Below are 57671 nucleotides of genomic sequence, written 5' to 3'. Positions count from 1 at the left end.
GCGGCAGGATGCGGTACCTGCACCTCACCGCCGCCGCTGCAACCCGCCGTCGGACGCTACTTCCCGGCCTGCTGGACCTCGCGCCCCGCCGCCCCGGCGTCCTGGCCGCCGCTGCGCGCGGCAGTGGCCTGGTCTGCCTGAAGCTCGGCACGGAAGACCTCGAAGCGGGCCAGGTGGGCGGGACGGCGCCGCAGAATGGCCCAAGCCACGCCCAGGATGACGAACCAGATGGGGGTTACCAGCAGTGCAACGAGAGTGTCGGGCTGGGTGGTAAGGGCCCAAAGGACGAAGGCGAAGAATGCGTACACCACCCACACGGCGGGAATGCCACCGGGCATCTTGAACTTCGACGCCGCATGCAGGTGCGGCCGGCGGCGCCGGAAGGAGATGTAGCTGGCGAGGATGATCGACCAGACGAAGACGAAGCAGACCGCAGACACGGTGGTCACCATTTCAAAGGCCATGCCAACATCCTGGCCGGCATACATGAGTACGACGCCGGACAGCAGCAGGACGCAGGACAGGAACAGCGCGTTGCTGGGCACCTTCCTCGTGGAGAGCCGGCTGAAGATACCGGGGGCGTCGCCTTCCTGGGCCAGGCCGAAGACCATGCGGGACGTGGAGTAGATGCCGGAGTTCGCGGAGGACATCGCCGAAGTCAGGACCACCAGGTTGACCACCGTGGCCGCGGCGCCGAGGCCGGCCAGGGAGAACATCCCGATAAAGGGGCTGTGGCCGGCGGCGAACTGGGTCCACGGGGTGACCGCCATCAGGATGACCAGCGCACCGACATAGAAGAGCAGCACGCGGACGGGGATGGCGTTGATGGCCTTTGGCAGCGTGCGCTCGGGGTTCCTGGCCTCGGCGGCGGTGGTTCCCACCAGTTCGATGCCTACGAAGGCGAAGACTGCGATCTGGAATCCGGCCACGAAGCCCATGAACTCATTGGGGAAGAACCCGCCATGGCTCCACAGGTTGGTGAAGCTTGCGGTGCCCGCGTCGCTCTGGAAACCGGTGAAGATCATGAAGAGTCCCACGATGATCAGGGCTGCGATGGCGACGATCTTGATGAGGGCGAACCAGAACTCGGTCTCGCCGAACGCCTTGACGGTGGCGAGGTTCAGCAGGAGCAGGATGCCCACCGTGGCCAGGCCCGGGATCCAAAGTGGCAGCGCCGGCCAAAGTTCCTTTGAGTACCCTGCGATGGCGATGACGTCGGCGATTCCGGTGATCACCCAGCAGAACCAGTACGTCCAGCCCGTGAAGAATCCGGCCCACGGCCCCAGGAGATCGGCGGCGAAATCACTGAAGGACTTGTAGTTCAGGTTGCTGAGCAGCAGTTCACCCATGGCCCGCATGACGAAGAAAAGCATGAAGCCGATGATCATGTATACGAAGATCACGGATGGGCCGGCCGCGGAGATGGTCTTGCCGGAACCCATGAACAGGCCCGTGCCGATCGCGCCGCCGATGGCGATGAGCTGGATATGCCGGTTGGTGAGCTGCCGCTCCAGGTGGGGAGGCTCGCTGCGGGCTGCCGTGGCAGCGCCTTGGCTGCGGGCTGGTTCGCCGTTGGACGTGGGGGGATGAATCGCCATGAGGAACTCCATCGATAAAGCGGCTTTTGGGTGCCGCAAAAGATTTGGTTCCTCCCCGCTCTGTAGTGGACCTGAGAGTTTCCGCAGCAAAAGCCGCTTGCACCGCCGGTGAGCCAGGGTCATGCCCGGCTGCTTTCCAGAGTTGCCTGTCCGCGGCGGTACGTGGGCCTGAGAGTTTCCTGGGGAGGGTTTGCTCCTACGGCGCCTGCTGGATGTACCCGGCAGGGCTCTCCCGCCGCAGGTCGAAGGCGTATTCAGTTGGAAGCCGCAGGCTTTTTGGGCCACGGCCGGTCATGCAATGGGACAGGCGCCGACTGGTGGGCTGCTCCGGATACGCTGAGCCAGCCACCGGCGGCGCCAATCCCGGGGTTCAGTGTGGTGTCCGTCACGATCGAATGTCAAACCCCTCCCGACACAAGCGGGGAAGAACGGCGTCACGTGCCCCTCGAGCCCCGCACGGAAGCCGCCCGATTTGCCACGGACGGGTCTATCCCGGTACCTTGTGAGCCGAATCACCCACATTTGAATAAGCCTTTCGAGCTGTGACGGGAGAGTCCTCCCGGCGAAACACCGGTCAGGCGCCGTAGGAGCAAATCCTCCCCAGGAATCTCTCAGGCCCCCGTACCGTCACGGCGAGGCGACTCTGGAAAGCAATCAGGCTTCTGCCTGGTTCACCGACGGTGCAAGCGGTCCCCTGCCAACAGCAGGCAACGCGGAATCTCTCAGGTCCAATACAGAGCGGGGAGGAACCCATCCCACGCCGTGCCACCTTCGGCCGGCCAGATCTGGAGTTCCTCATGACGATTCATTCGCATCCAACATCGTTTGTTGACCGCCATATCGGCGCGCGCCGCCAGGCCGACATCGACACCATGCTCAAGGCCATCGGCTACGACAGCCTGGATGGCCTGGTTGACGTGGCCGTCCCCGCGCCCATCCGCCAGGAAACTGCGCTCAAGCTGACCGACGCCCTCAGCGAGGTTGAAGTCCTCACGGAACTGCGGAAGCTTGCCGCCAAGAACAAGACGGCAGTCCAGATGATCGGCCAGGGCTACTACGACACCGTGACTCCGCCGGTGATCCGCCGCAACATCCTGGAATCCCCGGCCTGGTACACCGCCTACACGCCCTACCAGCCGGAGATTTCCCAGGGCCGGCTTGAGGCGCTGCTGAACTTCCAGACCATGGTGCAGGACCTGACGGCGCTCCCGGTAGCCAACGCTTCCTTGCTGGACGAGGCAACGGCGGTGGCCGAGGCCGTGCTGCTGATGCGCCGCGCCAACAAGTCCAAGGCAGCGAAGGACGGCAAGACGGTGCTCGACGCCGACTGCCTCCCCCAGACCATCGCCATCGTGCTGGGCCGGGCGGAGGCGCTCGGCTTCGAGGTGGAGGTCGCCGACCTGTCCAAGGGCCTGCCCGACGGCGACATCAACGGCGTCGTCCTGCAGCAGCCCGGCGTCTCCGGCCGCGTCTGGGACCAGTCCGCCGTCATCGCCGAAGCCAAGGAGCGCGGCGCGCTGGTCACCGTGGCTGCGGACCTGCTGGCCCTGACACTGATCACCCCTCCGGGCGAGCAGGGCGCGGACATTGCCGTCGGCTCCACCCAGCGTTTTGGCGTGCCGCTGTTCTTTGGGGGGCCGCACGCCGCCTACATGGCCGTCCAAAAGGGAATGGAACGTACCCTCCCGGGCAGGATCGTGGGCGTCTCCAAGGACAACGCCGGCACGCCTGCCTACCGGTTGGCCCTGCAGACCCGCGAGCAGCACATCCGCCGCGAGAAGGCCACGTCCAACATCTGCACCGCCCAGGCGCTGCTGGCCATCGTGTCCTCCTTCTACGCCGTTTACCACGGCCCCGACGGCCTGAAGGCGATCGCAGAGACCGTCCACCACAAGGCCAGGGTCCTGGCAACAGCACTCACGTCACTGGGCCGCGAACTGGTCACGGACTCCTTCTTCGACACCCTCACCGTCCGCGTTCCGGGCAAGGCCGCCAAGGTGATCACCGCCGCTGAAGCCCGCGGCATCAACCTGCGCTTCATCGATCCGGACACGGTGGGCGTCTCCGTTGATGAGACGACGACGGCGGCAACACTTTCCGCCGTCGCCGTCGCCTTTGGCGCCGGTCCGGTGGGTGACGCCCAGGGATTCGAACTGCCCGACACCATTGTGCGCACCTCGGCCTACCTGCAGCACCCGGTCTTCAACACGCACCGGTCTGAAACCCAGCTGCTGCGTTACATCCGCAAGCTCTCGGACCGCGACCTGGCGCTGGACCGCACCATGATCCCGCTGGGTTCATGCACCATGAAGCTGAACGCCACGGCCGAGATGGAAGCCATTTCCTGGCCGGAGTTCGCCTCGATCCACCCGTTCGCCCCGGACTCCCAGACCGAAGGCTGGCGCGAACTCATCGCCGGCCTGGAAGCGGACCTCGCCGAGATCACCGGGTATGACCAGGTGTCCATCCAGCCCAACGCGGGCTCGCAGGGCGAGCTCGCCGGGCTGCTCGCGATCCGCGGCTACCACCATTCCCGGGGCGAGCAGCAGCGCAACGTCTGCCTGATCCCGGCCTCGGCGCACGGCACCAACGCCGCCTCCGCCGTGCTCGCGGGCATGAAGGTGGTCGTCGTGGCCACGGCTGCCGACGGCACCATCGACCACGACGACCTGACGGCCAAGATCGAGGCCAACAAGGACGTCCTGTCCTGCATCATGATCACCTACCCCTCCACCCACGGCGTGTACGACTCCGATGTCCGCGAGGTGTGCGACGCGATCCACGCCGCGGGCGGCCAGGTGTACGTTGACGGCGCCAACCTCAACGCCCTGGTAGGGCTGGCCCAGCCGGGCCAGTTCGGCGGGGACGTGTCCCACCTGAACCTGCACAAGACCTTCTGCATCCCGCACGGCGGCGGGGGACCCGGCGTCGGGCCCGTTGCCGCCAAGGCGCACCTGGCACCGTTCATGCCGGGCGATGCGAACAAGGCGGCGCACGAAGCCGGGCACGGTGTGGCGATCTCGGCGTCCCGGTTCGGTTCGGCCGGCGTGCTGCCGATTTCCTGGGCCTACGTGAAGCTGATGGGCGGTGAGGGCCTGACCGAGGCCACCAAGTCCGCGCTGCTGGCGGCCAACTACGTCGCGTCCCGCCTGAACGAATACTTCCCGGTCCTGTACACCGGTGAAGGCGGGCTGGTGGCGCACGAGTGCATCCTGGACCTGCGCGAACTCACGGCGAAGACGGGAGTCACGGCCGAGGACGTGGCCAAGCGGCTGATCGACTTCGGTTTCCACGCCCCCACCCTTTCGTTCCCTGTCGCGGGCACGCTGATGGTGGAGCCCACCGAGTCCGAGGACCTGGCCGAGATCGACCGCTTCATCGAGGCCATGATCACCATTCATGGCGAGATCCAGCAGGTGGCCAGCGGCGACATCACCCTGGAGGCATCCCCGGTGCGCAACGCACCCCACACGGCCGCCGCCGTCGTCAGCTCTGGCTGGGACCGCGCCTACCCGCGGGAGCAGGCCGCATTCCCCGTTGCCTCGCTCCGCCAGGACAAGTATTTCCCGCCCGTCGGCCGGATCGACGGCGCCGCCGGCGACCGGAACCTGGTCTGCTCCTGCCCGCCCCTCGAAGCGTTCGAGGACAGCACAGCCGAATTTGAGAACTGAGGACTTCCAATGACTGAGAACTACACCGCTCTTTTCGAGCAGCACAAGAAGGCCGGGGCCTCGTTCACGGACTTCGGCGGGTGGCAGATGCCGCTCAAGTACGAGTCTGAACTCGCGGAACACCATGCCGTGCGCAGGGCGGCCGGCCTGTTCGACCTCTCCCACATGGGCGAGGTCTGGGTGACCGGCCCCGACGCCGCCGCCTTCCTGGACTACGCCCTTGCCGGCAAACTGTCCGCGGTGGCCGTGGGCAAGGCAAAGTACTCGCTGATCTGCAACGCCGATGGCGGCATCATCGACGACCTCATCACCTACCGCCGGCCATCCCCCGAAGAGGGCGTGGACAGGTACCTGGTGGTGCCCAACGCGGGCAACGCCGCAGTGGTGGCCAAGGAACTGCTGGAACGCGCCGCCGCCTTCGACGTCACTGTGGAGGACGCCTCCGCCAACACCTCGCTGATCGCCGTCCAGGGACCGAATTCCGAAGCGATCCTCCTGACGCTGGTCCCGGCCGAACAGCACGCACTGCTCACCGGGCTCAAGTACTACGCCGCCGTCGAGGTGGGCTTCGCCGTCAACGGTACGGTCCAGGACCTGCTCGTGGCCCGGACCGGCTACACCGGCGAGGACGGCTTCGAGATCTACGTTCCCAACCTGGACGCCCCCGCACTGTGGGAGGCCCTGCTCCAGGCCGGCGAAGGCTCCGGCCTGGTTCCAGCCGGACTGGCCGCACGCGACTCGCTCCGCCTCGAAGCCGGGATGCCGCTCTACGGCAACGAACTCTCCCGCCACGTCAACGCCTACGCGGCCGGTCTGGGCCCCGTGGTGTCGCTGGCGAAGGAGAGCGGCTTCGTAGGCAAGGACGCCCTGGCCGCCATCAAGGCCGCAGGAGTCGGTTCAAGCATCGGGCAGAAGCTGGTGGGCCTCAAGGGTGCCGGACGCCGCGCTGCCCGCGCCCATTACCCCGTCCTCAAGGACGGCACCCTGGTGGGCGAAGTAACCTCCGGCCAGCCCTCCCCCACCCTCGGATACCCCATCGCCATGGCCTACGTCGACGTCGAATTTGCTGAAGTCGGGACCGTCCTGGACATCGACCTCCGCGGCAAGCCCGAGCGCTTCGAAGTCGTCCCCCTCCCCTTTTACAAGCGCCAGAAGTAAATCGATTTCGCCCAACCACCACAGGTTTTGAAGAGAAGGAAAGTAGACAATGAGCAAAGTTGTTTCTGAACTGAAGTACTCCGCCGAGCACGAGTGGGTTGCTGTTGACGGATCCGGCCCAGCGGGGATCGGGATTTCCGCCGTTGCTGCCGACGCCCTGGGCGACATCGTGTACGTGGACCTCCCCGAGGTCGGCTCCACCGTGACGGCCGGCGAGACCTGCGGCGAGGTGGAATCCACCAAATCCGTCTCCGACCTCTACGCCCCCGTGACCGGTGAGGTCACCGAGATCAACGACGGCGTGGTCACGGACCCCGCCCTGATCAACAGCGATCCCTACGGTGCGGGCTGGCTCTTCAAGGTGGCCGTTACCGAGGAAGGCCCGCTCATGTCGGCAGAGGAATACGCCGCAGCAAACGGCGGCGAGCTGTGAGCGCCCCGGCAGAAGTGGGCGCCTTCGAGCAGGTGGCCTCCCCAAGCCTGAACGCCGACCTGTCCATCCTGGACCCTGAGGTTGCCGCGAAGATTGACGACGAGCTTGGCCGCCAGCGCGACGGCCTGGAGATGATCGCGTCCGAGAACCACACGGCCGCTGCGGTCATGCAGGCCCAGGGCTCGGTCCTGACCAACAAGTACGCCGAAGGCTACCCCGGCAAGCGCTACTACGGCGGCTGCGAGCACGTGGACGTCATCGAGCAACTCGCCATCGACCGGGTCAAGGACCTCTTCGGCGCCGGGTTCGCCAACGTCCAACCACACTCCGGTGCACAGGCCAACGCCTCCGTCATGCACGCCCTGATCAAGCCCGGCGACACCATCATGGGCCTCAACCTGGCGCACGGCGGCCACCTGACCCACGGCATGCGGATCAACTTCTCCGGCAGGCTCTACAACGTGGTCCCGTACCAGGTCCGCGAGGACACCCACACCATCGACATGGCAGAGGTGGAACGGCTGGCCCAGGAGCACAAGCCTCAGCTGATCGTGGCCGGCTGGTCCGCTTACGCCCGCCAGCTCGAGTTCGCAGAATTCCGCCGGATCGCCGACTCCGTGGGGGCCTACCTGATGGTGGATATGGCGCACTTCGCCGGACTGGTGGCGGCCGGGCTGCACCCGTCGCCGGTGCCGCACGCCCACGTCACCACGTCCACCACGCACAAGACCCTGGCCGGTCCGCGCGGCGGCATCATCCTGACCAACGACGCCGACATCGCCAAGAAGATCAACTCGGCTGTGTTTCCCGGTCAGCAGGGTGGCCCGCTGGAACACGTGATCGCCGGCAAGGCCGTGGCGTTCAAGATCGCAGCGTCCGAAGAGTTCCGCGAGCGGCAGGAGCGAGTCCTTGCCGGTGCCCGCCTCCTGGCGGAACGCCTGGTCCAGCCGGACGTCACCGCCAAGGGCATCAGCGTGATCTCGGGCGGCACCGACGTGCACCTGGTCCTCGTTGACCTGCGCAACTGCGACCTCGACGGGCAGCAGGCCGAAGACCGGCTCGCCGCCATTGACATCACCGTCAACCGCAACGCCGTTCCCTTCGACCCCCGCCCGCCGATGGTCACCTCAGGCCTGCGCATCGGCACGCCCGCACTGGCCACCCGCGGGTTCGGCGAGGACGCCTTCCGCGAGGTTGCGGACATCATCGCCCAAGCTTTGATCGCCGACGCCGACGCCGACCTCTCCGGTCTGCGTCACCGCGTCGAGGTCCTGGCTTCGGCGCACCCGCTCTACCCGGGCGTGGCACCTCTGTCCTGAGGGATCGTGATCGCTAACGGGCCCGGCGGACCGGACATTTTCACCGTGCTTGGGCCCACGCCGTCAGGGTTCCCTGGCCGAGCTTGCGAGGTTAGGGAGACGGTGGGGAGCAGGCTTTCGAAAAGTCCGGCTCCGCCGGCCCCTCGTGGGCATGTCGCCTTGGTGACAGACCCTCGGAGTGGGCGGGGCATCCGGCAGCGTGCGTCTAAGGGAGCGTCACGTCCGCTTAGCGGGCGTCTTCGCGACCGAGCACGCAGAGGATGTCCTGCCCGCCCACCCAAGCCCGGCCACACCAACCGAACCACAGTTTCAGTAAGGATTTAGTTATGGCAGTCGGAGTCTTTGACCTGTTTTCGATCGGGATTGGGCCTTCGTCGTCTCATACTGTGGGGCCGATGCGGGCTGCTGCGGTGTTCGCTGAGGAGCTCAAGGGCCTGGGTGTCCTGGGTGATGTGGCGGGGTTGCGGGTGGATTTGTATGGGTCGTTGGCGGCGACGGGTCATGGGCATGGGACGATGACCGCCATTTTGTTGGGGTTGGAGGGGTTCCATCCGGAGTTGATCCTGCCCGCCGAGGTGGAGGAGCGGCTGGCGTCGATCGCGGAGACCGGGGTCCTGAACCTGGCCGGTTCGGTGGCCTTGCCGTACGGGGTGAAGGACATGGTGCTGCGGCCGTTGACGGTGTTGCCGCGGCACACGAACGGGATGACGTTCACGGTCACTGATGCGGCCGGGGAGGTGCTGCATGCGGCGACGTTTTTCTCGGTGGGTGGCGGGTTCATCGTCCGGGAGGGCGAGGAGGACGCGGCGCAGCAGGAACTGGACGCGTCCAAACAGGAACTGCCGCTGCCGTTCCGGACCGCGGCGGAGCTGCTGGGGCACTGCGCGGTGACCGGGCTGGGCATCGCCGACGTGATGCTCGTGAACGAAAAAGTCTCCCGGGACGAGGAGCAGATCCGGGCGGGGCTGCTGCAGATCTGGTCGGTGATGGAGGGCTGCGTGGCCGCCTCGTTGAGGCGGGAAGGGGTGCTGCCGGGCGGGTTGAAGGTCCGCCGCCGCGCCCCTGACTGGTACGACCGGTTGAAGAAGGAATCCGCGGGCGCCCCGGTCGAGGAGACGGATGCGGCGTGGGACGCGGGCCCGTTCGATGCCAGGTATTGGCAGGAGTGGGTTAATTTGGTGGCGTTGGCGGTGAATGAGGAGAACGCCTCCGGCGGGCGGGTGGTCACCGCCCCGACGAACGGGGCGGCAGGGATCATCCCCGCGGTGCTGTTCTACGCCCTGCATTTCGCCCCGGGCATGGACAAAGCCACCCAGGAGGACCGGGACGCTGTGGTGGTGCGGTTCCTGCTGGCCGCGGGCGCGGTGGGGGTGCTGTACAAGGAACAGGCCTCGATCTCCGGGGCCGAGGTCGGCTGCCAGGGCGAGGTGGGGTCGGCGTCCTCGATGGCGGCCGCGGGCCTGGCCGAGGTCATGGGCGGGACCCCGGCGCAGGTGGAGAACGCCGCGGAAATCGCGATGGAACACAACCTGGGCCTGACCTGTGACCCGATCGGCGGGCTGGTCCAGGTCCCCTGCATCGAACGGAACGCGATCGCGGCCGCGAAAGCGATCAACGCCGCGAAAATGGCGCTCTGGGGCGACGGCACCCACCGCGTGTCCCTGGACGAAGTCATCATCACCATGCGCGAAACCGGCAAGGACATGTCCTCAAAATACAAAGAAACCGCCATGGGCGGCCTCGCCGTCAACGTCGTCGAATGCTGACCGGCAACAACCTGCCGCGAATCCCCAAGCAAGCAAAGGAAACAACCATGACATTGGCACCTGAAGGCCGGAAGATGCTGCGGATTGAGCAGCGCAACGCTGCGGTCCCGGTGGAACGCAAACCGGAGTGGATCAAGGCCAAGGTCCAGATGGGCCCGGAATTCGTCCAACTCAAGAACCTGGTGAAAAAGGAAGGCCTGCACACCGTCTGCGAAGAGGCCGGCTGCCCCAACATCTTCGAATGCTGGGAAGACAAGGAAGCCACCTTCCTGATCGGCGGCTCCGAATGCACCCGCCGCTGCGACTTCTGCCAGATCGACACCGGCAAACCCTCACCCCTGGACCGGTTCGAACCCACCAAGGTGGCCCGCTCCGTCCAATCCATGCAGCTGCGCTACGCCACCGTCACCGGCGTCGCCCGCGACGACCTGGAAGACGAAGGCGTCTGGCTCTACGCCGAAACCGTCCGCAAAATCCACGAACTGAACCCCGGCACCGGCGTGGAACTGCTCATCCCGGACTTCTCCGGCAAACCCGAGCACATCAAGGCCATCTGCGACTCCGCCCCCGAGGTCTTCGCGCACAACGTCGAAACCGTGCCCCGGATCTTCAAGCGGATCCGCCCCGCGTTCCGCTACGACCGCTCCCTGGACGTCATCACCCAGGGCCGGAACCTGGGCATGGTCACCAAGTCCAACCTCATCCTGGGCATGGGCGAAACCCGCGAAGAAATCAGCGAAGCACTCCGCGACCTCCACGCCGCCGGCTGCGACCTGATCACCATCACCCAATACCTGCGCCCCTCCGAACGGCACCTGCCCGTGGACCGCTGGGTCAAACCCCAGGAATTCGTGGACCTCCAGCACGAAGCCCAGGAAATCGGCTTCCTCGGCGTCATGTCCGGCCCCTTGGTCCGCTCCTCCTACCGCGCCGGCCGGCTCTGGGCCACCGCCATGCGCAAAAAAGGCCGCGACATCCCCGCTGAACTCGCCCACATCGCCGACGGCATCCAGGACTCCGGCACCACCCGCCAGGAAGCCGCCACCCTCCTGGCAGGCTAAGGAGCCCCTGCACGCACCCGTGAACCTAGCTTCTGCCGCGCACCACGGGAATGCTCGCCGTCGGTGGTCCGCTCGGGAAGACCGTGGGCTCCGGCTCCGGGATGCGCTCCAGGTGCACCTGCACGGGCTGGCCCGTGACCATCAACCGCTGGCCGCGGACGTCCACCTCCAGGGGTTCGCCCTCCTGGACCGTGAGCGTAATGGCGTCGGCAGAAAGCCGGACCAGCAGCAGGCGGCCGCGGATCTTCAGGTGGAAGGCAAGCCCTTCCCACTGTCCAGGCAGGCGCGGATCGAAAAACGGGACCGGGCCCTGGTCGCGCAGTCCGGCGAAACCGCACACCAGGGAACTCCATACGCCGCCTGTGGACGCGATATGCACGCCGTCGATGGTGTTGCCGTGGGTGTCGTCGAGGTCGATGAACACGGCGTTGGTGAAGTGGTCCAGGGCCTCCTTGAAGTAGCCCACCTCGGCGGCCATGATGCCCTGGACGCAGGCGGACAGGGTGGAGTCGCCCGTAGTGATGGGATCGTAGAAGTCAAAGGCGCGCTGCTTTTCCTCCGCCGTGAAATCCTGCCACTGCAGGAACATGGCAAGCACCGTGTCGGCCTGCTTGAGGACCTGGTGGCGGTAAATCACCAGCGGGTGGAAGTGCAGGAGCAGCGGATACTTGGACCGCGGCGTGGTCCAGTCCCAGGCCTCCAGGGTCATGAAGTCATTGTCCTGGGAGTGCACCTGCATCCGCTCGTCGAACGGAAGCTGCATCCGGCTGGCCGCGGCCTCCCACATCTGGCGCTCTTCGTTGGTGATTTCGGCATGCTCAAGCGCGGCGGCGGCACGCAGGTTGAAGCGGGCCATCACGTTTGTGTACAGGTTGTCGTTCACCACGGCCGTGTACTCATCAGGGCCGGTGACGCCGTGGATGTGGAAGAGGCCGTCCTTGCCGAAGAAGCCCAGGGAGATCCACATCCGGGCGGTCTCGATCAGCAGCTCGGCACCCATTCCTTCCCGGAAGGCGGCGTCGCCGGTGGCCCAAAGGTACCTGTTGGTGGCAAAGGCGATGGCGGCCGCGATGTGGAACTGCGCGGTGCCGGCGGCGTAATAGGCGCTGGCCTCGAGCCCGTTGATAGTGCGCCACGGGAAGAGGGCGCCGTCAACGCTCAGCTCCTTGGCGCGGATCTTGGCTTCGGGCAGCATGCCGTGGCGGAACTCCAAAACCTGCCGGGCGCCGTCGGGATTGGTGTAGGTGAGGTACGGCAACAGGTACACTTCCTGGTCCCAGAAGTAGTGCCCCTCGTAACCCGAGCCCGTCACGCCCTTGGCAGGGATGCCGGCAACATCGGCGCGCGCGGTGGCCTGCGCCAGCTGGAACAGGTTCCACCGGATAGCCTGCTGCAGGCCGGGCCCGCCGCCCTCAACCACAATGTCCGATGTGGCCCAGTAGCCGCGGAAATGGGCTTCGCTCTCGGCAAAGATGTCATTCACCGGGCGCAGCGCCTCTTCGGCCACTGCAGCTGCGTCGACGTCAGGGTCCTGCACCGTGCGGCCGGCGGCGTAGCTGACGCTCTTTTCCAGCCGGAACGGCTCGGCGGCATCCACTGCCAGGACGTACCGGACGCTGCTGTCGTCCTGGTCCACCAGAGTCTCAAACGGCTGGTGCCCGGGGGACGTCCAGTGGTCAACCGCGATCCCCACGCGCTGCTTTGATTCGGAGGCCTCCCAGGACAGGCGCAGGGAGCCATCGCCGCCGTCGAGCCGCACGGGCAAAAGCACGCGCCCGGCGTGGCGGCCGGCGCGGCGCGGATCATGCACGGAGTGGTCTTCCACCGGCTGGTCCTGCCGGTTGATGACGGAGGAGGTGACGTCCAGGGAGACCTGGCGGTCCGTGGCAACGTCAAGCGAAATACCAAGGCTGCCGCGGGAGGCGAAGCCAACGGCCCGCCGTTCCGTGGTGGTCACCACGGCGCCGGACCGGCATTGCCAGGTGATGCGGCATTCGTAGATGCCGGTGCAGAAGTCGATGCTGCGCCGGTAGTCGACGACCTCGGATTCGGCCAGGCTCAGGCTTTCCCCGTCCACCACCACGGTGAAGTTGTTGGCGTCCGGGATGTAGAGGATGCGCTGCCCCGTCCGGGCGAACCCAAACGCATTCTCGGCGTGCTTGATGTCCCAGATTTCGTGCAGCCCGTTGATGAAGCTGCCCGGGAGTTCGGCGTCGGCCGCAGCCCAATGGGCACCCCGGATGCCCAGGTGCCCGTTGCCCAGGGCAAACAGGGTCTCAAGCGTTCCCGCGTTTTCGGATTCATGGCGCGTTTCAACGAGCTGCCAGGGGGTGTCGGGGAACCGTTCGCGGTCCGCAGTGATCAGTGCCATGGTCGGGGTCCTTTTGGCGATGCCGTGCGGGCGGCGGGCCGGCACGGAGTATTCGGGGGAATGCGGTATTCGAATTGGTGCTGCCGGGGAAGCAGCAGGGGTTGCCCGGGGGAAGGCAACGGGGTTTCTGGCGGCGGGTTTAGGGAAGAAGTTCCTGGAGGTCGTTGACCACCAGGGTGGCTCCGGCATCGAGCAGCGTCTGCCGCCCTGCGCCCCGGTCCACGCCAATGACCGAGTGGAACGATCCCGCGTGTCCGGCCTGCACGCCGGACACGGCGTCTTCCACCACCACGCACCCGGAGCTGGACAGGTCCAGCAGCTTGGCTGCGTATTCGTAGGTGGCCGGGCTTGGCTTTCCGGGGAGGCCACGCTCTGCGGCCACCACCCCGTCCACTACGACGGCGAAATGGTGGCTGAGTCCGGCGGCCTTCAGGACGGCGGGGGCATTGCGGGAGGAGGAGACGACGGCGACCTTGAGTCCGCGCTCAAGCGCAGCCTGGAGGAAGCGCACCGAGCCTTCGAACGGTTCGACGCCGGCGCTCACGATGTCGTTGAAGATGGCGTTCTTCCGGTTGCCCAGGCCCTGGACCGTGTCGTTGGAAGGGTCGTCATCCAGCGGGCCTTCCGGCAGCGTGAGTCCCCGGGAGGCCAGGAAGTCGCGCACTCCGTCAAAGCGGGGCTTGCCGTCGATGTGGTCGAAGTAGTCGCTTTCGCTGTAACCGGAGACCCCCGGCTGCGAGGCCAGGTATCCGTCGAACAGTTCCTGCCAGGCACGCTCATGCACAGTGGCCGTGGGCGTCAGCACCCCGTCCAGGTCAAACAGGATTGCTGCCGCGCCGGTCCAGGCGGCGGTATCAGCTGCAGTTTGTTGTGTCATCAGCAGTGCGGTGTCCTCTCGGGTTGCGGACTACCGGCCCTGCCGGGACAGCCTGAAGGAAGGTGCTGCCGGCGCATTTGCGCACAGCATCGCTTCCTTGCCCGCCCACTGCAGGACCGATCATGGCCGTAGACGAGTGTAAGCGCTTGCAAATTTGACTTGCAAATGTTTTTTTAGCCGTTCACACAACTGCCCACGGCCATGCAGCAGCATAGGGGTCAGCGCAGCACGTAATGGCGCAGGAAGGCGCTGACGTCCACCATTTCCGCCTTGGACATGGCGTGCCCCATCCCCGGGTAGGTGCGGGCAGTCAACAGCGTGTTCTTTTCGAGCCATTCGGCGGTGTAGGCAACGGCGTCTTCGTTAATTACCAGGTCCGCCTTGTCCCGGCCCCAGAAGAACGGCGGCTTGGCCTCGAACGAATCCATCACGGAGAGGAGCTCGTTGTTGAGTACGAAGCCGGACAGCCCCACGACGGCCTTATAGTCTTCGGGATGCAGCCGCAGGAGGGTGCTGGCCATGGCCATGCCCTGGGAGTACCCCATGAGGCTGACGCTGCTGTGCCGGTCCTTGACGGAACTGATCCAGGCGTGCACCGCGTTGGCGGCCGAGATGACGTCCGCAAAGTCGTTGGCCAGGAAGTAGTCGAGCAGGAACCAGCCCCAGTGGTCGCCGATGGGCATGGGGGCCCGCAGTGCCGCGAAGGTGAACTCCTGCGGCAGGTACTCGAACAGGCGCACCATCCGCGACTCGTCCGTCCCGTATCCATGCATCATCACCAGTAAGGGAGTGCCGGCGCGTTGCCCTTCCGGCCTGGACCACACAACTGTTTCCACCGGACAAGCCTAGCCATGGAACCGCGCCGTCCCGGGCGGGTCGTTGAATCCGGAATCACAGGGAGGTAGCGTGACGCTTGACAGACAGCAGGCTTAGCTTTCGAAGTGTACGCACCACCTTTCCGTCAGGCCCTACCAGCGCCGCGCAGGACGCGGCCCTAAGGAGCAAGTCATGAGAATCGGCTCGTCAATCTTCCTCATCGCCCTCGGCGCCATCCTTGCCTGGGCCGTTGCTCCAGGACTGATTCCATTCGTGGACCAGCAGCTGGTGGGCTACATCCTGATGGCCGTGGGCGTGATCGGACTGATCGCTTCGCTCATCCTCGCTTCCCCCGGCCGCAGCCGCCGCGTGAGCGAGTCCCGCTCCGTCATTGACCCCAATACCGGCGAGCGCATCACCCGGCACGAAAGCCGCGACGGCGGCGTCTAAGCAAGGCGCAATTCGGGGCAGGTGCCCGGAGAGGCGGCGATGAAAACCCGGAAAGCCGGGCTGGACAGAACCTGTCCAGCCCGGCTTTCGCCATTCCCGGCACGTCCCCCAAGAAACGCAAATATTGTTTCATGTTGGTTTCCATTGACAAACCAACAGAAGCAAAGATAAAGTCAAGTAACTCAACATCGATGTGATGCCAGTCACGTCGAAGTCGGGAACCCGCAAGGCAACAGATACAGCAGGACCTACGCAACGGAGGGTACGTGTTCGCCGAGGAGCGCCAGCAAAAGATTGCCGAGCTTGTCGCCGGCAGCGGCCGGGTCAGTGTGACCCTGCTGGCTGAGCGCTTCAGTATCACCACCGAAACAGTCCGCCGGGACCTTGCAGCCCTGGAAAATGCCGGCACTGTCCGCCGAGTCCACGGCGGCGCGGTAGCGGCAGACCGCTTCAGCACCACCGAGGAAAGCGTTACCGACCGGGCCATCCAGCGGCCGGACCAAAAAATCCGGATTGCCGAAGCCGCCCTGGCCCTGATCCCCCGGAACTCGTCCGCCAGCGTCCTCATGGACGGCGGCACCACCACCGAGGTGCTGGCAGACATGCTGGCGCGGCGCACCGCCGTCGAACCTTCCGACGGGAACGGACCCCACCACGAACTGGTGGTCATCACCCACGCCGTCCCCATCGCCAGCAAGCTCTCCAACGTTCCCGGCGTTGCCCTGCAGATCCTGGGCGGCCGGGTCCGCGGAATCACCCAGGTGGCCGTGGGACAGGCGACCGTGAACGCCGCCGCCCGCATCCGCCCCGACATAGCGTTCATCGGCACCAATGGCATCCACGCCACTTTTGGCGTCAGCACTCCCGATCCTGAAGAAGCAGCCGTCAAGGCAGCCTTCGTCCAGTCGGCACGCCGCATTGTGGTGCTGGCCGACTCCTCCAAGCTGGACACGGAAACCCTGGTCCAGTTCGCCTCCCTGAAAGATCTGGACACCTTGATCACAGACAGTGAACCCGGACCTGAGCTCGCAGCCGCCCTGGAAGATGCCGGCGTAGACGTGGTGGTCGCATGATCATCACCTTCACGGCCAACCCCAGCCTTGACCGGACCGTCGCCCTCCCGGGCCCGCTGGAAAGGGGTGAAGTGCAGCGCGCCGTCTCCGTCCGCCAGGAGTCCGGCGGCAAGGGCGTCAACGTCTCCCGTGCACTGGTGGCTTCCGGCCTGGAGTCGCTTGCCGTCCTCCCCGGGGCGGACAGCGATCCCGTCCTCGCCGGCCTGCGTGAAAGCGCAGTTCCCTTCGTCTCGCTCCCCATCGATGAGCCGCTGCGCACCAACGTGGCGCTCACCGAGCCCGGCGGCGTGACCACCAAGATCAACGAACCCGGCCCCGTCCTGGGCGCCGACCAGCAGGAAGCCCTCGTCAAGCTGCTGCTGGAAAGCTCCCGCGGTGCCAGCTGGGTGGTCCTGGCCGGCTCGCTGCCGCCTGGATTCCCGGACAACTTCTACGCCACGGTGGCCCGGCGGATCCGGGAGGCGGGCAACGGCACTGCGCCGCTGATCGCCGTCGACTCCTCCGGGGCGCCCCTGGCCGCCGCGTTGACTGGCAACGGCGCCTCTGACGCCGGAACCAGCGGCGGACCAGGCACCGGCGGCGGAACAACCACAGGTTCCGGGAAACCGGACCTCCTCAAGCCCAATGCCGAGGAACTGGCGGAGCTGGCCGCAGCCGCCGGCTTCGCCCCGGCCTCCGGTGACGAACTGGAAGCGGACCCGGCTGCTGCCGCGGCCGCCGCAGCCGCCGTCGTACGTTCCGGTGTGGGTGCTGTGCTGGCAACTCTCGGTTCCAAGGGAGCTGTCCTTGTAACGGCCGACGGCGCGTGGCTGGCCACGCACCCGCCGGTCGCCGCGGTCAGCACGGTAGGCGCGGGCGATTCCGCTCTTGCCGGCTACCTGCTTGCCCACGGCCGGGGCGCCGCCCCTGCCGACTGCCTTCGCCAGGCGGTGGCCCATGGTGCCGCCGCTGCCTCCCTGCCGGGTTCCACTGTTCCGGCAGTAAACCAAACCACCCCGGATGCCGTAACCATCACGGCCCTTCGAAAGGATTGACAGTGACCCAGCTCATCACCACGGAACTGGTCGAGCTCGACCAGAACCTGGGCAATGCCCCCGAAACGGTGATCCGGCATCTGGCAAGCAAGGTAGCTGCCGCCGGACGCGCCTCAGAAGTCGAAGGCCTGTTCGCAGACGCCTTCGCCCGCGAGCAGAAGACGGCCACCGGAATCCCCGGCGGCATCGCCATCCCGCACTGCCGCTCTGCAGCGGTCACCGTGCCCACCCTGGCCATGGCCCGGCTCAACCCGAAGGTGGACTTCGGCGCCAAGGACGGACCGGCAGACCTGGTGTTCTTCATTGCCGCTCCGGACGGCGCGGACCAGGAGCACCTGAAGCTGCTGTCCAAGCTGGCACGGTCCCTGATCAAGAAGGACTTCACCGCAGCCCTCCGCAACGCTTCATCGGAAACGGAGATTGTGGAACTGGTCGAAGGCGCACTGGCTGACAAGCCGGCCGCACACGCCGCACCCGCCCCCGCTGACGCAGTCCCGGTTGGCGCCGGCGTCGGTTCAACCGGTTCCCCGGCTGCTGCCGGCGCGCCCGCAGGGGCATCGGCAGGTTCCGCCGGCAAGGGCCCCAAGCGCCTCGTCGCCGTCACCGCATGCCCAACCGGCATCGCACACACCTACATGGCGGCCGATTCCCTCGTGGCAGCCGCCAGGGAAGCAGGCGTGGACCTGCAGGTGGAAACCCAGGGTTCCTCCGGCGCCAAGGCGCTGGACCCCGCCGTCATCGCCGCGGCGGACGCCGTGATCTTCGCCGTGGACGTTGACGTGCGCGGCAAGGAGCGCTTCGCCGGCAAGCCCGTCATCAACGCCCCCGTGAAGCGCGGCATCGACGAGCCGGACAAGATGGTCCAGGAAGCGCTCGCCGCAGCCGACAACCCCAATGCCCGGCGCGTCCCGCACTTCGGGGCTGAGGAGCAGGCCGAGCACGAGGCTGAGGAAAAGGGCGAGCACATCGGGCAGAAGCTCAAGAAGGCCCTGCTCACTGGTGTCAGCTACATGATTCCGTTCGTGGCAGGTGGTGGCCTCCTCATCGCCCTCGGCTTCCTCATGGGCGGCTACCTGATCACCAAGTACGCAGACAACATCGTGGTCCAGAACAGCCTCTTCAACCTGCCCACCGAGTTCCCTGACAACGCCTGGGGCCCGCTGGGCGCCTACCTGGGCGCGGTGCTGTTCAAGATCGGTGCGCTTTCACTGGGCTTCCTGGTCCCGGCGCTGGCCGGCTACATCGCCTACGCGATCGCTGACCGTCCGGGTATCGCCCCCGGCTTCGTTGCCGGTGCAGTGGCCGGATTCATGGGAGCCGGCTTCCTCGGCGGTATCGTCGGCGGCCTGCTCGCCGGTTACATCGCCCACGTGGTGGGCCGCCTGCAGGTGGCCCGGTGGCTGCGCGGCCTGATGCCGGTGGTCATCATCCCGCTGCTGGCATCCCTGGTGGCTTCCGGCCTGATGTTCGTAATCCTTGGCGGACCGATCGTGGCCATCACCAAGGGCCTGAACGCGTGGCTGTCGGGCCTGACCGGCGCCGGCGCCATCGCCCTGGGCGTAATCCTGGGCCTGATGATGTGCTTCGACCTCGGCGGACCGGTCAACAAGGTTGCCTACTCCTTCGCCGTCGCCGGCCTGGGTGCAGCAACCATGGACAACCAGGCACCGTGGCAGATCATGGCAGCCGTCATGGCGTCCGGCATGGTTCCCCCGCTGGCCATGGCACTGGCCTCCACCGTCCTGAACAAGAAGCTCTTCAGCCTGGCTGAGCAGGAAAACGGCAAGGCCGCCTGGCTGCTGGGGGCCTCCTTCATCTCCGAAGGTGCCATCCCCTTCGCCGCAGCCGACCCGCTGCGCGTCATCCCCGCCAGCATGCTGGGCGGGGCCGTGACCGGAGCCATCTCGATGGCGGCGGGCGTCGGGTCCAAGGCACCCCACGGCGGACTCTTCGTGTTCTTCGCCATCGACAACTTCCTGATGTTCGTCGTCTCAATCGCCGTCGGCACGGTGATCACCGCGCTGTCGGTCATCGCCCTGAAGCGCTGGGCAGTCAAGAAGACCGTTGATACGGTTGAACCGGTTCCCGTAACCGTCTGAACCGGCTTAGCCGCATACCCCACCGGCCGCTGAACCCTCAGCACGCCGAAAGACTAAAGGAGCAACAATGCCAGAACGCACCGCAACCGTCGCCAGCCGCGTGGGCCTGCACGCCCGCCCCGCCGCCATCTTTGCAGAGGCAGCCGGCGAGTACGACCTGGACATCACCATCGCCCGTGAAGGCGAGCCGGTCGACGAGGCGATGGACGCCGCCAGCATCCTGTCCCTTATGAGCCTGGGCGCGTCGCACGGCGACGTGGTGGTGCTCCGCGCCGAAGGTGCCGGTGCGGACGATGCGCTGGACCACCTGGTGCAGATCCTGGAAACGGACCACGACGCCTAGCAGCAGCCACGCTGCCTGAGGGCAGCACACAAGCCGGCGGCCGCCGTCGGATGTTCCCCCATTGGAAGAACATCCGACGGCGGCCGCTTGGCTTTTAAGCGTTGGGCACCCCGGTTAAGCGTTGGTTCCAAGGGCGGGCGGGTCAGCGGCGTTCAGCGAGCGCCTTGACGTCGGCCAGGAGCTTGTCCCACATGGCTTTCGAGTGCGCGGCGGCTTCCTCGGTGGGGTTCCTGTCCTGGGCCAGTGTCAGCCGGGTGGCGCCGCCCTGGTCCTCGAGCGTCCATTCGAGTGTGTGGTAGTTGTCCGGCTCGTCCTCCTGGCCGGACAACGGGCTGAAATGGGTGTGGACCAGTTTCCGTCCCGGTTCAACCGCCAGGATTTCGCCTTTGTCCTGGTACGCCTTTCCTTCCCACTCGCCCTGCCAGGTGATGGGGCTTCCAACGTTCCAGTCGGTCTCCAGCGTGGTCCCGAACATGAACTCCTTTACGGCAGCCGGGTCCGTGATCACCTCCCACACCCGCCCAGGACTTGCGTTGATGGTGGTGGCGGACGTTGCCACATGGTTCTCCGCCATGGCTCAGGCTTTCCTGGCCGTGAAGAGCAGGTACTCCCATTCCATCTGGAAGGGCACATCACCGTGGGCGTCGCCGAACGAGTCCGCCAGCTCCGTGAGGGCCTGGTCCAGTGCCTTGACCTTGTCCTGGTCCTCGCCCAGTGATTTGTACACGGAGATCATGGGGCCGTAATGGGACTTGAAGTACCTGACGAAGTCCGCGGGCTGGTGGAAGCTCTTGACCGCCAGGTTCTGCTTGCGGGTATGGATTTCGGTAACCCTGTCGCCCAACAGTTCGCGGACATGCTCCTCGCTCCCCCACAGCGGCGCCGGCTGCGCACCCGGCGGGGGCGGTGGAGCGAACGGCTTCATCGCGGTAAACATCTGCCCGATGAACCCTTCCGGCGTCCAGCACAGCAGCCCTATGGACCCTCCCGGCTTGCACACCCGGAGCAACTCGTCGGCCGCCGCCTGGTGGTGCGGCGCGAACATGACGCCGATGCAGGACATCACAGCGTCGAACTCTGCATCGCCGAAGGGCAGGGCTTCGGCGTCGCCTTCCTGCCACTCCAGGCTGACGCCGCGGTTTGCGGCTTCCCGGCGCCCTGCCTCGAAAAGCTCGGGGGTGAGGTCGCTGGCCACCACTTTGGCACCCATCATGGCTGCGGGAATGGCTGCATTGCCGGTTCCTGCCGCCACGTCGAGGACCCGCTGGCGCGGCCTGATACCGGAGGCTTCGACGAGGACGGCGCCCAGTTCCAGGAGCATCTCATCGGCGAGGGCCGGGTAGTCACCTGACGCCCACATGGCCCGGTGCTTCTTCTTCAGCTCCCGGTCAGCGTCCATCACGTCGGTCTGGTTGTCCATGTCCGTGCCCCTCTACGTGTCCGTTCAAAATGGGCGACAGCACACTGTTGGCACAGCGGAGGCTGCGATGCGACTCATTGTGGACGCGATACAGGCCGCTGTAAAGGCAGGATTGCGGCTGGGCGCCCGGGTCAGGCAGGCTTGCGCGCCCTGGTGGCCTTGGCCGCAGGCTTTTCTGCGGTCTTGGTTCCAGTGGACTTGGTGTCCGTGGACTTGGCCGCTGATTTAGACGCTGTTGATTTGGAGGCGGTTGATTTGGCTGCACCCGATTTGGCGGCCGTTGACTTGGAAGCCGTCGATTTGGCTGCGCTCGACTTGGCGGCAGCGGTTTTCGGAGCCGGGGACTTCGCGGACGCTTTCCGCGCCGGTTTGGCGGGCTCGGCCTCCTCCTCCCCGGTATCTGCTTCGTCGTCGGAAGTCCCCGTGGCAGCGGCCTCGCCGCCGCCACGCTTCCTGTCCAGGCTCCGCTTGAGGGCCTCCATCAGGTCGATGACCTCGCCCTTGCCGCCCTCACCGGCTTCGACGCCGAAGGTCTCCTCCGTGTCCAGCGATTCACCCTGTTCGAGCTTGGCCTCGATGAGCTGGCGGAGCTGCACCTGGTACTCGTCGGTGAAGGACGTGGGGTCGAAATCGGCAGCCATGGACTCCACCAGCGCCGCGGACATGTCCCGTTCCTGGGCGGAGATCCTGATGTCGGCGTCCAAGGCGGGAAAGTTCGCCTCCCGTACCTCGTCGGGCCAGAGAAGGGACTGCAGCACCAGCACGTCGTTCTTGATCCGCAGGGCCCCCAGCCGGGTTTTCTCCCGCAGCGCGAACTGGACGATGGCCACCCGGTCCGTGTCCTCCAGGGCCCGGCGGAGCAGCACGTAGGCCTTGGGCGACTTGGAGTCCGGCTCCAGGTAATAGCTCTTCTCGAACATCATGGGTTCGAGCTGCTCAGACGGGACGAACTGCACCACCTCGATCTCGTGGCTGTTCTCCGCGGGAATGGACTTGAGTTCATCCTTGGACAGGACCACCGTGCGGCCGTCCTCCTCGAACGCCTTCTCGATGTCCGAGTAGTCCACCACCTCGCCGCACACTTCGCACCGGCGCTGGTAACGGATCCTGCCGCCGTCGGCATTGTGAACCTGGTGCAGACTGATGTCATGATCCTCAGTGGCGCTGTAGACCTTGACGGGCACGTTGACCAGCCCGAACGCGATGGCACCTTTCCAGATGGCTCTCATTCATACAGTCAACATCAGAGCGGGCCGGAGGTGAAGCCCCGTGGCCGGGAGTAGGGAACGTGTCCGGGTAGCGGGGCGCGAACTGACGCTGACCAACCTGGACAAAATCATCTATCCGGAGACCGGCACCACCAAGGCGGACGTGCTGGCCTACTACGCCGCGGTGGCCCACGTCCTGATCCCGGCGGCGGCCAACCGTCCCGCCACGCGCAAGCGGTGGGTCAACGGCGTGGGCACCGCGGACAAGCCGGGTGAGGTGTTTTTCCAGAAGGACCTGGAGGATTCAGCGCCGGGCTGGCTGCCACGGGCGGCGATCACCCACAAGGACCGGACCATCTACTACCCGTTGGTCAACGACGCCGCCACCCTGACCTGGTTCGGCCAGATCAACTCGATCGAAATCCACGTACCGCAGTGGCGGGTGGATTCGCATGGCAACCAACTCAACCCGGACCGGCTGGTGCTCGACCTGGACCCGGGCGAAGGGGCCGGGCTGCCCGAATGCCGCGAGGTGGCCCTCCTGGCGCGGTCCATCCTGCAGGATGTGGGCCTGGACCCGGTGCCGGTCACCAGCGGCAGCAAGGGCATCCACCTCTACGCGGCGCTGGACGGGACGCAGACCTCTGAGCAGATCTCCGCTTTCGCCCGGGAACTGGCCCGGGCCCTTGAAGCGGACCACCCGGACCTCGCCGTCAGCGACATGAAGAAGTCGCTCCGTGCGGGAAAGGTACTGGTGGACTGGAGCCAGAACAACGCCGCGAAGACCACCGTGGTCCCCTACTCACTGCGGGGCCGGCCCACGCCCCTGGTGGCCGCACCACGGACCTGGCGGGAAATCGAATCCCAGGGGCTCAAGCACCTGGACTACCAGGAGGTCCTGCGCCGGGTGCGCGACGGCAAGGACCCTTTCGCCGCCGTCGTCAATGCCGGGGCCCGTGCCGCAGCCGGCGCTGCGGAGGGCGCTGACGGCACTCCCGACGGCGGCCCCGGCCAGGGGGAGGCATCCCACGACGGCGATCCCCGCCTGGGCAGGTACCGTTCCATGCGCGATCCCAAGGCAACGCCTGAACCCTTCGCGGGCATCCCCGCCGGTGACAACAGTTTTGTGATCCAGGAGCACCACGCCAGCCGGCTGCACTACGACCTCCGGCTGGAACACGAGGGTGTCCTGGTGTCGTGGGCCCTGCCCAAGGGCATTCCGGAGTCCGGGGCCAAGAACAACCTGGCGGTCCAGACCGAGGACCATCCCATGGACTACCTCACCTTCCACGGCACAATCCCCAAGGGACAGTACGGGGCGGGCGTCATGACCATCTGGGACACCGGCACGTACGAACTGCACAAGTGGATCAACGGAAAGGAAGTCATCGTCACCCTGACCGGGTCGGAGGGCGGCGGCCTTGGCGGGACCAGGAAGATCGCGCTTATCCATACGGGCCGCGGACAGGGCAAGGACGCCGAAAGCCAATGGCTGGTCCACCTGATGGACCAGGAGCATCAAGGCGGACGACGGCGGCACGCGGCCCCGGCAGCGACGGTGCCGTCGCAGGAAGCAGGCGCAGTGGACCCTGCACCGGCCGCCGCGCCTGCTGAAACTGCGGACCTCGCCAACGGCGCTCCCGCAGACCCACTGGAATACCAGCCCATGATGGCCACCTCCGGGAACACCAGTGACCTGCAGGGCAGCGCATGGCAGTACGAGCTCAAATGGGACGGCGTCCGGGCCATCCTGGTGGCAGACCGGGAGAGGGTCCGGATCTTCTCCCGCAACGGCAACGACGTCAGCCGCACCTATCCCGAGTTCACGGACCGGGCCTGCTGGCCGGAGCACCCTTTCGTGGCGGACGGTGAGATCATCGCCGTCGGGCCCGGCGGGAAACCCGGCTTCGGCCTGCTGCAGGGACGGATGAAGCTGACCCGGGCCGCCGACGTCGCCAAAGCCCGCACCACCATCCCGGTCCAGCTGATGCTGTTCGACCTGCTCTTCGACAACGGAGAAGACCTCCGGCGCAAGCCGCTCAGCACCCGGCGGCGCCGGCTGGAGGAATTCTTCCGCCCGTCCGGCTGCCCCGTGGAACTCTCCATGGTGCTGGACGAACCTGTGGACCTCCTCATGGAAAGCGCGCAGGAGCTTGGGCTGGAAGGAATCATGGCCAAGCGGACGGACAGCCGCTACGTGAGCGGCCAGCGGACCCGGACGTGGATCAAGCTCAAGACAGAACAGACCCAGGAAGTGGTGGTGGGCGGCTGGCGGCCGGGAAAGGGCGGACGCCAGGACACGGTGGGGTCGCTGCTGGTGGGAATTCCCGACGGCGACAAGCTGCAATACGTCGGCAGGGTGGGCAGCGGTTTCAGCATGCGCGAACTCACGGAACTGCGGCAGACGGTGGAGCGGCTTGGCCGGAAGACGTCGCCGTTCCATGACGTCCCCCGCCCCGACGCCGCCGACGCCCGCTGGGTCTCGCCGGAACTCGTGGGCGAGGTGACCTACGGCGAATGGACCGGGCCGGGCAGGCTGCGGCATCCCCGGTGGCGCGGCTGGCGCGTGGACAAGGACCCGGCCGAAGTGGTTCGGGAAGCCTGACCCGGGTTTTCGACGCGCCAACCACCCCACGACGCGCAAATTACCTGGCGCCCGCCAGATTTCGGGGGCGCCAGGTAATTTGCGGGTCGACGGCGGTTTTAGGTGCCGGTTACTTTAGGTGCCGGTTACGAGGAGTGCGGCATCTGCGGCCGGCCGGTGCGGTGGACGGCGGTCACGGCCGCCTCATGTCCCATCCGGCCATGGCCGGCAGCCCGGTCCTTGGGATGCCGGCGCTTCCCGTAGCCGTCCGGCCATCCACTTTGCTGCTCCATCGGGCCGGTGCCCATGACCGCAGGGCCCGGTGCCACCGGCGCATCCATGGCCGCCGCAAGGTGGTCCGCCACCTCGGGGTTGATATGGAACTGGTTGGACTGTTCACCCATTGTGGTTCTTCCCTTCTTTCCTTCGTTCTTCCTTGAAACGAAACGCCAACGAAAAGCGTCCGGGCGCGCGCGGACTGTTACCCGGAAAGAGGTGTGTTCATCGCTCTACCATAGGCATGCCACGGGGTCCTGTGAACCCCCTCCAAAGGCCGTGGCCCCGGTCACTTTCGCGGCCGCCATCACCCAAAAATGGGACCTGAAACGGTTCCGGACGGAAAATTTTTGGTAACACCGCCGTTGATCAGCGTGCTTCCCAGTAATGGCGCGGGAAAACGCGGCACAAAAAGTTGCGGAATCCACCCCTGGAGTGGCCCAAAAGGGCGCACTCTACGCCATTGAACTGCCGGCGCGCTACAGAAATCCCGTAAAATTGAAGGCCTGCCCAGAGCGGGGCAGCTACAAGTCGCAAGCAAATGACCTCCATAGGAGTTGCCCAAATGCCCACAGACCGAAGCAGGACCGACTCTCCAGCAGGCGCCAGGAACGCCAGCGGAACAGACCCGGCAGCCCCCGTGGCTGCCAAGAAGCCCAGGCTGCTGCCGCGCCGCCGGCTCAAGGAATCAGATGTCAACGTGGTGGACCAGCCCATGCTCAAAAAGGCGCTCGGCGGAACCATTGTTGGCAACACCATGGAATGGTACGACGTAGGCGTCTTCGGCTACCTCATCACCACCATGGGGCCGGTATTCCTTCCCGAGTCCGACCCCACCACCCAGACGCTGTTCCTGCTGGGAACCTTCGCCGCCACCTTCATCGCCCGCCCCCTGGGCGGCGTCATCTTCGGCTGGCTGGGCGACAAGGTGGGCCGCCAAAAGATCCTGGCCACCACGCTGATGATCATGGCGGCAAGCACCTTCGCCGTCGGCCTCCTGCCCGGGTACGCACAGATCGGGCTGTGGGCCGCCGCGCTGCTGGTGCTCCTTAAGGTCGTCCAGGGCTTTTCCACCGGCGGCGAGTATGCCGGTGCCACCACGTTCGTGAGCGAATACGCGGCTGACAAGCGCCGCGGCTTCTTCGCCAGCTTCCTGGACCTGGGCAGCTACCTCGGCTTCGCCATTGGCGCCGCCCTGGTTTCCGTCCTGCAGCTCACGCTTGGCCAGGACACCATGGAGGACTGGGGCTGGCGCATCCCGTTCCTGGTGGCAGGTCCGCTGGGCCTGATCGCCGTCTATTTCCGGAGCAAGATCGAGGAATCGCCGCAGTTCCAGGCAACCCTTGATGCCCAGGAAGAAAACGCCAAGAATGCATCCGCCGGAGACACCGCGACGGCCAAGGGACCTGTGGGCATCGTCAAGGCCTACTGGCGCCCCATCATCGTTGCCATGGTGGTGGTGGCCGCTGCCAACACCGCCGGTTACGCCCTTACCTCCTACATGCCCACCTACCTGACGGAGTCCAAGGGCTACGACGAAGTCCACGGCACGCTGCTCACCATTCCGGTACTGGTGGTCATGAGCCTGTGCATCCCGCTGACCGGCAAGCTGTCCGACCGGATCGGCCGCCGCCCGGTGCTATGGATCGGCGCCGTGAGCACCATCGTCCTGGCTGTTCCGGCATTCATGCTGATAGGCATTGGGCAGATCTGGTCCACCCTTGCAGGGCTTTCGCTGATTGCCTTCCCGGTGACCTTCTACGTGGCCAACCTGGCCTCGGCCCTGCCGGCACAGTTCCCCACGTCCAGCCGCTACGGAGCCATGGGCATTGCCTACAACTTCGCCGTGGCCATCTTCGGCGGGACCACGCCGTTCATCGTGGCAGCCCTGATCAGCGCCACGGGCAACGACATGATGCCTGCCTACTACCTCATGGCAACCTCCCTGGTGGGCGCCATCGCCATCTACTTCCTGAAGGAATCCGCCAACCGTCCCCTGCCGGGCTCCATGCCCAGCGTGGACACCCAGGCGGAGGCGAAGGAACTGGTGGCCACCCAGGATGAGAACCCGCTGATCGACCTGGACGAACTGCCGTTTGAAACCCAGGACGGCATCGACGCCCAGGCTGGCCGGAAGGTTCCGGCGGGAGCATAATCCCGCCGGCCGCCCGGGCACTCTTGTAGCCCACGCTCACAGGCCCGTCCCGCGTGTTTCCTTGGGGGAAGCACGCCGGACGGGCCTTGGCGTTCCTGCCGGATGTCCAAGTGTGACTGCCGGCAATATGACTCCGTCCGGTGCCGGTGGTACGTTCCCAAAGGCCCCCGGGCCGCTGCAGGACAACAGGACAGGACAGGTCGGGAAAATGAAGCGCGTCATGGAACAGGTCCGCGCGCTGCACCGGCTTGAACCTGCCAACAACGACCATCTTGCCGCCCTGCGCGTGGCCCTCAGCGTGGCGGTCCCGTCGCTGCTCCTGCTGGCCGCGGGCCGGACCGACCTCATGATCTACGCCGTGTTCGGCGCATTGACCGGCATGTACGGCCGGTCAGAACCCCACCAGCTGCGGCTCCGGCATCAGGGCCAGGCCGCCCTGGTGCTGCTCACCGGGGTAGCCGTGGGGGTGACGCTGTCCATCAACCACATCCACTCTTGGTGGCTGGTGGCGGTGGAAGCCACGCTGGCTGGAGTGGGCTCGGTGTACTCGGACCGGGTACACCTGAAACCGAACGGGCCCTTCTTCGGCATCCTTGCCCTGGGTGCCTGCGCCTCCGTTCCCACCACAGTCCCCTGGTACGCCGCCATACTCATCGCGGGCGGGTCCGCGCTCTTCTCCATACTGATCGGCTTCAGCGGCTGGATGCGCCGGAGGGCCTGGAAACCCGGCGCCACCAGGAGCGTGCCGGCCCGCTCATCGGCGGGACGGCGCGAGCTGGCCGTCCACGCTGCCAGGTACGTCCTGGCCGTCGGTGCTGCCGGGACCGTGGGGGTCATCAGCGGCAGCGGCCACCCGCACTGGGCGATGGCCGCAGCCGCCGTACCGCTCGCCGGCGCAGACCTGCCCAGCAGCGTCCGGCGCGGTGTCCACCGCATCGTGGGGACGTTCCTTGGCCTGGCGGTTACCGCCGTCGTCATTCTTCCGGGCCCCTGGGCGCTCGCTGCGCTCTACCCCGCCTTTGAGGAGCCGGCGCACCACGCCACGGTGCTGGCCCTGCTGGTCATCCTCTTCCAGTTCGCCACCGAGCTGTTCATGACCCGGCACTATGGCTTGGCGATGGTCTGGTTCACGCCGGTGATTCTGCTGATGACCCAGCTGGCCTTCCCTGCCGAACCGCAGGTCCTGATCCTTGAGCGAGCGGTGGAAACGCTGGTGGGCGCACTGCTGGGGATCCTGGTGGTGGTGGCTGTCCGCCGCCCCGGCGCCCGCACGCCTGCCGCGTTCCCGGCGCTACTTCGGTTTCCGCGCCGGCCCCGCCATTAGCCGCGCCGGAGCAACCTTGGCCACCGCTGCCACCACCTTGTAGCGCTTGGACGGGATGGACACGGCCTTGCCGCGCTCGTTGTCCGCCAGCCCTTCACGGACCACCCGATCCGCGCGCAGCCACGTCCAGGACGGGGCCACGGACTTGTCCATCCCCATCCGGTCGTGGAACTCGGTGTGGGTGAAGCCGGGGCAGACCGCCGTGACCTTGATGCCCCGGCTGCGGTAAGCCAGATTGGCCCACCGGCTGAAGCTCACCAGCCAGGCCTTGGCCGCCGAATACGTGCCGCGCGGCAGGAACGCCGCCACGCTGGCCACGTTGATGATCCTGCCCTGCCCGCGCTCCAGCATGCCTTTGAGCGCCGCATGTGTCAGCACCATGGCCGTTTCCGTGTGCAGCTTCAGGTGCTTCTTCTCCTCTGCCGCGTGGTTGTCCTCGAAGTTGTGCAGCAGGCCGATCCCTGCGTTGTTCACCAGGATTCCCACCGGGCGGCTGGTGTCTTCCAGGCGTTCGACGACGGCGGCAACGTCGTCATCGTCCGTCAGGTCTGCGGGAAGCACCTCAGCCGTGATTCCGTACCGGCGACGGAGGTCCTCTGCTGTTTCCGCCAGCCGGGACGCGTTGCGCGCCACCAGGACCAGGTCATGCCCCTGGGCGGCAAGCTGCCTGGCGAATTCGTGGCCGAGCCCGGCGCTGGCCCCGGTGACGAGTGCTGTGGTTCGGGAGGTGGTAGGCGTCATGCTGCAAGCCTAACCACGGGATGGACAACCACTGTATGGGCGGCCCTGACTTGTGCATTATTTAGTAAGCATGCTTTGCTTATGGCGTAGATGAACCTCCGCAAGCAGTTCGCGGCGGGGCTGCCAACGCCGGCGGTTCCGTGAAAAGCCCAAGGAAGAACATAATGACCACCGCACCGGAAAACCAGCTGACGGCGTTTGGGGAACGCAGCGAGGCAGCTGGGCAGCTCTTGGCCACCACCGTACCCGTGGACGCTGGGCTGCTCATGACCCTGAATTCCCGCATGCACTGCCGTATGCCGATGCAGCGCGTAGACCATGCGGAGATGTCGGTCCGGGAGCCCGTTTACGTCGACGGGAACTCCATCGTTGCCCTGGGGCCCGGGTCCGTCCCGGAGAGCGTAGTCACCTACCGGTGCGCCTGCGGCTTCACCATCGACGATCCCGGCGCCGCCATGCCCGTCACCGACCAGGCCCTGGCCAGCTAGTTCCGCTCAGCGTTCCGGCCAGTCGACGAATTGGCCGTAGCCTTCGTGCTTGCGGAGGTAGCTGGAGATGAACGGGCAGTGCGGAATGATGCGCTTCCCGGTGGCCACCACGTCGTCCAGGGCAAAATGCGCCAGGACCTTGCCAAGGCCCTGGCCTTCAAACTCCTCGCCGGTCTCGGTGTGGGTGAAGTCGATGTGCCCGGGAAGGTCGCGGAAGAAGGCCTTGACAGCCAGCCTTCCATCCACCAGAAGCTCATACCGGTGCTCGGCGTCATTGCGCTGCAGCGAGACATTGGCGGTGAAGGTGTCCTCCGTGGACGCGGTGTTCTCGGTCATGGTTCGACACTGGCACTACTTCACGCCGCTGGCAATGCCCCTTGGGCCCCTCTTCCCCGGACCCCGCTTCCGGCCCCCGGGGACGGCCCTCCGCCGCCGCAGCGGCAAACCGCCCAGCAGGAGGATCGCCACGGTGAAACACACGGTACCCGCTGCCAGCAGGCCCAGTGAGAGGCCGTTGAGGGCGGCGTCCGCCACGGGAATAAAGACCACCACGACGGCGGCCCCGGCGGCGGCGGGTCTGCAGCGGAAGGCCTGGGGCGCCGTCGTCCGTTCCTCCAGGCGGCCAAAGGCTGCGGTCGCCGGCAGGAGCAGGAGGACCAGCGCAAGGACCACCAGCGGGCGCGACCACCACCATCCAGCGGTACCGGACGACGGTTTGGGGACCGGCGTCAGGAGCAGCAACCCGGACATGGCGCCCAACAGGGGCAGGTGCCACAGGTAGACCGTCAGCGACCTGGCACCCGCCAGCTGCAGGAGCCGGGCGATCCAGCGGATCCCGGCGAGGGGTGCCAGGACGGGCCGCGCCAGTTCCATCACCGCCAGCTGGGAAACGCCCAGGATCACCAGGGTCAGGTTGGGCGGGTTGAGGTTGACCAGCATGTTGCCGCGGTACAGGCCCAGCCCCGTCACGAGTCCCAGCAGCAGATGTGCCGCCACCGCGACGCCCACAAGTCCGGAGCGGGAGAGCGGGGCCAGGTAGCCATCGGCGGCCAGGAAACCCAGCTGCTGTACGGCGCACCACACGAACACCAGGTTGACATTGGCAAGGTCCGGCAACGCCCCCCTGAAGCAGTCCACGGCAACCACCAGGCCGGCCAGCAGCGCAAGGGTCAGCCAGGGCGCGCGGTGGTGGAGCGCCGCCAGGACTGGAATGTTCAACTGCGCCGCGAGGTAGGCTGCCAGGAACCACAACGGCATGCCCGCCCCGGTGGCCACGAGTTGGACCACCTGCCGGTCCACGCCCAGCGCGGCTGCCGCGGACAGGCCCGCCACCATGGTTGCCAGCAGCGCCGTGGCCGGGCGGACCAGCCGCAGGAGGCGCGCACGGATGAACTGGGCCGCCGTCCCGCCGCCTGCCTTGAGCCGGCGCCAGGATTGCAGGCCCGTGATGCCGCCGGTGACGAAGAACAGGGGCATCACCATGAAGATCCAGATGACGGGCTCGAACCAGTCCTGCTCGGCCAGGGTGTTCTCGGTGGTCACGGTCCCATCAGGGTGCAGGACCGGGCTGACCATCATGGAGTGCCCCACCACCACCAGGACCAGGCAGACCAGGCGGACAAGGTCGATGGCCGGATCACGGTCTGCCGTGTCCGTTCCGGTTACTGTCCCCCGCGTCCCGGCGCTTCCCATGGGGGCCTATAAGGACTTGACGCTGCCCATGCCACCATTGTGCCCCCGGCGGCCGCGCGGATTTAAGGACTTAAGCCGGTTGTGGATCCTTACTGCAGCGTTGCCAGGAGTCCCAGCACGACGGCGACCAACGGTGTGGTGCCCTGCGTCAGGGCGGCGCGGAGGTACTTTCGCCCGGTCAAGGCCAGGACGGCGGCCGCCAGCAGCATGGAGCCGCAGCAGCTGAAGATGAGCGTCCACCCTGCCACGTCCTGCGCCGATCCCGGGCCGCCAAGCGCCACGAGTCCTATGCCGATGAATGCCCCGATGGCCAGGAACAGGTTGTAGAAGCCCTGGTTGTAGGCCATGCGCCTGGTGGTCTCGGCATCGGACCGGGAGGCCAGGCCGAAGCGCTTCCAGGTGGCAGGACGTGTCCAGGTCAGCGACTCCATGGTGAAGATGAAGACGTGCAGCGCGCCGGCGAGGAAGGCAAAAAGAAGGGAGGCCAGGACCATTGCTTGATCCTAGCCTCCCTGTGGGGTCCGCCAATCCAGCGGCGGCGCCTGCTGCGACGTCAGCGTGCCAGCGTGGCCAGCGTGGTGGCGGCAAAGCCCTTGGCCGACCGGTTCCAGATGGCCAGCAGGCCCTGCAGGTTCTCGCCGTCCGCGCGGTGGGCGGGAAGCTGGTCCTGGAGGGTGGCCAGCACCCCGGTCCGGAGCTCGGTGTTGAAGTTGACCTTGCCCACGTTCATGGCCGCAGCCTTGACGAGCTCCCCGGAGGGGATGCCGGAGGCGCCGTGCAGGACCAGCGGAATGTGGACCCGCGCCGCGATGTCCTGCAGCACGTCCCAGCGCAGCCGCGGCTCACCCTTGTACTTGCCGTGGACATTTCCAACGGCCACTGCCAGCAGTTCCGCACCGGTGCGGGCTACGAAGTCCTCCACCTGCGCCGAGTCCGTCAGTCCTGCCACGTCCACGCCGGACTGGCCGGCCGGCTGCTCGGCCGAGAAGGCACGGTCCTCGTCGCCTGCAAGGCCGCCCAGTTCCGCTTCCAGCACCACGTCGGCGCCCAGCAGGGCCCGGGCCGCCCGGACAAGTGAGATGTTCTCCTCATACGGAAGTGATGAACCGTCGGCGAGGACGGAATCCGCCCCTGCCGCGACGGCGTCGGCCATGACCTTGAGGTCGGAGGCGTGGTCGAGCTGCACCGCGACAGGCACCGCGGCAGCGTCGGCCAGGCCGCGCAGCGCCGCGATGAGCCGGAGTCCGTTTGCGGTGGCGGCGGTTTTGGGTGCCACCAGCAGGATTACGCCCCGGCCGGATTCCTCTGCGGCGCCCACCACGGCCAGCGCGGTGGTGAAGTCGTAGCAGGTGAAAGCGGGTACCGCGGAACCCTGCTGCAGGGCGGAGGTGACCAGGTGGTCCAGTCGGGTCTGCATCAGGCGCCCAGTCCTCCCACCAGGATCCAGGCCACAAAGGTCAGCGCGAAGCCGGCCAGGCCCAGGATGGTGGTCAGCACGGTCCAGGTCTTCAGGCCGTCGGAAACGGTGAGCCCGTAGTAGCGGACCACAACCCAGAAGCCGGCGTCCGTCACGTGGGACAGGCCCAGGGCGCCGAAGCCGATGGCGATCACGATCACGGCGATCTGCGCCGGGCTGTAGCCGCCGCCGCTGACCGCTGCGGACAGCAGGCCGGTGGTGGTCACGATGGCCACCGTGGCTGAACCCTGGGCCGCACGCAGCGCCAGCGAAATGATGAAGCCAAGGAGCAGCAGGGGTACGCCCAGGGTGTCCAGGGTCTTGGAGAGCGCCGAACCGATACCTGAAACCTGCAGCACGTTGCCGAACACGCCGCCGGCGGCCACCACCATCAGGATGGAGGCGATGGGAGGCAGGGAGCCTTCGAAGATTTCGCCGGTTTCCTTGAAGGACCAGCCGCGGCGGACGGCCAGCAGGAAGAAAGACAGCGCTACTGCCACCAGCAGCGCCAGGAAGGGGTTGCCAACGAAGGCCGCCAGGCCATACAGGGGGTGGGACTTGGGGAGGATGAGGGTGCCGGCGGTACCCAGGAGGATCTGCACGATGGGCGCGGCAATCAGGAAGATGATCAGGGCCGGCCGGGGAGGTGCGATGGCGGCGGCACCGGGGCCGTCGTGGCCCACCTTGACCAGCGAGTCGGAGCCGAACTCCTCCACCTGGGCCTTGACGGCGGGCAGCAATTCGTAATCCTTGCGGTTCATGATGGCGGCAACCCAGTAGGACAGGAACCCCAGCGGGATGCAGATCAGCAGGGAGATCAGGGCGATGAGTCCGATGTCGGCACCGAGCACGCCCGCACCGGCCACAATCCCGGGGTGCGGCGGGACTGCCACATGGATAGCGAGCATGATGCCGGCCATGGGCAGGCCGAACTTGACCGGGTGGACCTTGGCGATCTTCGCGAACGCGTACACGATGGGCACCAGCACGATGATGCCGACTTCGAAGAAGACGGGGATGGCCACCAGGAAGCCGACGGCGGTGAGCGCTACGGCCACCCGCCTGGCGCCCAGCTTGCGGGTGAAGTGGTCCGCAAGGGACTGGACGCCGCCGGACACCTCGATCATCCGGCCCAGCACGGCGCCAAGCGCAATCAGGATGGCCACCTTGCCCATGGTGCTGCCCACGCCGCCGGACACCACCGTGAAGATGTCCTGCAGCGGGATGGTGGCAGCCACGGCAACCAGGATGCTGACGGTAAGCAGGGCCACGAAGGCCTGGATCTTGAAGCGGATGATCATCACCAGCAGGATGGCAATGCCCACCGCCGCGATGGTGAGCAGTACCGGGGTGCCCAGCTCAACGGCGGGCTTGATGGCCGGGGCGTCGGCCGCCCGCTGTATCAGCGGGGTCATGAGGTGGTTCACGGGAAAATGTCTCCTTTGACGTGCCGTCCGGGGCAGACGGGCATCAGGTCTTACGGCGGGGATGGAACGCTGCGGAACAAAGCCGGCAGCGCTGGGAGGTACGACGACGGCGGAGGGGGGACCGCCGTCGTCGCACCGTTTGAGGGCCTACTGCCGGGTAGGCCTACTTGGTGCGCTTGGTGGGCGCAACGACCTTGATGACGGCGGAGTCATCGGCGGCGGCGAGTCCCTGGGCCTGGCCCAGGAGGTAGAGCTGCTCGGCGGCGGCGGCAACGGGGGCTGCCAGGCCGGCGGCACGGGTGGCCTTGCCCACGATGCCCATGTCCTTGACGAAGATGTCCAGGCGGGACAGGACCTCGGCGCCGTCCTCGTCGTAGGCCTCAAGGATGCGGGGGCCGCGGTTGGAGAGCATGAAGGAACCTGCGGCACCGGCTTCCAGGGCGGCGAGGGTCTTGGCCTGGTCCAGTCCCAGCGCGTCGGCCAGGGCCAGGGCCTCGGCCGCAGCGGCGATGTGCACGCCGCACAGGAGCTGGTTGACGGTCTTCAGGGCCTGGCCGTCGCCGGGGTTGTCGCCCACCACCGTGAGCGTGGAGGCCAGCAGGTCCAGGGCCGGGGCGGCCTTCTCGCGGGCTTCGGGGGAAGCGCCCACGACGATCAACAGGTCACCTTCGCCGGCGCGTTTGGGTCCGCCGGACAGCGGGGCGTCCACCAGGTCCACGCCGTATTCGGCCAGCTTGGCCACGGTGGCGGGAATGGCGTCCGTGCCCACGGTGCTGCCGAGGATCACGACGGCGCCCGGCTCGAGAACGGAGGCCACGCCGTTCTCGCCGAAGAGGACGTCGTTGAGCTGTTCGCCGTTGCGGACGGCCAGGAGGACTGCGTTGGCGCCCTTGGCGGCTTCGCGTGCCGTGGTGAAGGTGGCGATGCCGGCTTCTTCCGCCAACTTGAGGCGGGGCTCGGCGATGTCGAAGCCGTGGACGGTCAGCTGGGATGCCAGGCGGGTGGCCATGGGCAGGCCCATGGCGCCAAGGCCCAGGACGGTGACGGTGTAATTGCTGGTCATGGTGTTCTCCATTGAATTCTTGCGGGAATCAGGGTTCGTGCCGGGTGGGGATCAGAAGGTGTTGCTGAGTTTGCGGGTGACCTGGGCCAGGGAGTCGTCGTCGCCAACGTTGCCGGCGAACACGATGTACGGGATGCCCTTGGCAGGTCCGTCCACCGGTTCCCAGAGGCTGACGATGCCGGGCAGCATGGGGCCGCGGACAATGGCGTGGCGGATTTCCAGGCCGTGGGCCGCGACGTCGGAGGAGGTGATGCCGCCCTTGGCGATGACGAACCGCGGAGGGAAGGTCTTCAGGGTCCGGTTGACCACGTCCACGACGGCGGCGGAGACGGTCCGGGCGATCCGCAGGCTCTCGGCGGGGTCGTCCGTCTTGATGAGCAGGCGGCTGGTGTGGACGATGACGTCACCGGCGCGGAGGGCGTCGACGACGGCGTCCACCGTCTGGTCCAGGTGCGCCTTGGCGTCCGGTTCGGCGCCGAGGAGCTTTTCGACGTCGATCTCGATGATGCGCGCGGAGCTGTGCTGGGCCGTGAGGACGTTCAGCTGCCGGGTGGTGAGGCCAACATGCGAGCCCACCACGATCAGGCCGCCCGCCTCTGACGGGGTGTTGCCGGCATAGGCCTCTTCGGCCGTGAGCGCGGTGCGGATTTCCTGGCCGATGCGGCCGCGGACGAATGGGGGGCCGACGCGGTAGAGGAGGTTCTTGCCGCGGCGTTCCGCTTCTTCAAGGCCCAGGGCCAGTGCCCGGAAGTCGTTCTCGGTGACGATGTCGGCCACGATGGGCGTGGAGTCGGTGGCCGGCTCGATGGCATCGGCAATGGCCTTGGCGGAGATGGCCGGGTCCTGCGCGGCGGCGCCTGCACGGATGATGTTCAGGTCCAGGACGATCACGGAGTCTGCGGGGAACCTGCCCTGCGACTTTTCCGCCACGTAGTCGGCCATGACGGATGTGCTGAAGCCGAAGGAGGCGTCCCTGGCGAACTCGGTCTCGGAGACGGGGACCAGGGTGCCCTTGGCGTCACCGGTGCCGCGCATGTAGTGGACGCCGCCGATGGTGAGCCGGCCGGCGTCGGGGAATGCGGGAACCAGGACAACGCCGTCGGTCTTTTCCCCGCTCACTGCGGCAACAGTGGCTGCGATGACGTCCGGTTCCAGCGGGTAGTGGCCCCGGAGGGTGGAGTCGCTGCGGCTGACGAAGCCTAGGCGCAGGCCGGAACCTGCTGCTGCCAGGGCGTTCCGGACCACTTCGCCGTTGCGGGCCGCGGCCTCTGCCGGGTCGAGGCTGCGGGTGTTCGTGAGGACGTAGACGGCGGGCTTGTCCTGGCCGAAGGCCCAGGTGAAGTCCTCCACGTCCCAGCGGGTGAGAACGGGCAGGTCCGCCACGGACTGCGTGCCGGTGGGGTCGTCGTCGAGCACTACCAGGACACGGGGAACCTCCGCGTTGGAAGCGGCCAGCGCGCCGGCAACCAGCCCGGCGGGGATCTCCATGTCAGCCGGGTAGGCGGCCAGAACGTCTGCTTCAAGCGTCACAGTGCACTCCGTTGTGTAGCGATCCGGGCGGACGGATCCTGATGTAAGGGTAACTGTAAGATGTCTGACATCTTGCATTTGAATGTTAGTGTGGCACACGGCATACGGACGCGCAAGTACACTTGTCTGACATATCCGCCAGGCGTCGGCCGGGCACAGGGATCGGGGGGCAACATGGCACGGAAGTCACTGGTAGGCGTGGTGGCGGACGAACTGCTGGACCGCATCATCGAAGGCGAGTTTCCACCCGGTTCCACCGTTCCCGGCGAGCACGAACTGAGTGCCCGCCACGAGGTCAGCCGAATGACCGTCCGCGAAGCCATGAAGACGCTGCAGGCCCAACGCATCCTGAGCGTGGAGCGGGGCCGGGGAACATTCGTCAACCCGTTGAGCCGCTGGGCTTCGCTGGAAGCCGTGCTCCGGGCCGCGTCCGAGGGCAAAAATGATGCAGACGCCTCCATCCAGCTCATCGAACTCCGCCGGATGCTCGAAACGGGAGCCTGCGAGCTTGCGGCCGGACGGATCGCCGAGGAGGACATCAAGGCCCTCTTCAACTACATCGCGGCAATGAAGGCCGCCCACAGCATCAACGACGTCGCGGCCTTCGTGGAGGCAGACCTGGCCTTCCATGACGTCATCCTGCACGCATCCGGGAACGTCTTCGTATCGGTCCTGTTCGAGCCGCTGCACCGCGTGCTGGAAAAGCGCCGGACTGAGACCTCTGCCGTTCCGGCAATCCAGGAGCACGCCATCGGCCATCACCAGAACATTGCCGAGGCCCTGGAGTCCCGCGATGCAGCCCGGTCACGCCAGGCCATGGACGCCCACATGCAGCAAACCCTCGACGACCTGAAGCAACTGGTGCTGGAAGCCAAGTAGCCGGCGCGCGGACAGGGTCTGTTCAACGCTCCCGCAGTCCCACTAGGCTTCAGGGACGGCCCGCAACCGGGAGCAACGATGATCACGAGGAGCGAAGTTGTCCAACCACACGTACAGCATTTCTGAAATTGTCGGCACCTCCACCCAGGGCGTGGATGACGCCGTCCGCAACGGTATTGCCAAGGCATCCCAGACCCTGCGGAACCTTGACTGGTTTGAGGTCAAGGAGGTCCGCGGCCACCTGGAGGACGGGAAGATCGCAGACTGGCAGGTCACCATCAAGATTGGCTTCCGCCTGGAAGAGCACTGACTTAAGCAACTGACCCGCAGCCATCGTCGCAAAACCTGGTTTTAACGACGGTGACTGCGGGTCAGTTCTGCTTTAAGGCGCCCTAGTTCGCTGTGCCCTGGCTGCGCCGCCGCCAGACTGTTGGGACGCCGTCGAACGCGGGGAAAACGTGGCCCTCAAAGAAGGACAGGACCGTGTGCGGATCGAGGTCCGGGCTCCAAAGACCCGAAACCGGGCAGTGCGAACCGGTGGCGGTGGAAGCGGCGCCGGCGGACGCCTGGCGCTCCTTCAGCAGGGCGATGCGTTTCATCGTTGAGACCATCCTGGGTGTGAAGACTGGGCAGGGAAAACGTGTACTCCCACCCTAGGAAACGCCTGGTCAACGGCCAATGGGCGGCTGGCCAGAATCACCGCCCTTCGCTGGACGAATGTACAGGAGCACGGCGGCTTTCAGCCCGCTTCTCCGCTTTCGCCCACCGCCGCGGGGTCGCGGCCCGGGCGGACGTCCGTCCCCGCGCCAAGGCTGCCCAGCAGGGCAAGGGCGTCCGACGACGGCGATCCCGGCCGCGCGGAGTACACCCGCAGCGTCTGGTCAGGATCCTCCGGCAGGACAAGGTTTTCGAAGTTCAGCTCCAGGTCCCCTACCGCGGGATGGTGCAGCCGGACGGTGCCGGCCGAGCGGGTGGCCACCCGGTGCCCGGCCCACCACTGGCGGAAGTGTTCACTGTGGACCGCGAGCTCGCCCACCAGGTGGCTGGCCTGGGGGTCGTTGGGGTGCCGTCCCACGTCCAGCCGAAGGGATCCCGTGGCCTCCGCCGCGACCGTCTTCCAGTCCCTGAACAGTTCCCGGGCTGCGGGGTCCAGGATGGTCCAGCGGGTGAGGTTCCGCTCCGCGGGCGGCAGTGCCGGGAAGTCCGTGAACAACAGGAAGGCCATCCGGTTGCCTGCAAGGACATCGCTGCGCCGGCCCAGCACCATCGCGGGCACCTCCCCCACGGCGTCGAGGAGCTGGCGCAGCGCCGGGCGGACACCCTGCGCAGTGTTCGCGCCGGGTTCGCGGGGAGCGCCGGCGCAGTTCTCCAGCAGGTCCAGCATGTGCGCGTGTTCGCTGCTGTCCAGGCGCAGCGCCCTGCCCACTGCATCCAAGACCGTCCGCGAGGGGTGGATGTTCCGCCCCTGCTCCAGCCGCACGTAATAGTCGGTGCTGACGCCGGCAAGCCGCGCCACCTCCTCCCGCCGCAGCCCCGGAACCCTTCGGGCCCCGGTGCTGGGACCCGTTCCGGCAACGTCCGGGCTCAACCGGGACCGCATGGCTTTGAGGAACTTTCCGAACTCCGCGCTTTGACCCATGCAGACCATTCTGCCTGCGATGACTGCCCTCCTCTACAACGAAGGTAGGACTGGCAGTCCTAGGAAAAACAGGAACAGCCTTGCCTGCTGACTTGATGGCGAAAAGTGCATAGGCTCGGGAGTGAGCCGGTGGAAACCGCTTTCTGGACGGCGTCATACCCCCGCACCACCCGGCCCTAAATCCCAGCACCAGACTTTCCAAGGAGCACACCATGTCAGAGCTGACCCCGAACCTGACCCTGAATAATGGCGTCACCATCCCGCAGCTTGGCTTCGGCGTCTTCCAGGTCCCTCCGGAGGACACCCAGCGGACCGTGGAGGACGCGCTGGAAGCGGGCTACCGCCACATTGACACCGCCGCGGCCTACCGCAACGAGGCAGGGGTGGGGGCGGCACTTGCCGCCACCGGGATAGCACGTGAGGACATCTTCGTCACCACCAAACTCCGCAACGGCGAGCAGGGCCGGGCGCAGGAAGCGTTCCAGAACAGCCGCAAGGCACTGGGCCTGGACTTCATCGACCTCTACCTCATCCACTGGCCGGTCCCCTCACAGGGGCTCTTCGTCCAGGCCTGGAAGGAGATGGAGCGGTTGTACGAGAACAAGGAAATCCGCGCCATCGGCGTCTCCAACTTCCTCTCCGACCACCTCGACACACTGCTGGAGTCGGCTGAAACCGTTCCGGCCGTCAACCAGATCGAACTGCACCCCAGCTACCAGCAGGCGGACCTCGCAGCCAAGTGCCGGGGCCTGGGCATCGCGGTGGAGGCCTACAGTCCGCTGGGGCAGGGCGGGGACCTGAACGGAAACGCCGTCACGGCAATCGCCAATGCCCACAACGCCACGGCAGCCCAGGTTGTGCTCGCCTGGCACCTTGCCGGCGGAAACATCGTCATTCCCAAGTCGGCGAACCCGGACAGGATCCGGGAAAACTTCGCAGCCTCGTCCCTGCAGCTTTCCCAGGACGAACTGGCCGCCATCACGGCACTGGAGTCCGGTGCCCGCATCGGGTCCGATCCCGCCGTCGCCGCCTTCACCCAGATGTAGCGTCCGGCAACCCAGCCGCCGGAACGCTCCGCCACCGAAAGGATTTTCCATGCAGTACACGCACCTTGGCCGCTCCGGCCTGAAAGTTTCCCGCCTCTGCCTGGGCACCATGAACTTCGGGCCTCAGACGGAGGAAGCGGACGCCCACAGCATCATGGACTCCGCGCACGGGTCCGGCATCAACTTCTTTGACACCGCCAACGTCTACGGCGGGGCAGACCACCGCGGCTGGACCGAGGAAATTATTGGGCGCTGGTTCGCCAAGGGCGGCGAGCGCCGCGAGCACACCGTCTTGGCCACCAAGCTCTACGGCACCATGACGGACCGGCCCAATGAATCCAAGCTCTCGGCACTGAACATCCGCAGGGCCCTGGATGCGAGCCTCAAGCGGTTGCAGACCGACTACATCGACGTGTACCAGTTCCACCACATTGACCGTGACACGCCATGGGACGAGATCTGGCAGGCCATCGAAGTTGCCGTCCAGCAGGGGAAGATCCTCTACTCGGGCAGCAGCAATTTTGCCGGCTGGCACATCGCCCAGGCCCAGGAAGCAGCCCGCCGCCGGAACTACACCGGCCTGGTCAGCGAGCAGTCCATCTACAACCTGTTCATGCGCCAGGTGGAACTTGAAGTCATCCCGGCGGCACAGCAATATGGCCTTGGCTTGATCCCCTGGTCGCCCCTGCAGGGCGGGCTGCTGGGCGGTGTGCTGAAGAAGGAACGCCAGGGCGTGCGGCGGACCGAAGGACGGGCGGCCGAAACCCTGAAGAAGCACCAGGACCAGATCCGCCAGTACGAGGACTTCGCCGATGAACTGGGCCATGAGCCCGGCGACGTTGCCCTGGCGTGGCTCCTGCACCAGCCTGCCGTGACCGCCCCGATCGTCGGCCCGCGCACCCAGGAACAGCTGGACGCCGCCATCCGCGCCCTGGACGTCTCCCTCGATGACGACGCGCTCAAGCGGCTGGACGACATCTTCCCGGGACACCGCACGGCGCCGGAAGACTACGCGTGGTAACCCCGCCTGTTGCCGATACGGTGGCGCCGCGGAGCATCCTCTTCATCGGCGGCACCGGCGTCATCAGCACCGCGGCGGCGGAACGGGCCGTCGAGCTCGGCCACCGGCTGACCATCCTGAACCGGGGCCGGTCCACCCGGCCGGTCCCGGACGGGACCGAAGTGCTGCACGCGGACGTCCGGGATGCGGCGTCGGTCCGGGAGGTCCTGGGAGGCAGGGAGTTCGACGCCGTCGCGGACTTCATCTCCTACACCCCGGACCAGGCGCAAACAAGCATGGACCTGTTCCGGGAGCGGACTGGCCAGTTCGTCTTCATCAGTTCCGCCTCCGCGTACCAGAAGCCGCCCACCAGGCTGCCTATCCTGGAGTCGACGCCGTTGAAGAACCCCTTCTGGCAGTACTCCCGGGACAAGATCGCGTGCGAGGAACTGCTTTTCCGGGCCTACCGGGAGCAGGACTTCCCCCTGACAGTCATCCGGCCGTCGCATACCTACGACCGCACCAAGATCGCCATGGTGGGCGGCTGGACGGACATCCACCGGATGCGCAGCGGCCTCCCCGTCATGGTCCACGGCGACGGCACCTCGCTGTGGACGCTGACGCACAGCAAGGACTTCGCCAAGGCGTTCGTCGGGCTGCTCGGAAGGCCGCAGGCGGTGGGCGAGAGCTACACCATCACCTCTGACGAGTACCTGCCCTGGAACCAGATCTACCGGCTGTTCGCCCGGGCAGCTGGGATCCGGGAGCCGGAACTGGTGCACGTGGCGTCCGAGACCATCGCCGCCCATGACCAGGAACTCGGTTCCAACCTCCTGGGCGACCGGTCCCATTCAGTGGTCTTTGACAACACCAAGATCAAGTCCCTGGTCCCGGACTACACCGCAACCATCCCGTTCGCGGACGGGGCCCGGGAAATTGTGGACTGGTACGACAGCCACCCGGAGCTGCAGCAGGTGGACGAAGCCTATATGCAGCTTTCGGACAAGCTCACCGGCTGGTCCCGCCAGGGCGCCTGAGCCTGCGTCGCCGGTATCGCTGGGGCCGCCGCATCCAGCGGCGGGCCAGCGATGCCTGCCGGCTGTGCTAATTTCGGCGCATGACGTTGCCCCCTTCCGAACAGCCCGTCGATAAGCCTGTCGCCGCCGCCATCGCGCTCCTGGCCTCGCAGGGTTTCGATGCAACGTCCGTTGAGGAGCTTGCCGAGGCCTCGGGCATGAGCCGGAGCACGTTCTTCCGACGCTTCGGGTCAAAGGAGGACGTGGTCTTCGCCGACCACGAACGGATCCTGCGCCAGGTGAATGACCGGCTCGCGGAATCCAGGCTCGAGCCCCTGGCCGCCGTCGCGGACGCGGCACTGCTGGTCTTCGAACACCATATGCGGAACCGCGATACGTCCCGGGCCCGGTATGGACTGCTGCAGGCGGTTCCGGCCCTCAGGGACCGCGAGCTGGTCACGTCGCACCGGTACGAGCGGGCATTCCTGAAATACTTGAACGACAGGCTGCCCGACGACCAGCGGAGCGGATACAAGGCCGTGGCCTTCGCCGCAGCCGTGGTGGCCGTGCACAACGCCTTCCTGCGGCAGTGGTTGCGCGCCTCGCCCGGCGCCGGGGAAACAGACGATGGGGACCGGAAAAGGGCTGCAGCCCTCGCGGCCGAACTTCGTGCCCTCTCAGATACGTTCCGGCCTGCACTCCTTGGTGCCGCCGCCACCGCCCAACCCGCGCCGACCGTCGTCGTCACCGTTCTCCCGGGCCAGGCCGGCAGGGAGGCGATCGCCCAGGCCGTCCTCGACGCCCTTCCCTAGTCCGCTGCATCCCTCCGTGGTACCCAGTTTCTTGACGTGGAACTGAGTTTCAAGGCATCCTTAGTCGGTGTGGTGCAAGCCACATGCTTCCCGCCACTGATTTAAAGGATGCAGATTAATGACGACGACGTCGCGGACCGACGTGTCCGGCCGCACCGAAAGCCCCGCAGGCTTTCCTGCAGGCACCGTGGAGCCGGACTACTTTCTGACCGAGGCCCTCGGGACTGACCCCGCATCCGTTTTCACCCGCATCGGCGATGAGGACCGCGCGTACTGGGACCGGGCCCGCCGCTTCGTCCAGGATGAGGTCCTCCCCGTCATCGACGGCTACTGGGAACGCGGCGAGTACCCGCTGCACCTGCTCCGGCGCCTTGGCGAACTGGACCTGCTGCGGGACGGCGTGGCGGTTGATGGTTTCGCGCCGATGAGCAGCATGGCCGCCGGGCTGGTAAACATGGAGATCAGCCGCGGTGACGGCTCCGTGGCAACCATGATCGCTGTCCAGGGCGGCCTGGCCCTGCGGTCCGTGGCGGAATGCGGATCAGCCGCGCAGCGGGAGCGCTGGCTCCCGCCGATCGCCAGGGGCAGCGAGTACGCCGCTTTTGCCCTGACGGAGCCCACCCACGGCTCCGACTCGGTGGCCCTGGAAAGCACGGCGACCCGTACCGACGGTGGTTTCCTGCTCAACGGCGAAAAGAAGTGGATCGGCAACGGCTCCGTAGGTGGCGTCACCGTTGTGTGGGCCCGCGGCGACGACGGCCAGGTCCATGGCTACCTGGTCCCGCAGGACTCCCCCGGCTACACCGCCACCAAAATCGAGGGCAAGCTGGCCCTGCGCGCCATTTGGCAGGCCCATATCAGGCTGGAAAACGTCTTTGTCCCGGAAGGGAACGTCCTGCCGGGCGCCCGGACCTTCAAGGACACAGCCCGCGTCCTCCTGGCCACCCGCCTGGGCGTGGCCTGGTCCGCCGTCGGGCACGCCACCGCCTGCTACGAGACTGCCGTGCAGTACGCCAGGCAGCGCAAGCAGTTCGGGCGGCCGCTGGCCGCCTCCCAGATCGTGCAGGAACGGCTGGCCCGGATGCTCAGCGAACTGGCCACCATGCAACTGATGGTGGTGCAGATGACACGGCTGGACGACGCCGGATTACTCACCCCGGAGCAGGCGTCGCTGGCCAAGTACACCTGCACCCGGACCGCCCGGGGCATAGCGTCCAATGCGCGCGACCTGCTGGGCGGCAACGGCATCCTGCTGGAAAACCGCGTGGCCCGGCACCTGGCCGACATCGAAGCCATCCACACCTACGAAGGCACCGAGACCGTGCAGGCCCTGATCATCGGCCGGGGCATCACCGGCATGTCCGCCTTCGCCTGATCTCCGCCCCGCATCCCCGAAAGGACTGTTCTTGAACCAGAACGCCAACATCCCCGTCATCCTGGGCGGCGCCCGCACCCCGTTCGGCAGGTTCCGCGGCGGGCTCACGCCCTTCTCCTCCAGCCAGCTCGGTGCCCACGCCATCCGGGCGGCCCTGGAACGGACCGGCGTTGCCCCGGAGCAGATCGGCGCCGTCATCGTGGGGCAGGTCATCCAGGCCGGTGCCGGGCAAGGCCCCGCCCGCCAGGCCAGCCTGGCCGCCGGAATCGGCTGGGACGTTCCCACCATCACCATCAACAAGCTCTGCCTGTCCGGCCTCACGGCCGTAATCGACGCCGCCCGGATGATCCGCACCGGGGAAGCCGACTTCATTGTCGCCGCCGGCCAGGAGTCAATGACCAACGCACCGCACCTGGTCCCCGGGCTTCGCGCCGGCGTCGTCATCGGCGATGCTTCCATGCTGGACTCCCTGAACCACGACGGGCTGCAGGACCCCGTGAGCGGCAAGCTGATGGGCGAGGCCACCGACGCCGGCAACACCCTGCGCGGGATCACCCGTGCCGGGCAGGACGCCGTGGCGGCCCGCTCCCACCAGCGCGCCGAAGAGGCCCGGGCCGCCGGGGTGCTGGCTGAGGAAATCGCCCCAATCGAGGTACCGCAGCGGAAAGGACCTGCCGTAGTCCTTGAACACGACGAGGGCATCCGTCCGGAAACCACGGCCGAATCACTGGCGCAGCTCCGGCCCGCGTTCTCCAAGGAGGAGACGGCCACCATCACCGCCGGTTCATCGTCTCCCCTCTCCGACGGCGCCGCCGCCCTGGTCATCGCCAGCAAGGCGGCCGCCATTGCCGCAGGGCTGGAGTGGATCGCCGAGATCGGAGCACACGGCCAGACAGCGGGACCGGACGGATCCCTGCACTCCCAGCCTGCCCGGGCCATCGAACGCGCCCTCAAGGACGAGGGGCTCACGGTCCAGGAACTGGACCTGGTGGAAATCAACGAGGCGTTCGCCTCGGTCCTCATCCAGTCCGCCAACGACCTGGGCATCGACCCCGAAGCCGTGAACGCCGAAGGCGGTGCCATCGCCCTGGGCCACCCCGTTGGCGCCTCGGGCGCACGCCTGGTGCTGCACCAGGCGCTGGCGCTGAAGCGCCGCGGCGGTGGCACCGGCGTCGTGGCCCTCTGCGGCGGCGGCGGACAGGGCGACGCCCTCATCCTCAAAGCATGACCCTCCCACCGAAGAAGCAGGCCATGACCAATACCCACTCCGCCGACGGCTTCGCCACCATCTCCGTCGCAGCCGTCCTGGCTGAGTCAGCCAAAAGGACTCCGGACAGCATTGCCCTCGTCGTTGGGGAGGACCAGGTCAGCTACGCCGACCTCTGGAGCCAGACCCGGGCCTACGCCGGAGCCCTGCGGGCCCGCGGCGTCGGCCCGGGAGACGCCGTCGCCGTCCTGATCCCCAACGTCCCGGACTTCGCCCGGGTGTACTACGCCATCCTGTCGCTCGGCGCCATCGTTGTCCCGGTGCATGCCCTGCTGAAGGCACGCGAAATCGAGTACGTCCTCCAGGACAGCGGTTCCAAGCTGCTGGTCTGCGCCGCTCCCCTGCTGGCGGAGGGGGCCGCCGGCGCGGCGGCCAACGGCATTGACGTGCTGACCGTGATGGCTCCGGACGACGGCGGGTTCCCCCGACTGGAAGCGGAGGCCGCCCGCACCGAGCCGATCCGGACGTATGAGCCGTGCCGCCCGTCGGATACAGCCACCATCCTGTACACCTCGGGCACCACCGGTAAACCGAAGGGCGCGCTGGGCACGCACTTCGCCCTGGTGGAACAGACCAGTGTCCTGCTGACCAGCGTGATGGACTTCCGGCCTGGCGACGTCCTCTTCGGCGGACTGCCGCTCTTCCACACCTTCGGACAGACCGTGGTCCTCAACACCGGACTGCGCGCCGGGGCCACCATCGTGCTTATGCCGCGCTTCAGCGGCGAGGACGCCCTGAAGCTGCTGGCACGGCACAACGTCAACATCTTCCTGGGCGTACCCACGATGTATGTGGCGCTCCTGGAAGCCGCCAAGACCGTGCCGGACCGGCCCACGGCGCTCCGCTACGGCATCTCCGGCGGAGCATCGCTTCCACTGGCCGTCATGGACAAGTTCCGCGACGTCTTCGGGGTGGAAATCCATGAGGGCTACGGCCTGACGGAGACCTCCCCGGTGGCGGCCTTCAACCATGTGGGCACGGCGCCGCGGCCCGGAACGATCGGGATCCCGATCTGGGGCGTCGACATCGAAATCGCCCGCCCGGAGACGGTGGAGAGCATTGAGCTGCTGCCCAACGGGGAACTCGGTGAACTCGTCATCCGCGGGCACCTGCTGATGAAGGGGTACCTGAACCGGCCGGAGGCAACGGCGGAGGCGGTGGTGGACGGCTGGTTCCGCACCGGTGACCTGGGGACGAAGGACGACGACGGGTACCTCACCATCGTGGACCGCAAGAAGGACATGATCATCCGCAACGGATACAACGTCTATCCCAGGGAAGTGGAGGAAGTCCTGCTGACCCACCCGGCTGTGGTGAGTGCTGCCGTCTACGGCATCCCCGATGACGTCCACGGGCAGGAAATCGCAGCGGCGATCGTGCTGGATGCTGGGGCAACCGTCAGCGAAACTGAGCTGATGGATTTCGCCAGCAACCAGCTCGCGGCGTACAAGTACCCTCGGGTGATCAGGATTCTTTCCGAACTCCCGCTGGGGCCCAGCGGGAAGATTTTGAAGCGGAAGCTGGCTGAGGACCCCGCCTAGGGACAGGAACGGCCGTGGGAGGGCAGACTGATGGCATGACACTTGCACCCCTCATCGACCTCAATGATGGCAACAGGATTCCGCAACTGGGGCTTGGCACCTGGCCGCTGGACGACGAACAGGTGGCTGCCGCCGTCGTACACGCCGTGGAAGCCGGCTACCGGCACATCGATACCGCCGTGAAGTACGGCAACGAACGCGGCGTGGGCAACGGCATCCGCGCCAGCGGGGTGGACCGGAGCGAACTCTTCATTACCACCAAGCTGGACGGGGAATTCCAGGGCCACGACCGCGCTGTGGCGGGCCTGGATGGATCCCTGAAGCGCCTGGGGCTGGATTATGTGGACCTGCTGCTGATCCACTGGCCGCTGCCGGGACGGGACCAGTATGTCTCCACGTGGCAGACGTTCGAACGGCTGCAGGCACAGGGGAAAGTCCGGTCCATCGGGGTGTCCAACTTCAAGCCCGCGCACCTGGAACGGCTGATGGCGGAGACTGATGTGGTTCCGGCGGTAAACCAGATCCAGCTCAGCCCCGCAATCACCCGAACCGCAGAACGTGAATTCCACGCACGCCACGGGATTGTCACGGAATCCTACAGCCCGCTTGGCGGATCGGGCGCCGGCTTATTGGGTGCTCCCATCCTTACCCAGTTGGCCGAAAAGCATGGAAAAACACCCGGCCAACTGGTCCTTCGGTGGCACATACAAAACGGATTGGTAACGATTCCCAAGACCGCTTCCCCGGAGCGGATGGCAGAGAATTTGGACGTGTTCGATTTCGCCCTGGACCCGCAGGATCTAGCGGAATTATCGATCCTCGACGAGGGCCCCGGTGCGGGCAACGACTCGGACAAAACCGGGCACTAAAACACTCCTGAACTGCTCTTTTTCCCAAAAGCGGGGTTGGCAAATAGATAGTAAGCATGATTACTATTGGGGCAGAAGGATGAAGTGCCTCCGGAACCCGGAGGCCTCCTCTAAGCAGGAAGAGAGCAACAAATGGGATTTATTGCATTTCTGATTCTCGGACTTATTGCTGGTGCGATCGCTAAGGCGATCCTCCCGGGCAGGCAGGGTGGCGGCTGGGTCATCACCTTGATCCTGGGCGTCGTTGGCGCCTTCCTCGGTGGCTGGCTGGGTGGAATGATCTTCGGCAGCGGACTGCAGGAGTTCTTCTCGATCCAGACGTGGCTGCTGGCGATCGTCGGCTCGCTGATCGTCCTTGCCATCTACGGCATGGTCACCAAGCGAAGCGCCCGCGGATAACTGTACGGGCAAGCCAGGAAGCCGGCCTGGGGACACCATCCCCAGGCCGGCTTTCTTTTTCTCCGGTATTAGGCGCCCGATACGCCGGCCGGGACTGACAACCTTCTCGCAGAGCAGGAGTTCATCGTGAAAAACAAGCTTCTTTTGGGTGTAGGCGTTGCTGTAGGTTATGTCCTCGGCTCGCGGTCAGGCCGTGCCGCCTATGACAAGCTCAAGGCCCGGGCAGCCGACATCTGGGACAGCAAGCCGGTCCAGGACAAGGTATCCGTGGCCACCGAGGCCATCAAGGAAAAGGCTCCCGAGGTTGCGGACCAGTTGGGTGAAGCCGCACGCCGGGCAGGCACGGTCATTGGCTCTGCGATGCACCGGGAGGGCAGCTCCAGCGGAAGCCAGTCATCCGGGCCTTCCACAGGTACTCCCACCACCTCTTCCGTGGGGAGCGATGCCAACAGCCTGGGCGAAGACCACATCCCGGCCCACAGCACGCACCCGGACACCACCAACCTTGGTACGTCCGACGGGACGGGCACAAAGGCCTGATTCCCGCTTCCGCCCTCATCATTACGCATGAAAGTGCGTATGACATGGGAAGATGCGGGCTTTGTGCTACAACTGAATCGCCTTGCCGGCCGTCGCGATCCTTGGGGGACGCGGCGGCCGGCAGCGTTTAACGCGGCCTGCATTGCCGCCCTGCCGGGTTTTCCACATAGGGGTTTTGGGGGCTCTTGATTGTCGGTGGTGGCTGGCAGAGTTGGGTTATGGAGGCCATTGGGGAGCAGCTGGACGGGCCGTTCGGCGGGTTATACGGTGGGTTGCTCGGCGGGAACGCTGACGACGCCGGCAGCCGGCGGACGAGTCCGGCCCGCCTTCGCGCCGTCCCCGGCGGGGAGGGATCCGGCCCTGCCATCCTCGGGGCACTTGCCGAAGAACTCGCCACCGCCGCCCTGGCCGCCCCGGGCGTGCTGGCCACCGCCACCTATGTCGAGGCCGCCGATTACGCCGCCCGGGTCGAGAACCTTGCCCGCACCGTGGAGTACCTGCAACTCATCTCAGCCCTGACTGTGGACCGGACCCGCACCCAGGCCATCACCCAGGCCGCGGCCAGGACCACCCACCCTGCCGTGCCCTCCCCTGCCGATGACGGCTGCCGCAACACCGCAGAGTTCCTCCGCCTCAGGCTCCGCATCCCCATCCGCGAAGCACGCCGCCGCCTCACCCTCGCCCAGCACACCCTGCCCCGCACCAGCCTCACCGGCGAACCACTCCCGCCAACCCGGCCCCACCTCGCCACCGCCCTCACACCCCACCCCGCCACGGACAGGACCCCGCAACCGCCCACCGGAACCCTCCAGGCACCGGCCGTGTCCTCCCACGCCGCGACCCTCATCACCGCCACCCTGGACCGGCTCCAACACCACACCACCCCGCACACCCTGGACCGGATCGAAAAGCACCTCACCACCGCAGCCACCACCACCGACCCCGACTTCCTCACCCGCCTGGCCCAACGCTGGACCGACACCATCGACGCCGACGGCACCGAACCCACCGAAGAAGCCCTCCGCCACACCCAAGGCGCCTTCATCCGCAAACCACGCCACGGCCTGCACCACCTCGAAATCTTCGCCACCACCGACCAATACGAACACCTCCTCACCGTCATGAACACCGCCACCAACCCCCGCACCACCACCCCAAACACCAGCACCGGCACTACCACCCCAACCACCGGCACCGAACACCACGGACGAACAGCCGAAACAGCAGCCGTGCCCGACCTGCCTGCCCAGCCGGCCCCGCCCGACCTGCCGGACCTGGACCCGCGCACCCGCGCCCAAAAACAACTCGACGGCATCATCACCGCCGCCAAAACCGCACTCGCCACCAACACCCTGCCCACCACCGGCGGCAACAAACCCCAAATCATCGCCACCATCCACTACCGGGACCTCTTCCCCACCCACACCACAGCAACAGCGACAGGAGAACGGCCGGGAATACCCGCACCACCAGGGACACAGACAGGCACAGGGACAGAGGCAGGGACAGGGGCTTTCGCGTTCACCGGCCCCGTCGCCGCCACCACCCTGCGGAAAATCGCCTGCGACGCCGACATCATCCCCGCGCTCCTGGGCACCAACGGCGAAATCCTCGACCTCGGCCGCAAAACCCGCCTCTTCACCCCAGCCCAACGCACCGCCCTCACCACCCGCGACCAAGGCTGCGCCTTCCCCAACTGCACCATTCCCGCACCCTGGTGCGAAGCACACCACATCACCTACTGGTCACACGGCGGACCCACCACCACCAACAACGGCGTCCTGCTCTGCAGTCACCACCACCACCTCATCCACAAAGAACAATGGACCATCACCACCACCAACCACACCCCAACCTTCATCCCCCCACCCCACATCGACACCACCCAAAAACCCCAACAAAACCACTACTTCAAACCCCCACCACCACCCCACCAATACGAATAGGGAACGCAGTCTGGTAGGGAACGCAGCCTGGCGTACTGGGGTTTTCCGGACGGTTCAGAAGGACCGTTACGTGCGGTCCACGGCTGCTGGGCCTGGTTGGCTCGATCCTCCAGGCGGCAGGCAAGATATTGGGGAGCGGGAGGACGGGTTAGTGGGTCCCTGCCGCCACGCGCCCCACGACCACGGTGCCGTCCACTTCCTCCGAATGGACTGTCCGGGTGCCGAACCCGGCGGCGGCCAGGATCGCGGAGGTGCCGGATGCCTGCCGCTGGCTGGTTTCGATGATCAGGTGCCCGCCGGGAGCCAGCCATCCGATGCCCCCGGCGGCGACGCGTCGGTGGAAGTCCAGTCCATCAGGACCGCCATCGAGGGATGCCGCAGGTTCGTACAGCCGCGCTTCGGGGGGCATGGTGCGGATTGCCTCCGTGGGCACGTAGGGAGCATTGACCACGAGCACCCGGACGCGGCCACGCAGTTCACGCGGCAGGGCATCGAACAGGTCCCCCGCGTGAACCTGGCCGCCCACGGGCCCGACGTTCCGCCTGGCGCACCGGACGGCCACAGGATCGATGTCCGCCGCATGCACCTCCGCCCATGGCGCCTCATGAGCAATGGCCGCTCCCACGGCTCCGGACCCGCAGCAGAGGTCCACTACAACAGCGGGCTTCCGCCGGGGCCCCTCCGGCCACGTCGCCGGCAGCAGGGCGAGGGCCTCATTTACCAGCAGCCCGGTACGGCGGCGCGGCACGAAGACACCGGGCTCCACCAGAATGCGCCGGCCCGCAAATTCGGCCCAGCCCAGGATGAGTTCCAAGGGGACGCCTTCCACCCTGCGCCGGACATTTCGCGCTAAGTCGCCGGGAAGTGAGGCCTCCGCCAGCAGCAGGCGGGCCTCTTCCTCCGCGAAAACGCAGCCGGCGGACCGCAATGCGGAGACAATGCCTTCGAAGACCGGCGACGGGGCAGGACTGCCGGCAGTCCGTGAGTCGAGAGGGGGCACAGCAACGCCTTTCGGTGGGAAGACGGGCGTCCCCATGGCGGCTAGGCCAAGCTCTCCGGACGGCACCGAACGGGAATACCCAAAACTGTGACTGCGGTAATGGGATCCACCTCCTTCGTCCGCTGCTGGAAATCCCATGCTAATAGGTGGCCTTGTGCTCGGGAATGGGTGCCAACTCTTGGCAGGATGGGTTAATGACCACGGGAACAGCCAGCAACATTCTTTGGATCGGCACCTACACCCCCGACGGCGGCGGCCGCGCCAATGGCATCGGGGCCGTGCGGGAGCATCAGGACGGAAGCCTTGAATGGTTGGGCACGGCAGTCCAGGCACAGTCGCCGTCGTTCCTGGCCGTGCACCCGACGCTGCCCTTGGTGTACGCAGCGGCGGAGCAGCGCAAAATGGTTCAGGCCTACCGCCGACGGGGTGACTTTGCGCTGGAACTGTCCGGGGCACCGGAGCCTGCCGGAGAGGCCACCTGCCACGTCGCCGTGGACCCGGACGGCCGGTTTGTCACCGCTGCATGCTGGGGTGACGGGCAGGTCCTGCTCTACGAGCTGGATGACGACGGCGGCATGACGGCACGGTTCCCCGCGGCACCGTCGGTTGACCCCCACGCCGGCCTTTTCCCCGGCAGCCCCAGGCCGAGCCGCGCCCATGCCAGCCTGATGCTGCGCGACGGGCGCATCATGACGACCGATCTGGGCCACGACACCCTCCGCATTTGGACCTATGTGCCGGGCACCGGCCTGGTAGCCGACCACGAGGTGGTCCTCCCCTGCGGCACCGGTCCCCGGCACATGGTGGAGCACCCCACGGGCAACGTCTTCATTGTGTCGGAGTACTCCGTGGAGGTCTTCGTGGTCCGGCCCGAGGCCGGCACCTATGAGCTGATATTCCGCGGACCTGCAACTGCGGGCGGCAGCCAGGACGGTGATTCGGCCGCCGAAATCTGCCTTGGCCCGCAGGGGAACTTCGCCTACGCCGGCGTGCGTGGATCCAACCTCATCAGCGTCCTGGAAGTAGCAGCCGGCGGCACCGAACTGATCCCCGTCAAGGACTTCGACAGCGGCGGGGACTGGCCGCGGCACCACATGGTCCGGGGCAGCTGGCTGCACGTGGCCCACGAACGGTCGGACAACATTGCCACGTTTGAACTGGATCCCGTCACCGGGCTCCCCGGCCCCGTGCTTCATGATCTTCGCACCCCCTCTCCCACTGCCCTGGTGTCCGCCGGCTAACTGCGATGCCCGCTACGGCTTCCTCCCCTAGCTCTTCCCCAGACGCTGGAGTAATTCAGTGCAAGCGCTTACAGTTGTGACTTGGTTCACAGGTCTGCATGCTGTCCTTCGAACCCTCCTGCCGCATCCCTTGTCAACGGCAAGCCTGTACAGCAGCGCTGCTTCCCAGGAAGGTCTCACCCTTGTTATTCCGCACCCCTCCCGGCGCGCCCCCACGCGCCCAACTGCCGGCAAAGCCCGCAGGAACACAGCACCCCACAACCCGCCGCCGGGCCCCGGGCCGGGCAATCACGGCGAGGTCGGCGGCCGGCCTCCTGGCCGCCGCCGTGGCCGTTTCCGCAGCAGTCCTCCCGGCCCATGCCGCGGTGGGCCTCAAGGATTCAGGCTCCAAGAATCCCGGCGCCCAGGGCCAGGGATCCTCCACCGCCCTGCATTCGCTCCGCGGTCCCGTGACGGACGAGAACTTCTACTTCGTCATGGCAGACCGGTTCAGCAACGGCAGCACCGCCAATGACCAGGGCGGCCTGGGGCCGGATCCCATGGTCTCCGGCTTCGATCCCACCGGGAAGGGCTTCTACAACGGCGGCGACCTGGCCGGCCTGCGCAGCAGGATCGATTACATCCAGGGCCTGGGCACCACATCCATCTGGCTGACCCCCAGCTTCAAGAACAAGGCGGTCCAGCCCGAGGACAAGTCGGCCGGCTACCACGGCTACTGGGTCACCGACTTCACCCAGATCGACCCCCACCTGGGCACCAACGGTGAGCTCAAGGCCCTGATCGACGAGGCCCACGCCCGCGGCATGAAGGTCTATTTCGACATCATCACCAACCACACTGCCGACGTCATCGGCTACCAGGAGGGCAACCGGAAAGGCTACATCTCAAAGGACGCAGTCCCTTACAAGACAGCCTCCGGCGAAGCGTTCGACGACCGCGACTACGCCGGCACCGGAACCTTCCCCCGGCTGGACGCCAACACGTCATTCCCCTACAAGCCGGTCCTGGCACCGGGCGAAGAAAACCTCAAGGTTCCCGCCTGGCTGAACGACCCCACGCTGTACCACAACCGCGGCGACACCACCTTCACGGGTGAGGACTCCATGTACGGCGACTTCTTCGGCCTCGATGACATCTTCACCGAAAACCCCGCCGTGGTGCACGGCATGGAGGACATCTATAAGTCCTGGATCGGCGACTTTGGCGTGGACGGGTTCCGGATCGACACCATGAAGCACGTGAACAACGAGTTCTGGCAGGAATTCGGCCCCAACGTCCTCAGCTACGCCAAGGAGCACGGCAAGGACGAGTTCTTCATGTTCGGCGAGGTCTTCGACACCACCAAGAGCTTCACGTCCCAGTTCACCACCCGCAACAAGATGCAGGCCGTGCTGGACTTCCCCTTCCAGGATGCCGCCCGCAACTTTGCCTCCAAGAGCCAGGACGCCAAGGCGCTCCAGGCATTCTTCGCCGGTGACGACTGGTACACCGACGCCGATTCCAACGTCTATGAGTTGCCCACGTTCCTGGGCAACCACGACATGGGCCGCATCGGCAGCTTTATCGCCCAGGACAACCCCGCCGCAGGCGATGCCGAGAAGGTGGCACGCGACGAGCTGGCCCACGAGCTGATGTACTTCTCCCGCGGCAACCCGGTGGTGTACTACGGCGACGAACAGGGCTTCACCGGCCCGGGCGGCGACCAGGATGCCCGCCAGACCCTCTTCGCCAGCAAAGTCCCGGACTACCTGGACGACGACCTGCTGGGCACGGACGCCACCCACGCCACGGACAACTTCAACCCAAGCCACCCGCTTTACGCCAAAATCCGGGAGCTTGCAGCCCTCACCAAGGAGCACCCGGCACTGCGGAATGGCGCACACCAGCACCGCTACGCCTCTGACGGGCCGGGCATCTACGCCTTCTCCCGCACCGATGCCAAGGACCAGCGCGAATACGTGGTGGCACTGAACAACAGCACCCAGACACAGACGGTGGAAGTCCCCACCTACATCGCCAAGCGCAGCTACATGCGCGTTTACGGCGAAGGCGCCGATGAAGCCAAAACCTCTGACGACGCCAAACTGACCGTGACCGTGCCGCCGCTTTCCGCCGTCGTCTACGAATCCTCGGGCCGCATTCCGCACTCCAAGGAGGCTCCCGCCGTCGCCCTCCGGCAGCCGGCCGCCGCGCCTGGTGACAACGGACGCATCAACGTAACGGCCGACGTCGACGGTGCTTCGTTCTACGAGGTCACCTTTGAAGCACGGACGGCGAGCGGCGCGTGGCTGCCGATCGGCACGGACGACACCGCTCCGTACCAGGTTTTCCACGACGTCGCGGCGCTGGATGCCGGCACACCGCTGGAGTACCGCGCCACCGTTCTGGACAACGGCGGGCATGCCGCCACCAGCCAAAGCCGCTCCGCGGCCGTACCCGCGCCCGTGCTGACCCTGCAGAAGCCTGCGGAGGGCAGCAGCGTGGAAGGCAAGGTTGAGCTCAGCGCCACCGCTGACCCGGAGAAGGCCAGCCACGTGGTGTCCTTCGAGCGCAGTGTTGGCGGCGGGGTCTGGACCGCGGTGGGCACCGACTCGTCCTCGCCCGTCTACTCAGCAACCGACGACGTGACCGGGCTGGCGGACGGCACCAAGGTCCAATATCGGGCGGCCATGACCGGCACCGGCTACAACGTCACCAGCGAAACCAGGACTGTCACGGTGGGCCAGGCCCCGCAGCCCGACTCGGTCACGGTGGCCGGATCACTGAACCAGGCGATGGGCTGCAGCGCACAATGGGATCCAGGCTGCAGCCAGGCCCGGATGGTGTTGGACCCGGCGGACCGCATTTGGCGGCTGACCGTGGACCTGCCGGCCGGGAAGTACGAATACAAGGCAGCGCTCGACGGCGGCTGGGACGAAAACTACGGCGCCGACGGCCAGCTCAACGGACAGAACATCGTGCTGGACCATCCCGGCGGCCCGGTGACTTTCCGTTATGACAACAGCACCCACCTGCTCAGCGCCGTCTACGCCTCGCAGCAGCCGGCCGCCGTGGCGGCAGCCGGAAGCATGGACAGCGAGCTGGGCTGCGCCTCGGACTGGGAGCCGTCCTGTAACCAGGCGCAGTTGGTGCTGGACCCGGCAGACCTCGTGTGGAAGCTGTCCGTTCCGGACCTTCCTGCGGGAAGCTACGAGTTCAAGGCGGCCCTGAACCGCAGCTGGGACATCAGTTATGGGGCCGGCGGCGCTTCCCCGGGTGCCAACATCGTGTTTGAGCACGACGGCGGCCCGGTCACCATCCGGTACGACCACTTCACCCATGTGATCGCCGCTAACTAGTTCACCCGCCGAACAAGGCAAACCAGGCAAAGCAACTACGGCAACAGGCCCCGCCGCTTACAAAAGCGGCGGGGCCTGTTGCCTTGAGAACCGCTTAGGCCCGGTGCAGGGCTCCCTCCACCGCCGCGAGCAGCGAGTTGAACCGCTTGTTGGCGGGGAGGTCATCAAGGTAGACGGGTTTGCCGTCCGGCCCACCCAGGGGCACCTGCCAGTTGGGGTACAGGGCTTCTGTGGTTCCGGGCTGGTTCTGGACCCTCCGCTCCCCCACCGCATCCACCAGGGCCACGCCGAGCAGGACCGACGGCGCCTGGGCCAGCAGCAGGTGCAGCG

General features: G+C 66.5%; 50 protein-coding genes and 3 riboswitches (1 of these 53 running past the window's edge). Of the genes, 30 read left to right on the top strand and 20 right to left on the bottom strand.

Annotation, left to right across the window (positions count from 1 at the left end):
* Positions 1-56: 56 nt before the first annotated feature.
* Complete coding sequence (gene cycA, locus ACEN9K_RS03250) at positions 57-1598, bottom strand: D-serine/D-alanine/glycine transporter (RefSeq protein ID WP_495635168.1); 1542 nt, start codon at positions 1596-1598, stop codon at positions 57-59.
* A gap of 50 nt (positions 1599-1648) precedes the next feature.
* A riboswitch (glycine riboswitch) is annotated at positions 1649-1744 on the bottom strand.
* Positions 1745-1843, bottom strand: a riboswitch (glycine riboswitch).
* Positions 1844-2134: 291 nt separating this feature from the next.
* A riboswitch (glycine riboswitch) is annotated at positions 2135-2235 on the top strand.
* Positions 2236-2395: 160 nt separating this feature from the next.
* Between cycA and gcvP the strand changes: the two genes are divergently transcribed.
* The 6 genes from gcvP to lipA all read left to right on the top strand — a co-directional run bounded on the left by gcvP (position 2396) and on the right by lipA (position 11006).
* Positions 2396-5269 carry an aminomethyl-transferring glycine dehydrogenase gene (gene gcvP / locus ACEN9K_RS03245; RefSeq protein ID WP_495635167.1) on the top strand — a complete coding sequence of 958 codons (2874 nt, stop codon included), beginning with the start codon at positions 2396-2398 and terminating at the stop codon, positions 5267-5269.
* 9 nt (positions 5270-5278) lie between these two features.
* Positions 5279-6427 carry a glycine cleavage system aminomethyltransferase GcvT gene (gene gcvT, locus ACEN9K_RS03240; RefSeq protein WP_495635166.1) on the top strand — a complete coding sequence of 383 codons (1149 nt, stop codon included), beginning with the start codon at positions 5279-5281 and terminating at the stop codon, positions 6425-6427.
* A gap of 49 nt (positions 6428-6476) precedes the next feature.
* Positions 6477-6860: a glycine cleavage system protein GcvH gene (gene gcvH, locus ACEN9K_RS03235; protein WP_018772259.1), complete on the top strand. Its 384-nt coding sequence runs from the start codon at positions 6477-6479 to the stop codon at positions 6858-6860.
* Positions 6857-8179, top strand: a complete 1323-nt coding sequence (gene glyA, locus ACEN9K_RS03230) for a serine hydroxymethyltransferase (RefSeq protein ID WP_495635165.1) — start codon at positions 6857-6859, stop codon at positions 8177-8179. The genes gcvH and glyA overlap by 4 nt, the downstream gene beginning before the upstream one ends.
* 326 nt (positions 8180-8505) lie before the next feature.
* Entirely contained in the window at positions 8506-9945 is a 1440-nt protein-coding gene (locus tag ACEN9K_RS03225; protein ID WP_495635164.1) for an L-serine ammonia-lyase, read from the top strand.
* 47 nt (positions 9946-9992) lie between these two features.
* Positions 9993-11006 (top strand): lipoyl synthase, encoded by a 1014-nt coding sequence (gene lipA / locus ACEN9K_RS03220; protein ID WP_144601432.1) that lies wholly within the window; start codon positions 9993-9995, stop codon positions 11004-11006.
* A 25-nt stretch (positions 11007-11031) separates the two neighbouring features.
* Here the strand turns inward: lipA and ACEN9K_RS03215 are convergent, their stop codons facing one another.
* The 3 genes from ACEN9K_RS03215 to ACEN9K_RS03205 form a co-directional block, all read right to left on the bottom strand.
* Positions 11032-13377: a glycoside hydrolase family 65 protein gene (locus tag ACEN9K_RS03215; RefSeq protein ID WP_018769663.1), complete on the bottom strand. Its 2346-nt coding sequence runs from the start codon at positions 13375-13377 to the stop codon at positions 11032-11034.
* A gap of 139 nt (positions 13378-13516) precedes the next feature.
* Positions 13517-14254 (bottom strand): HAD family hydrolase, encoded by a 738-nt coding sequence (locus ACEN9K_RS03210; protein WP_223993567.1) that lies wholly within the window; start codon positions 14252-14254, stop codon positions 13517-13519.
* Positions 14255-14472: 218 nt separating this feature from the next.
* A complete protein-coding gene (locus ACEN9K_RS03205) occupies positions 14473-15090 on the bottom strand; it encodes an alpha/beta hydrolase (protein WP_056391027.1) in 618 nt (205 codons plus the stop codon).
* 172 nt (positions 15091-15262) lie between these two features.
* On the opposite strand from ACEN9K_RS03205, the gene ACEN9K_RS03200 reads away from it, so the two are divergent.
* The 5 genes from ACEN9K_RS03200 to ACEN9K_RS03180 all read left to right on the top strand — a co-directional run bounded on the left by ACEN9K_RS03200 (position 15263) and on the right by ACEN9K_RS03180 (position 20069).
* The gene (locus ACEN9K_RS03200; RefSeq protein WP_018769660.1) at positions 15263-15520 is read left to right on the top strand and encodes a DUF6458 family protein; all 258 of its coding nucleotides are present in this window, start codon (positions 15263-15265) and stop codon (positions 15518-15520) included.
* A 266-nt stretch (positions 15521-15786) separates the two neighbouring features.
* Positions 15787-16593, top strand: a complete 807-nt coding sequence (locus tag ACEN9K_RS03195) for a DeoR/GlpR family DNA-binding transcription regulator (protein WP_056391029.1) — start codon at positions 15787-15789, stop codon at positions 16591-16593.
* Entirely contained in the window at positions 16590-17627 is a 1038-nt protein-coding gene (locus ACEN9K_RS03190; RefSeq protein ID WP_018769658.1) for a 1-phosphofructokinase family hexose kinase, read from the top strand. The genes ACEN9K_RS03195 and ACEN9K_RS03190 overlap by 4 nt, the downstream gene beginning before the upstream one ends.
* Before the next feature lie 2 nt (positions 17628-17629).
* Positions 17630-19726, top strand: coding sequence for a PTS fructose transporter subunit IIABC (locus ACEN9K_RS03185; RefSeq protein WP_056391033.1), 2097 nt, complete (start codon positions 17630-17632; stop codon positions 19724-19726).
* 67 nt (positions 19727-19793) lie between these two features.
* Positions 19794-20069 (top strand): HPr family phosphocarrier protein, encoded by a 276-nt coding sequence (locus ACEN9K_RS03180; RefSeq protein WP_018769656.1) that lies wholly within the window; start codon positions 19794-19796, stop codon positions 20067-20069.
* Positions 20070-20211: 142 nt separating this feature from the next.
* Here the strand turns inward: ACEN9K_RS03180 and ACEN9K_RS03175 are convergent, their stop codons facing one another.
* From ACEN9K_RS03175 to ku, 3 genes are all read right to left on the bottom strand, one after another.
* Positions 20212-20643 (bottom strand): SRPBCC domain-containing protein, encoded by a 432-nt coding sequence (locus ACEN9K_RS03175; protein WP_056391037.1) that lies wholly within the window; start codon positions 20641-20643, stop codon positions 20212-20214.
* A 3-nt stretch (positions 20644-20646) separates the two neighbouring features.
* Positions 20647-21489: a class I SAM-dependent methyltransferase gene (locus tag ACEN9K_RS03170; RefSeq protein ID WP_018769654.1), complete on the bottom strand. Its 843-nt coding sequence runs from the start codon at positions 21487-21489 to the stop codon at positions 20647-20649.
* Positions 21490-21620: 131 nt separating this feature from the next.
* Positions 21621-22718: a non-homologous end joining protein Ku gene (ku, locus tag ACEN9K_RS03165; protein ID WP_018769653.1), complete on the bottom strand. Its 1098-nt coding sequence runs from the start codon at positions 22716-22718 to the stop codon at positions 21621-21623.
* Positions 22719-22758: 40 nt separating this feature from the next.
* Here ku and ACEN9K_RS03160 point away from each other — a divergent pair, with 40 nt between their 5' ends.
* A complete protein-coding gene (locus tag ACEN9K_RS03160; protein ID WP_495635163.1) occupies positions 22759-25302 on the top strand; it encodes an ATP-dependent DNA ligase in 2544 nt (847 codons plus the stop codon).
* Between the two features lie 125 nt (positions 25303-25427).
* Here ACEN9K_RS03160 and ACEN9K_RS03155 read toward each other — a convergent pair whose 3' ends face one another.
* Entirely contained in the window at positions 25428-25685 is a 258-nt protein-coding gene (locus ACEN9K_RS03155; protein WP_018769651.1) for a hypothetical protein, read from the bottom strand.
* A 437-nt stretch (positions 25686-26122) separates the two neighbouring features.
* Here ACEN9K_RS03155 and ACEN9K_RS03150 point away from each other — a divergent pair, with 437 nt between their 5' ends.
* Both ACEN9K_RS03150 and ACEN9K_RS03145 read left to right on the top strand, forming a co-directional pair.
* Positions 26123-27712 carry an MFS transporter gene (locus ACEN9K_RS03150; RefSeq protein WP_223993553.1) on the top strand — a complete coding sequence of 530 codons (1590 nt, stop codon included), beginning with the start codon at positions 26123-26125 and terminating at the stop codon, positions 27710-27712.
* Between the two features lie 208 nt (positions 27713-27920).
* Positions 27921-29036, top strand: a complete 1116-nt coding sequence (locus tag ACEN9K_RS03145) for an FUSC family protein (RefSeq protein WP_018769649.1) — start codon at positions 27921-27923, stop codon at positions 29034-29036.
* Here the strand turns inward: ACEN9K_RS03145 and ACEN9K_RS03140 are convergent.
* Positions 29004-29777 carry an SDR family NAD(P)-dependent oxidoreductase gene (locus ACEN9K_RS03140; protein WP_018769648.1) on the bottom strand — a complete coding sequence of 258 codons (774 nt, stop codon included), beginning with the start codon at positions 29775-29777 and terminating at the stop codon, positions 29004-29006. The genes ACEN9K_RS03145 and ACEN9K_RS03140 overlap by 33 nt on opposite strands.
* A gap of 164 nt (positions 29778-29941) precedes the next feature.
* Here ACEN9K_RS03140 and ACEN9K_RS03135 point away from each other — a divergent pair, with 164 nt between their 5' ends.
* Positions 29942-30265, top strand: coding sequence for a hypothetical protein (locus tag ACEN9K_RS03135; protein ID WP_144601428.1), 324 nt, complete (start codon positions 29942-29944; stop codon positions 30263-30265).
* A gap of 6 nt (positions 30266-30271) precedes the next feature.
* Here the strand turns inward: ACEN9K_RS03135 and ACEN9K_RS03130 are convergent, their stop codons facing one another.
* The 7 genes from ACEN9K_RS03130 to ACEN9K_RS03100 form a co-directional block, all read right to left on the bottom strand.
* Complete coding sequence (locus ACEN9K_RS03130) at positions 30272-30601, bottom strand: GNAT family N-acetyltransferase (protein WP_018769646.1); 330 nt, start codon at positions 30599-30601, stop codon at positions 30272-30274.
* A 15-nt stretch (positions 30602-30616) separates the two neighbouring features.
* Positions 30617-31957, bottom strand: coding sequence for an acyltransferase family protein (locus ACEN9K_RS03125; RefSeq protein ID WP_224084223.1), 1341 nt, complete (start codon positions 31955-31957; stop codon positions 30617-30619).
* Between the two features lie 89 nt (positions 31958-32046).
* Entirely contained in the window at positions 32047-32451 is a 405-nt protein-coding gene (locus tag ACEN9K_RS03120; RefSeq protein WP_478222459.1) for a DUF1304 domain-containing protein, read from the bottom strand.
* A 59-nt stretch (positions 32452-32510) separates the two neighbouring features.
* Positions 32511-33374 carry a class II fructose-bisphosphate aldolase gene (locus ACEN9K_RS03115; RefSeq protein WP_144601426.1) on the bottom strand — a complete coding sequence of 288 codons (864 nt, stop codon included), beginning with the start codon at positions 33372-33374 and terminating at the stop codon, positions 32511-32513.
* Complete coding sequence (locus ACEN9K_RS03110) at positions 33374-34840, bottom strand: GntP family transporter (RefSeq protein ID WP_134166059.1); 1467 nt, start codon at positions 34838-34840, stop codon at positions 33374-33376. The genes ACEN9K_RS03115 and ACEN9K_RS03110 overlap by 1 nt, the downstream gene beginning before the upstream one ends.
* 163 nt (positions 34841-35003) lie before the next feature.
* Entirely contained in the window at positions 35004-35903 is a 900-nt protein-coding gene (locus ACEN9K_RS03105; RefSeq protein WP_018769641.1) for an NAD(P)-dependent oxidoreductase, read from the bottom strand.
* A gap of 51 nt (positions 35904-35954) precedes the next feature.
* Positions 35955-37433 carry a four-carbon acid sugar kinase family protein gene (locus ACEN9K_RS03100; protein WP_018769640.1) on the bottom strand — a complete coding sequence of 493 codons (1479 nt, stop codon included), beginning with the start codon at positions 37431-37433 and terminating at the stop codon, positions 35955-35957.
* Between the two features lie 174 nt (positions 37434-37607).
* On the opposite strand from ACEN9K_RS03100, the gene ACEN9K_RS03095 reads away from it, so the two are divergent.
* Positions 37608-38312, top strand: coding sequence for a FadR/GntR family transcriptional regulator (locus ACEN9K_RS03095; RefSeq protein ID WP_018769639.1), 705 nt, complete (start codon positions 37608-37610; stop codon positions 38310-38312).
* 97 nt (positions 38313-38409) lie between these two features.
* Complete coding sequence (locus tag ACEN9K_RS03090; protein WP_018769638.1) at positions 38410-38622, top strand: dodecin; 213 nt, start codon at positions 38410-38412, stop codon at positions 38620-38622.
* Between the two features lie 82 nt (positions 38623-38704).
* On the opposite strand, the gene ACEN9K_RS03085 is transcribed toward ACEN9K_RS03090, so the two are convergent.
* Together ACEN9K_RS03085 and ACEN9K_RS03080 are read right to left on the bottom strand one after the other, a co-directional pair.
* Entirely contained in the window at positions 38705-38911 is a 207-nt protein-coding gene (locus ACEN9K_RS03085; protein ID WP_018769637.1) for a hypothetical protein, read from the bottom strand.
* 140 nt (positions 38912-39051) lie between these two features.
* On the bottom strand, positions 39052-39951 hold the full coding sequence (locus ACEN9K_RS03080; protein ID WP_026265828.1) for a helix-turn-helix transcriptional regulator: 900 nt from the start codon (positions 39949-39951) through the stop codon (positions 39052-39054).
* A gap of 212 nt (positions 39952-40163) precedes the next feature.
* On the opposite strand from ACEN9K_RS03080, the gene ACEN9K_RS03075 reads away from it, so the two are divergent.
* The 11 genes from ACEN9K_RS03075 (at position 40164) to ACEN9K_RS03025 (ending at position 51762) form a co-directional block, all read left to right on the top strand.
* Positions 40164-40997, top strand: a complete 834-nt coding sequence (locus ACEN9K_RS03075; RefSeq protein WP_018769635.1) for an aldo/keto reductase — start codon at positions 40164-40166, stop codon at positions 40995-40997.
* 49 nt (positions 40998-41046) lie between these two features.
* Positions 41047-42018 (top strand): aldo/keto reductase, encoded by a 972-nt coding sequence (locus ACEN9K_RS03070; protein WP_056391073.1) that lies wholly within the window; start codon positions 41047-41049, stop codon positions 42016-42018.
* Positions 42012-43034 carry an SDR family oxidoreductase gene (locus ACEN9K_RS03065; RefSeq protein WP_134166056.1) on the top strand — a complete coding sequence of 341 codons (1023 nt, stop codon included), beginning with the start codon at positions 42012-42014 and terminating at the stop codon, positions 43032-43034. Before ACEN9K_RS03070 ends, ACEN9K_RS03065 begins: the two co-directional genes overlap by 7 nt.
* A gap of 80 nt (positions 43035-43114) precedes the next feature.
* Positions 43115-43825: a TetR/AcrR family transcriptional regulator gene (locus ACEN9K_RS03060; protein WP_166673153.1), complete on the top strand. Its 711-nt coding sequence runs from the start codon at positions 43115-43117 to the stop codon at positions 43823-43825.
* Between the two features lie 118 nt (positions 43826-43943).
* Positions 43944-45200 (top strand): acyl-CoA dehydrogenase family protein, encoded by a 1257-nt coding sequence (locus ACEN9K_RS03055; RefSeq protein WP_223993541.1) that lies wholly within the window; start codon positions 43944-43946, stop codon positions 45198-45200.
* Positions 45201-45231: 31 nt separating this feature from the next.
* Positions 45232-46428, top strand: a complete 1197-nt coding sequence (locus ACEN9K_RS03050) for an acetyl-CoA C-acetyltransferase (RefSeq protein ID WP_495635162.1) — start codon at positions 45232-45234, stop codon at positions 46426-46428.
* 23 nt (positions 46429-46451) lie between these two features.
* Positions 46452-48008, top strand: a complete 1557-nt coding sequence (locus ACEN9K_RS03045) for a long-chain-fatty-acid--CoA ligase (protein ID WP_495635673.1) — start codon at positions 46452-46454, stop codon at positions 48006-48008.
* 35 nt (positions 48009-48043) lie between these two features.
* Entirely contained in the window at positions 48044-48877 is an 834-nt protein-coding gene (locus ACEN9K_RS03040) for an aldo/keto reductase (protein ID WP_018769628.1), read from the top strand.
* Between the two features lie 132 nt (positions 48878-49009).
* Positions 49010-49276, top strand: a complete 267-nt coding sequence (locus ACEN9K_RS03035; protein ID WP_018769627.1) for a GlsB/YeaQ/YmgE family stress response membrane protein — start codon at positions 49010-49012, stop codon at positions 49274-49276.
* Positions 49277-49402: 126 nt separating this feature from the next.
* Positions 49403-49816, top strand: a complete 414-nt coding sequence (locus ACEN9K_RS03030; RefSeq protein ID WP_495635161.1) for a YtxH domain-containing protein — start codon at positions 49403-49405, stop codon at positions 49814-49816.
* 218 nt (positions 49817-50034) lie between these two features.
* Positions 50035-51762 carry an HNH endonuclease signature motif containing protein gene (locus ACEN9K_RS03025; protein ID WP_495635160.1) on the top strand — a complete coding sequence of 576 codons (1728 nt, stop codon included), beginning with the start codon at positions 50035-50037 and terminating at the stop codon, positions 51760-51762.
* A gap of 148 nt (positions 51763-51910) precedes the next feature.
* Here the strand turns inward: ACEN9K_RS03025 and ACEN9K_RS03020 are convergent, their stop codons facing one another.
* Positions 51911-52690, bottom strand: a complete 780-nt coding sequence (locus ACEN9K_RS03020) for a putative protein N(5)-glutamine methyltransferase (protein ID WP_018772080.1) — start codon at positions 52688-52690, stop codon at positions 51911-51913.
* A gap of 266 nt (positions 52691-52956) precedes the next feature.
* Between ACEN9K_RS03020 and ACEN9K_RS03015 the strand changes: the two genes are divergently transcribed.
* Positions 52957-54003, top strand: coding sequence for a lactonase family protein (locus ACEN9K_RS03015; RefSeq protein WP_488315183.1), 1047 nt, complete (start codon positions 52957-52959; stop codon positions 54001-54003).
* A gap of 182 nt (positions 54004-54185) precedes the next feature.
* The gene (locus tag ACEN9K_RS03010; RefSeq protein ID WP_495635159.1) at positions 54186-57341 is read left to right on the top strand and encodes an alpha-amylase family glycosyl hydrolase; all 3156 of its coding nucleotides are present in this window, start codon (positions 54186-54188) and stop codon (positions 57339-57341) included.
* Positions 57342-57435: 94 nt separating this feature from the next.
* Here ACEN9K_RS03010 and malQ read toward each other — a convergent pair whose 3' ends face one another.
* Positions 57436-57671: the final stretch of a 4-alpha-glucanotransferase gene (gene malQ, locus ACEN9K_RS03005; RefSeq protein WP_134166014.1), read on the bottom strand. The gene runs 1987 nt beyond the window's last position; the window shows 236 of its 2223 coding nt (coding positions 1988-2223); the start codon falls outside the window, past its right edge — the gene reads right to left on this strand; its stop codon occupies positions 57436-57438.

This window comes from Pseudarthrobacter sp. Pseusp20 (genome assembly GCF_059492155.1).
The sequence above is the reverse complement of the archived record's forward strand: the minus strand, read 5'-3'. Positions and strand labels throughout refer to the sequence as shown.

Bases quoted from the DNA above. Each gene is read 5' to 3' on its own strand.
- cycA (WP_495635168.1), bottom strand. From the start codon at position 1,598: ATGGCGATTCATCCCCCCACGTCCAACGGCGAACCAGCCCGCAGCCAA.
- gcvP (WP_495635167.1), top strand. From the start codon at position 2,396: ATGACGATTCATTCGCATCCAACATCGTTTGTTGACCGCCATATCGGC.
- gcvT (WP_495635166.1), top strand. From the start codon at position 5,279: ATGACTGAGAACTACACCGCTCTTTTCGAGCAGCACAAGAAGGCCGGG.
- gcvH (WP_018772259.1), top strand. From the start codon at position 6,477: ATGAGCAAAGTTGTTTCTGAACTGAAGTACTCCGCCGAGCACGAGTGG.
- ACEN9K_RS03225 (WP_495635164.1), top strand. From the start codon at position 8,506: ATGGCAGTCGGAGTCTTTGACCTGTTTTCGATCGGGATTGGGCCTTCG.
- lipA (WP_144601432.1), top strand. From the start codon at position 9,993: ATGACATTGGCACCTGAAGGCCGGAAGATGCTGCGGATTGAGCAGCGC.
- ACEN9K_RS03215 (WP_018769663.1), bottom strand. From the start codon at position 13,377: ATGGCACTGATCACTGCGGACCGCGAACGGTTCCCCGACACCCCCTGG.
- ACEN9K_RS03210 (WP_223993567.1), bottom strand. From the start codon at position 14,254: ATGACACAACAAACTGCAGCTGATACCGCCGCCTGGACCGGCGCGGCA.
- ACEN9K_RS03200 (WP_018769660.1), top strand. From the start codon at position 15,263: ATGAGAATCGGCTCGTCAATCTTCCTCATCGCCCTCGGCGCCATCCTT.
- ACEN9K_RS03190 (WP_018769658.1), top strand. From the start codon at position 16,590: ATGATCATCACCTTCACGGCCAACCCCAGCCTTGACCGGACCGTCGCC.
- ACEN9K_RS03180 (WP_018769656.1), top strand. From the start codon at position 19,794: ATGCCAGAACGCACCGCAACCGTCGCCAGCCGCGTGGGCCTGCACGCC.
- ACEN9K_RS03175 (WP_056391037.1), bottom strand. From the start codon at position 20,643: ATGGCGGAGAACCATGTGGCAACGTCCGCCACCACCATCAACGCAAGT.
- ACEN9K_RS03170 (WP_018769654.1), bottom strand. From the start codon at position 21,489: ATGGACAACCAGACCGACGTGATGGACGCTGACCGGGAGCTGAAGAAG.
- ku (WP_018769653.1), bottom strand. From the start codon at position 22,718: ATGAGAGCCATCTGGAAAGGTGCCATCGCGTTCGGGCTGGTCAACGTG.
- ACEN9K_RS03155 (WP_018769651.1), bottom strand. From the start codon at position 25,685: ATGGGTGAACAGTCCAACCAGTTCCATATCAACCCCGAGGTGGCGGAC.
- ACEN9K_RS03150 (WP_223993553.1), top strand. From the start codon at position 26,123: ATGCCCACAGACCGAAGCAGGACCGACTCTCCAGCAGGCGCCAGGAAC.
- ACEN9K_RS03145 (WP_018769649.1), top strand. From the start codon at position 27,921: ATGAAGCGCGTCATGGAACAGGTCCGCGCGCTGCACCGGCTTGAACCT.
- ACEN9K_RS03140 (WP_018769648.1), bottom strand. From the start codon at position 29,777: ATGACGCCTACCACCTCCCGAACCACAGCACTCGTCACCGGGGCCAGC.
- ACEN9K_RS03135 (WP_144601428.1), top strand. From the start codon at position 29,942: ATGACCACCGCACCGGAAAACCAGCTGACGGCGTTTGGGGAACGCAGC.
- ACEN9K_RS03130 (WP_018769646.1), bottom strand. From the start codon at position 30,601: ATGACCGAGAACACCGCGTCCACGGAGGACACCTTCACCGCCAATGTC.
- ACEN9K_RS03125 (WP_224084223.1), bottom strand. From the start codon at position 31,957: ATGGGAAGCGCCGGGACGCGGGGGACAGTAACCGGAACGGACACGGCA.
- ACEN9K_RS03120 (WP_478222459.1), bottom strand. From the start codon at position 32,451: ATGGTCCTGGCCTCCCTTCTTTTTGCCTTCCTCGCCGGCGCGCTGCAC.
- ACEN9K_RS03115 (WP_144601426.1), bottom strand. From the start codon at position 33,374: ATGCAGACCCGACTGGACCACCTGGTCACCTCCGCCCTGCAGCAGGGT.
- ACEN9K_RS03105 (WP_018769641.1), bottom strand. From the start codon at position 35,903: ATGACCAGCAATTACACCGTCACCGTCCTGGGCCTTGGCGCCATGGGC.
- ACEN9K_RS03095 (WP_018769639.1), top strand. From the start codon at position 37,608: ATGGCACGGAAGTCACTGGTAGGCGTGGTGGCGGACGAACTGCTGGAC.
- ACEN9K_RS03085 (WP_018769637.1), bottom strand. From the start codon at position 38,911: ATGAAACGCATCGCCCTGCTGAAGGAGCGCCAGGCGTCCGCCGGCGCC.
- ACEN9K_RS03080 (WP_026265828.1), bottom strand. From the start codon at position 39,951: ATGGGTCAAAGCGCGGAGTTCGGAAAGTTCCTCAAAGCCATGCGGTCC.
- ACEN9K_RS03075 (WP_018769635.1), top strand. From the start codon at position 40,164: ATGTCAGAGCTGACCCCGAACCTGACCCTGAATAATGGCGTCACCATC.
- ACEN9K_RS03070 (WP_056391073.1), top strand. From the start codon at position 41,047: ATGCAGTACACGCACCTTGGCCGCTCCGGCCTGAAAGTTTCCCGCCTC.
- ACEN9K_RS03060 (WP_166673153.1), top strand. From the start codon at position 43,115: ATGACGTTGCCCCCTTCCGAACAGCCCGTCGATAAGCCTGTCGCCGCC.
- ACEN9K_RS03055 (WP_223993541.1), top strand. From the start codon at position 43,944: ATGACGACGACGTCGCGGACCGACGTGTCCGGCCGCACCGAAAGCCCC.
- ACEN9K_RS03045 (WP_495635673.1), top strand. From the start codon at position 46,452: ATGACCAATACCCACTCCGCCGACGGCTTCGCCACCATCTCCGTCGCA.
- ACEN9K_RS03040 (WP_018769628.1), top strand. From the start codon at position 48,044: ATGACACTTGCACCCCTCATCGACCTCAATGATGGCAACAGGATTCCG.
- ACEN9K_RS03035 (WP_018769627.1), top strand. From the start codon at position 49,010: ATGGGATTTATTGCATTTCTGATTCTCGGACTTATTGCTGGTGCGATC.
- ACEN9K_RS03025 (WP_495635160.1), top strand. From the start codon at position 50,035: ATGGAGGCCATTGGGGAGCAGCTGGACGGGCCGTTCGGCGGGTTATAC.
- ACEN9K_RS03015 (WP_488315183.1), top strand. From the start codon at position 52,957: ATGACCACGGGAACAGCCAGCAACATTCTTTGGATCGGCACCTACACC.